The sequence below is a fragment of the Pseudoxanthomonas mexicana genome, from assembly GCF_001556105.1.
Taxonomy (GTDB): Bacteria; Pseudomonadota; Gammaproteobacteria; order Xanthomonadales; family Xanthomonadaceae; genus Pseudoxanthomonas_A; species Pseudoxanthomonas_A mexicana_A.
The window spans coordinates 1-55,856 of record NZ_LSIF01000059.1 but is presented as its reverse complement, the minus strand read 5'-3'; the positions used below and the strand labels follow the sequence as shown (position 1 = coordinate 55,856).

Sequence of the window (55,856 nt, the reverse complement as noted above, 5' to 3'; positions counted from 1 at the left end):
TCGTGATCGGGGGCGGTTCCGGTGGCCTCGCGGGCGCCTTCCGCGCGGCATCGCATGGGGCCAGGGTGGCCCTGCTGGAACCGAAGGAACTGGGCGGCACCTGCGTCAACGTGGGCTGCGTGCCGAAGAAGGCGATGTGGCTGGCCGCCGAGCTGTCGCAGAAGATCGCGCTGGCGTCGTCGCTCGGCTTCGATGCGATTCCGCCGACGCTGGACTGGAAGGAGTTCATCGTCCATCGCCAGCGCTACATCGCCGGCATCCATGCCAGCTACATGAAGCGGCTCGATGAAAGCGGCGTGGTGCTGATGCCGTGCCGCGGCCGCCTGCTGGACGCGAACACGGTGGTCAACGCCGATGGCGTGCAGCTCAGCGCGAAGCATCTGCTGATCGCGACCGGTGGCCACCCGGTACGCCCGGGCATACCGGGTGTAGAACTGGGCAAGATTTCCGATGACTTCTTCAGCCTGTGCGCAGCGCCCGCGCGCGTCGCCATCGTCGGCGGTGGCTATGTGGCGGTCGAGCTGGCGGGCGTGCTGCAGGCGCTCGGCAGCCAGGTGGAAATGTTCGTGCGCGGGCCGCGCCTGCTGGACGGTTTCGACACCCAGATCACCGACGAACTGGCCGCCGATATACGCCAGCACGGCGTGCGCCTGCACTTCGGGCACGCGGTCGCGGCGCTGGAGCGTGCGGCGGAGGATGGCGTGGTGCTGCTGGCCGAGGATGGCACGCGCACGGCGAAGTTCGACGAGGTGATTTTCGCGACGGGCCGCCGCGCGACCACGCAGGACATGGGGCTGGACACCATCGGCGTGACGCTCTATGCCGATGGCTTCGTGCAGGCGGACGAGCGCCAGGATACGAACATCCCCGGCATCCACGCCGTCGGCGATGTCACCGGGCAGACGGCGCTGACGCCGGTCGCCATCGCGGCGGCGCGCAGGCTGATGGACCGCCTGTTCGGCGGACAGCCCGACGCACGACTGGATTACGCGCTGATTCCGACCGTGGTGTTCTCGCACCCGCCCGTGGGTCAGGTGGGCCTGACCGAAGCCGAGGCGCGCGAGCAGCACGGCGACGAGGTGACGGTGCTGACGACCCGTTTTCGCCCGATGCTGCACGCGCTGGCCGATTCGCCGCAGCGCAGCCTGTTCAAGCTGGTCCTGGTGGGCGCGGAAAAGCGTGTCGTCGGGCTGCATCTGCTGGGTGAAGGCGCGGACGAAATGCTGCAGGGTTTCGCAGTGGCGCTGAAGAAGGGCATCACCCTGGCCGACCTGCACGATACCGTCGCCATCCATCCCACCAGCGCCGAGGAAGTGGTGCTGATGCGGTGAGCCGGGCCCGCGGGGCACGGCGATACAATGCGGACATGGATACTTTCACGCTCCACCGCGGAACCGCACCGCTGTTCATCAGCCTGCCGCACAACGGCACGACGCTTCCCGACGACATCGCCGGACGCCTGACGCCCGATGCGCGACGCGTCCCGGACACGGACTGGCATGTCGACACGCTTTACGCCTTCGCCCGCGAGCTGGGCGCCTCGATCATCGTGCCGTCGTATTCGCGCTACGTGGTCGATCTCAACCGTCCGGACGACGATGTATCGCTGTACCCGGGCCAGAACACCACCGGTCTGTGCCCGATCGTGCGCTTCAGCGGCGATCCCGTGTACCTGCCGGAGCAGCATCCCACGCCGGACGAGATCGCCTCGCGGGTCGATACCTACTGGCGCCCCTACCATCAGGCGCTGGAGCAGGAACTCGCACGCATCCGCGCCGCGCATGGCCGCGTGGTGCTGTGGGAGGGACATTCGATCCGCAGCGTGGTGCCGTTCCTGTTCGATGGGCGCCTGCCGGACTTCAACCTGGGCACGGCCGGCGGCACGAGTTGCTCGCCCGCCCTGCAGCGGGCGCTGGAAACCGAACTGGCCGCGCAGTCGGACTACAGCTTCATCGTCAACGGGCGATTCCGCGGCGGTTACATCACCCGCCATTACGCCGACGTCGCCAACGGCATCCAGACGGTGCAGCTCGAGCTCGCGCAGCTGAACTACATGGACGAAGACACGTTCGCCTATCTGCCCGAACGTGCGTCGCGCACCCAGGCCCTGATCCGTCGCCTGCTGGAGCGCACGCTGGCGTGAGGCGGTCGCGATGACACCGCCGAAGGCGGAAGACGAGCTGGCGCAACCGCTCGACGTGGCGCCGGCCGAAGCGCTGGCGGCGCCGCATCCGCGGCCGGGCCTGCATGCGGTCAGCCGCTCCGGCCTGGTGCTCGCGGCGCTGGGCGCCATCGCGTTCTCGGGCAAGGCAATCATCGTCAAGCTGGGTTACCGCTATGGCGCGGACGCGGTGACGCTGCTCGCGTTGCGCATGCTGGTGGCATTCCCGTTCTTCCTGATGATGGGATTCTGGGCGGCACGCCGTAGCGCGTCGCTGTCGGGTGCGGATCGCCTGAGGATCGTGCTGCTCGGTTTCCTGGGCTATTACCTGGCCAGCTTTCTCGATTTCGCCGGCCTGGCCTACATCACCGCCACGCTGGAGCGACTGATCCTGTACCTGACCCCGACGCTGGTCGCACTGATCGGCTGGCTGGCGTTCGGCAAGCGGATCTCGCGGCGGCAGGCGCTGGCGCTGCTGGTCAGTTATGCAGGCGTGGCGCTGGCGTTCGGCCACGACCTGCAGGCCGGCGGTTCCAACATCATGCTGGGCGGTGCGCTGGTGTTCGGCAGCGCGCTGGCCTATGCGCTCTACCTCGTGGGAAGCGGCGAACTGGTCGCGCGCGTCGGTGCGGTACGCCTGACCGCCTACGCCAGCAGCGTGGCCAGTGTGCTGTGCCTGCTGCAGTTCGTCCTGCTGCGCCCGCTGCAGGCCATGGTGCTGCCGTGGGAGGTGTACGCACTGTCGCTGGTCAACGGCACGCTGTGCACGGTGCTGCCCGTGCTCGCAGTGATGATGGCGGTGGCGCGCATCGGCTCCGCGCTGGCCGCGCAGGTCGGCATGGTCGGGCCGGTATCGACCATCGTGCTGAGCCTGCTGCTGCTCGGCGAACCCATGGGGCCCTGGCAGGTCGCGGGTACGGTGCTGGTGATGGCGGGCGTATTCGTGGTCTCGCAGCAGAAGACCGTCGCGCGCTGATCTTGCGCGTTAGGCGGGAACGCTCACGTCGGCCAGCCACTGCACCACGTGCGCGAGCGCTTCCGCGTGGGAGTCGCCGGCCAGCCTGCGGTCGCGGAAGCGCTGCAGCTGGCGGTGCGCGCTGGTGCCGTCCTCGAGGATGCGCCACACCCGATCGACCTGCGCCATGCAGCCGAGATGGCGGATATCGTCGTCGAGCGCCCGCAGCGTACTTTCCAGCATCTCGCGCACCGGAACGAGACGCTGGCTGCCCAGGTCGATCAGTCCCGCGTCGAAGCCGTGGCGTTGCGCACGCCACAGGTTCTCCGCGATCACCGCCTGGTCGCTTGCATGCAGGTCGGCATGCAACGCGGGGTGGCGTTCGAGGTGCCTGACGAGGCAACGGAACAGCTGTGCGATCGCCAGCGCATCGCGCGGGTCGGTGCAGGCATCGGTGACACGCAGCTCCAGCGTGGGGAAGGCGAGGGAGGGACGCACGGCCCACCACAGGAAACTCGCATCCTGGATCGCACGGCCATCAACCATGCGCTGCACGTACTGGTCGTACTCCGTCTGGTCGCGGAACAGCGGAGGCAGGCCGGTGCGCGGAATCTCCTGGTAGGCGGTCTGCCTGTATCCCATCAGGCCGGTGTCGTGGCCCATCCAGAACGGGGACGATGTACTGAGTGCGAGCAGGAGGGGAAGGAAGGGCTGCACCCGCGCCATCAACGGGATGCGCCGGTCGGGCGCGGCCGGCTGCACGTGCACGTGCAGCCCGCACAACAGGTTGCGGTGCCCCAGCATCTGCAACTCGTCCATCACGCGGTCGTAGTGGGGTTTGTCCGTGCTGCGCTGGCCGCGCCATTGCGCCGTCGGATGGGTGCCGGCCGCGATTATTCCGAGCCCGTGTCCGCCCGCGATGCGGCCGACGGTGCCGCGCAGGGCGAGCAGTTCGGCTTCCGCCGCGGGTGCGTCGTCATGGACGCCTGTCTGCACCTCGACCTGTGTCTGCAGCATCTCGCTGCCGAAACGGCCGCCCAAAGCCGTGCGGCACGCATCGAAGAAGCGTCGCGGCATGTGCCGCAACCGGCGGCCATTCCGGCGCACGAGGAAATACTCTTCCTCGATGCCGAAGGTGTAGGGATGCGCGTCGCGCTGTGCTGCGTTCGCCATGTCCGGGTTATCGCACCGGGCAAGTGAACGGCATGTTCAACCGCGCGCAGCGGTCGTACCCCAGGCCTGCCAAGGAGGTGGCGTCGCGACGCCACACCTGCGATCGCTTGCTGCGATCAGGCTTCCAGGGAAGCCAGGTCGCCCTTCGTCTCCAGCCACGCCTTGCGGTCCGACGCACGCTTCTTCGCCAGCAGCATGTCCATCAGGCCACGTGTCTGCGGCTCGTCGTCCACAGTCAACTGCACCAGGCGTCGGGTATCCGGATGGATGGTCGATTCGCGCAACTGGGACGGGTTCATTTCACCCAGGCCCTTGAAGCGGGTGACGTTGACCTGGCCACGGATCTTCTCGCGCTCGATCTTCTCAAGCAGAAGGCGCTTCTCTTCCTCGTCCAGTGCGTAGAACACCTGCTTGCCCACGTCGACGCGGAACAGCGGCGGCATCGCGACGAACACGTGGCCCGCGTTCACCAGCGCCGGGAAGTGGCGCAGGAACAGCGCCGTCAGCAGCGTGGCGATATGCAGGCCGTCGGAGTCCGCGTCGGCGAGGATGACCACCTTGCCGTAGCGCAGCCCGCTGATGTCGTCCTTGCCCGGATCGCAGCCGATGGCGATGGCGAGGTTGTGCACTTCATCGGAGGCGAGCACCGAGGTGCTGGCGACTTCCCAGGTGTTGAGGATCTTGCCGCGCAGCGGCAGGATCGCCTGGAAATCCTTGTCGCGTGCCTGCTTGGCCGAGCCGCCGGCCGAGTCGCCTTCCACCAGGAACAACTCGGTGCGCGACAGGTCCTGGCTGATGCAGTCGGCCAGCTTGCCGGGCAGGGCGGGGCCCTGGGTGACCTTCTTGCGGACGACCTGCTTTTCCGTCTTCAGGCGCGCGCTGGCGCGCTCGATGGCGATCTGCGCGATCTTCTCGCCGAGGTCGACATGCTGGTTCAACCACAAGCTGAAAGCATCGTGCGCCGCGCCTTCGATGAAACCGGCGGCCTGGCGCGAGGACAGGCGTTCCTTGGTCTGGCCGCTGAACTGCGGGTCGGTCATCTTCAGCGACAGCACGAAGGTGACGCGATCCCACACGTCTTCCGGTGCCAGCTTCACGCCGCGCGGCAGCAGGTTGCGGAAATCGCAGAACTCGCGCAGCGCGTCGGTCAGGCCGCTGCGCAGGCCGTTCACGTGGGTGCCGTGCTGGGCGGTGGGAATCAGGTTGACGTAGCTTTCCTGCACCAGCTCGCCATCCGGCACCCAGGCCACGGCCCAGTCGACGACTTCGCTGTCCTTCTTCAGCTGGCCGACGAACAGCTCCGGCGGCAACAGCTCGCGGCCGGCCATCTCGCCGCGCAGGTAATCGCGCAGGCCGTCCTCGTAGTGCCAGCGGTCGCGCTCGCCGGTGGCTTCGTCGAACAGGGTGACGTTCAGGCCCGGGCACAGCACGGCCTTGGCGCGCAGCAGGTGCCTGAGCGCGCGCACGTTGAACTTGGGCGTGTCGAAATACTTCGGGTCGGCCCAGAAGCGCACGCGGGTACCGGTGTTCTTCTTGCCGACGCTGCCGACCACTTCCAGCGGCGTGGCGCGGTCGCCGTTGCGGAAGGTGATGCGGTGTTCGCTGCCTTCGCGCTTGATGTGCACTTCCACCAGCGTGGACAGCGCGTTGACCACGCTGACGCCCACGCCGTGCAGGCCGCCGGAGAACGTGTAGTTCTTGTTGCTGAACTTGCCGCCGGCATGCAGGCGGGTGAGGATCAGTTCCACGCCCGGGATCTTTTCCTCGGGATGGATGTCGACCGGCATGCCGCGTCCGTCGTCGCTGACTTCGCAGCTGCCATCCTTGTACAGCGTGACCTCGATGCTGCCGGCGTGCCCGGCCAGCGCCTCGTCCACCGCGTTGTCGATGACTTCCTGCGCCAGATGGTTCGGGCGCGCGGTGTCGGTGTACATGCCGGGCCGGCGCTTGACGGGGTCAAGGCCGGAAAGGACTTCGATGTCGGCGGCGTTGTAGCGACTGCTCATGGGTCTTCACGTTCTCGATACGGCGGCGCAGCGCCTGGGCGCCGCAGGATGACGAAGGGCAGGGACAGTGGGCCACGGGGCCGTCGCAGGGTGCGCGACGCGACGGGCGTTCCATCCGGACTTTCGGACCGGGCCGCAGTGTGCGGCCAGTGCGGCTTTTTTTCCATGTTCAGTCGAGGGCCGGGCAGCGGGCGCTAGGCTTGCGCCGTGGACATGGACGCCCTTGGGAACGCCATCCGGCGCCCCCAGATTCCCGCCATCCACGAGGAGCATTGCCATGAAGTCCCGCAACCTGTTGCTGCTGTCCGCCGCTGCCATCGGCGCGCTGTTCGCGGTCCAGGCGTTTGCCCAGTCCCGTACCGCCGCGGACGCCGACAAGCCGAAGCAGGACCAGTCCCAGACCAGTGATCCGTCCGATCCGGAAGCGAAGGCGCGCCGTCGCGCCGCCAACGAGGCCGCCGCCAAGCGCAAGGCCGCCGAAGGCCAGCAGAAGAAGGCTGGCGAAGAAGACGAAGAGCGCAAGCCCTGATCCTTGCCGTCGTGCCATGACCCTTGCGGCGCAAGCGTTTCAGGCACGGAAATGACGCACTGACACCCCGCTTCGGCGGGGTGTCACGCTTCCGGGCGACACGCGTTGCCTGTAGACTATGGCTTTCCGGAGCCCCGCCCATGACTCCCCTGATTTTCGTTACCGGCGGCGTTGTGTCCTCGCTAGGCAAGGGCATCGCCGCCGCTTCGCTTGCGTCCATTCTCGAAGCACGTGGCTTGCGGGTCACGATGATGAAACTGGACCCCTACATCAACGTCGACCCGGGCACCATGAGCCCGTTCCAGCACGGCGAGGTGTACGTCACCGACGACGGCGCCGAAACCGACCTGGACCTGGGCCATTACGAGCGCTTCGTCCGCACGCGCCTGAGCCGCAAGAATTCCGTCACCACCGGCCGCATCTACGAGAACGTGATCCGCAAGGAGCGTCGTGGCGACTATCTCGGCGCCACGGTGCAGGTGATCCCGCATATCACCGACGAAATCCGCCGCTGCATCGACGAAGCCACCGAAGGCTTCGACGTGGCGCTGGTGGAGATCGGCGGTACGGTCGGTGACATCGAGTCGCTGCCGTTCCTTGAAGCCATCCGCCAGATCCGCACCGAACGTGGCCCCGAGAAGGCGCTGTTCATGCACCTGACGCTGGTGCCGTACGTCGCCGCCGCGGGCGAACTGAAGACCAAGCCCACGCAGCACTCGGTGAAGGAGCTACGCTCCATCGGTATCCAGCCGGACGTGCTGCTGTGCCGTTCCGAGCAGCCGATTCCGGATTCCGAACGCCGCAAGATTTCGCTGTTCACCAACGTTCCTGAGCGCGCGGTCATCAGCGTGCCGGACGTCGATGTGCTGTACCGCATCCCGATGGGCCTGCGAGGCCAGGGCCTGGACGAGATCGTCATGCGCCAGTTCCGCGTCGAGAACGCCCAGGCGGCGGACCTGTCCGAGTGGGAAGCCGCCGTCGATGCGACGCTCAACCCGCTGGACGAAGTGACTATCGCCGTCGTCGGCAAGTATGTCGACCACCAGGACGCCTACAAGTCGGTCGGTGAAGCACTCAAGCATGGCGGCCTGCGCCAGCGCACGCGCGTCAACCTGAAGTGGATCGAAGCGCAGGAGCTGGAGAATACGGACATGGCCCTGCTGCAGGGCGTGGACGGCATCCTGGTGCCGGGAGGCTTCGGCGACCGTGGTTTCGAGGGCAAGGTGCTGACCTCGCGCTTCGCACGCGAGCAGCGGGTGCCGTATTTCGGTATCTGCTACGGCATGCAGGCGGCGGTGGTCGATTATGCACGCCACGTGGCGGGTCTGGACGACGCCAACAGCACCGAGAACGACAAGCAGTCGCCGCATCCGGTGATCGGCCTGATCACCGAGTGGCGCACGGCCACCGGCGATGTCGAGAAGCGCGATGAGCGCTCCGACCTCGGCGGCACCATGCGCCTCGGCCTGCAGGAGCAGCGGCTGAAGCCCGGCACGCTGGCGCGCGATCTCTACGGCAAGGACGTGGTCGCCGAGCGCCACCGCCACCGCTACGAGTTCAACAACCGCTACCGCACGCAACTGGAAGACGCCGGCCTGGTAATCGCCGCCAAGTCGATGGACGACCTGCTGGTGGAAATGGTGGAGCTGCCGCGCACCGTGCATCCGTGGTTCCTGGCCTGCCAGGCGCACCCGGAATTCCTGTCCACCCCGCGCGACGGGCATCCGCTGTTCGTCGGCTTCATCCGCGCCGCGCGCGAGAAGAAGGCCGGCGGCAAGCTGTTGAAGGAAGCCCGCGCTTAACTGTCCTGCATCGGTGCCGCCCCGTGCGGCGCCTGCAACGAAGGAGTGGTGAATGAAACTCTGTGGATTCGACGTCGGCCTGGACCAGCCCCTGTTCCTGATCGCCGGCCCCTGCGTGATCGAGTCGATGCAGTTGCAGATCGATGTCGCCGGCCGCCTGAAGGAGATCACCGGCAAGCTGGGGATGAACTTCATCTTCAAGTCCAGCTTCGACAAGGCCAACCGCACGTCCGGCACCAGCTTCCGCGGCCCGGGTATGGATGAGGGCCTGAAGGTGCTGGACGCGGTGAAGAAGCAGGTCGGCGTCCCCGTCCTCACCGATGTGCACGAATACACGCCGATGGATGAGGTCGCCGCCGTCGTCGACGTGCTGCAGACGCCGGCGTTCCTGGTGCGCCAGACCGACTTCATCAAGAAGGTCTGCTCGGCCGGCAAGCCGGTCAACATCAAGAAGGGCCAGTTCCTGTCGCCGTGGGACATGAAGCCCGTCGTCGAGAAGGCCAAGGCCACCGGCAACCAGGACATCATGGTCTGCGAGCGCGGCGCATCGTTCGGCTACAACAACTTGGTCAGCGACATGCGCTCGCTGAGCGTGATGCGCGATACCGGCTGCCCGGTGGTGTTCGACGCGACGCATTCGGTGCAGTTGCCGGGCGGGCAGGGCAGCAGTTCGGGCGGCCAGCGCGAGTTCGTGCCGGTGCTGGCGCGCGCCGCCGTCGCGGTCGGTGTGGCCGGCCTGTTCGCCGAGACGCATCCGGATCCGTCCAAGGCGCTGTCCGATGGCCCGAACGCGTGGCCGCTGGACAAGATGGAAGCGCTGCTCGAGACGCTGCTGGCGCTGGACTCGATCACCAAGAAGAACGGATTTTTGGAGAGTTCGGTCTGATGGGACCGACCGGCGGTCCGTCCTGGGCGGCGCAGGCGGTATCCGCCTGCATCTTGCTCGCGTCGGCATGGTTTCCGCTACGCGCGGAGGCCTGCAGGACGAGTCCGCCAATGCGCGCTCCGCCGATCGCCGAACTGGTGCAGACCTCGGGCGTGATCGCCATCGTCCACGTCGATCGCATCCATCCGTTAACGGCTGAAGAGGCCGCATTCTCCGAGCGCATGTTCAGTGATCCGCCGTTGAATGTACCGATCCGCCTGCCTACCCAAACCGCCGATGTCACCCTCGTGCGCAGCCTGAAGGGAGCGCTTCCAGAAGGCGCACGCATCGACAGTGGGATCACCAGCTGCGATGTCGTGCTGATGGAAGGGCGCGAGTACCTTATCTTTGCCCAGGCGGCGGTCGAGCCAAGCGACAAGATCGCCCCCCGGTACGGCACGTTTATGATCGACTCGAGTCCGAGAAGCGTTGCGGCTCTGGCCGAAGTGGAACACTCCCTTTCCTCCAACCCGACCCCACCATGACCAACATCGCCAAGATCCACGCCCGCGAAATCCTCGATTCCCGCGGCAATCCGACCCTCGAAGCCGAGGTCACGCTGGAAGACGGTTCCTTCGGTCGTGCCATGGTGCCGTCCGGCGCCTCGACCGGGACCAAGGAAGCGGTCGAACTGCGCGACGGCGACAAGACCCGCTACCTGGGCAAGGGCGTGCGCAAGGCGGTGGAGAACGTCAACACCACGATCGCCACGGCACTGAAGGGCTTCGATGCGGCCGACCAGGAAGGCCTCGACCGTCGCCTGATCGACCTGGACGGCACCGAAAACAAGGGCCGCCTGGGCGCCAACGCGCTGCTCGGCGTGTCGATGGCGAATGCGCATGCGGTGGCGGCATCGAAGAAAGTCCCGCTGTGGCAGCACCTGGCCAACGGCAATGACGTCACCCTGCCGGTGCCGATGATGAACATCATCAACGGTGGCGCGCATGCCGACAACAACGTGGATTTCCAGGAGTTCATGGTGCTGCCGGTCGGCTTCGATTCGTTCGCCGAATCGCTGCGTGCCGGTACCGAAATCTTCCATTCGCTTAAGTCGGTGCTGAAGGGCCACGGCCTGAGCACGGCGGTCGGCGACGAGGGCGGTTTCGCTCCCGACTTCCGTAGCAACGTCGAGGCGCTGGACACCATCCTGGAAGCCATCGGCAAGGCCGGCTACACCGCTGGCGAAGACGTATTGCTGGGTCTGGACGTGGCGTCCAGCGAGTTCTTCGACAACGGCAAGTACCACCTGGTCGGCGAGAACAAGCGCCTGACCAGCGATCAGTTCGTCGACTTCCTCGCCGACTGGGCCGCGCAGTACCCGATCATCACGATCGAAGATGGCCTGGCCGAGGACGACTGGGCCGGCTGGAAGCTGTTGACCGATCGCATCGGCAGCAAGGTGCAGCTGGTCGGTGACGATCTGTTCGTCACCAACCCGAAGATCTTCAAGGAAGGCATCGAGTCCGGCACCGCCAACGCCATCCTGATCAAGGTCAACCAGATCGGTACGCTGACCGAGACGCTGGAAGCCATCGCGATGGCCGCCAAGGCGAACTACGCGGCCGTCGTGTCGCATCGTTCGGGCGAGACCGAGGACACCACCATCGCCGACATCGCCGTCGCCACCACGGCGACGCAGATCAAGACCGGTTCGCTGTGCCGCAGCGACCGCGTGGCCAAGTACAACCAGCTGCTGCGCATCGAAGAGGCGCTGGGGAGCAAGGCGCGCTACGCCGGTCGCAACGCCTTCGTGTCGCTGAAGCAGTAATCCATGCGCAAGGCGCCCTGGCTGCTGCTGGTACTGGTACTGCTGCTGGGATGGCTGCAGTACAAGTTCTGGTTTGGCGTCGGCAGCTCCGGCCAGGTCGTCGCGCTGGAGCAGCAGGTCGATGTGCAGAAGCGCGAGAACGGTGGCCTGCAGGAGCGCAATGATGCGCTCGCTGCCGAAGTCGAGGACCTCAAGTCCGGTGAATCGGCGGTGGAGGAGCGCGCGCGCAGCGAGCTGGGCATGATCAAGCCTGGCGAAAAGTTCTACCGCGTGGTCGAACCGGTCCCGCCATCGCCCGAAGCCAATGCAGACGGCGGTGCCGACACCACGGAGCCGACGCCCTGATGGCTCGCATCTGGGCCGTCGTGCCAGCGGCCGGACGTGGCACCCGCTTCGGCGCCGAGCTTCCCAAGCAGTATCTCGAAGTGGACGGCGCACCGTTGATCGCGCACACGCTGACGGCGCTGTTCGCGCACGAGGCGGTCGAAGGCGCGGTGGTGCCGGTGTCGGAAAACGATCCCGACTGGCCGCGCTGGACGGAATTCGCCGGCAAGCCGGTGCACGCCTGCGTCGGCGGTGCGAGCCGCGCCGCGTCCGTGCTGGCGGGGTTGCGCGCGCTGCCTGATGAGGTGCGCGCTGACGACTTCGTGCTGGTGCACGATGCCGCACGCCCCAACCTGTCGCTCGCCGACCTGTCGCAGTTGCTGGAACGGGGACGCAACGATCCGGTCGGCGCGATCCTCGCCGCGCCGGTACGGGATACGTTGAAGCGCGCGGGCGACGATGGCGGCATCGATGGCACTGAATCCCGTGAGCGTCTCTGGCGCGCATTCACGCCGCAGTTGTTCCGCCGCCTGCAGTTGACGCGGGCGTTGGAGTCCGCCCTGGCGGATGGCGTCGACGTCACCGACGAAGCGATGGCGATGGAGCGTCTGGGTTTGCGTCCCTTGCTGGTGGAAGGCTCCGAAAGCAATTTCAAGATCACCACGCCGGCGGACCTGGACCGGTTCGCCTTCGAACTGGCGCAGCGGAACTGCTGACGCAGCCACGGGATTTCCATGTCGACCTCCTTGAACATCCGCATCGGCCAGGGCTTCGATGTGCACGCCTTCGGCGACGGCGACCACGTCATGCTGGGCGGCGTGCGCGTGCCGCACGATCGCGGCGTGCTGGCGCACAGCGATGGCGACGTCGTGTTGCACGCGCTGTGCGACGCGATGCTCGGCGCCCTGGCGCTGGGCGACATCGGCAGGCACTTCCCGCCATCGGACGATCGCTGGAAAGGGGCCGACAGCCGCGCCTTCGTCCGTCACTGCAAGACGCTGGTCGGCTGGCAGGGCTGGCAGGTCGGCAATGTCGACATCACCGTGATCTGCGAGCTGCCGAAAGTGGGGCCGCATGCCGACGCGATGCGCGCCTGCGTCGCGGAAGACCTGGGCCTGGACATCGGGGCGGTCAGCATCAAGGCGACCACGACGGAAAAACTGGGTTTCACCGGGCGCGGCGAAGGCATCGCGGCACAGGCCGTGGTGTTGCTGGTGCACGCATGAGCGAAGCGTTGCCTCGCGCGTTCGGCGCGCCGGTGCTGTCGGCGCGCATCCGCAGCACCCCGGAAGATTTCTTCGTCGAGGAACAACCTGGCTTTGAACCGTCGGGCGAAGGCGAGCACCTGCTGCTGACGATCGAGAAGCGGGGCATGAATACGGCGTTCGCGGCCAAGCGCATCGCTGCGTGGGCCGGGATTGCCGACATGGGCGTCGGCTATGCGGGGATGAAGGACCGGAATGCGGTCACGCGCCAGCGTTTCAGTGTGCACCTGCCGCGCAAGGTCGCCCCCGATCTGGCAGGACTGGGGTCCGATGATCTCAGGGTGATCGACTCGGCGTGGCACTCTCGCAAGCTGCCTCGCGGCGCGCTTGCAGGCAACCGATTCGAATTGGTTTTGCGTGACGTCACCGGGGACACGGAGGCCATCGAAGCGCGACTACGGGACATGGCCGCGCATGGCTTGCCGAACTGGTTCGGCGAGCAACGCTTCGGTCGTGATGGAGGTAACGTCGCCGCGGCGCTGGCGATGTTCGGCGGCCGACGCGTACGGCGTGAACAGTGCTCGATCCTGATATCGGCCGCGCGCTCCGAACTGTTCAACCGTGTATTGGCCGCTCGCCTGGCAGACGGCAGTTGGAACCGGGGCTTGGAGGGGGAGGTCTGGATGCTGGCGGGCAGCCGCAGCGTGTTCGGGCCGGAACCATGGACCGAGGCGCTTGCGCAGCGACTGGCCGGTTTCGATATCCATCCGACTGGTCCGTTGTGGGGGCAGGGCGAAACGCGCGTGCAGGCTGCGGCATTGCAGTGCGAAGCCGAAGCGCTGCGGGATGACGAGTCGATGGCGTTGCGAAGCGGCTTGGAAGCCGAGGGGCTGCGCCAGGAGCGCCGTGCGCTGCGGCTGAGGCCGGAGGGCTTTGCGTGGTCATGGCGGTCGACGGATGTGCTGCGGCTGGCCTTCGCGCTGCCGCCAGGCAGTTACGCCACCGCTGTCCTGCATGAGCTGGGCGAAGCGCTCGATGCGGGAAGCGACCGTCTGTCGGAGCGCGTCTGACGGCACTGGAAGTCATCTGTCGCCGGCGTATAAGCGGAGTGGGCGCGCCGCGCCGCATCATGCGTCAGGTGGCGTAGGCGAGACCGGACACGTTTCCTGCTCTGGAGAATCGCCATGAACGCCATGATCCAACGTGCGCTTGTCCTGATTGCCTGCGTATTGCTGGCTGCCTGCGCCAGCGCCGGCAAGACCGCAACTTCGCCCCCGCAAGAGCAGCGCGCGCTCACCGCCGAACAGCAGTACATCGCGTATGTCGAGCGGGTTGCGCGGCGGCGCGGCATCCAGGTGACCTGGGTCAACCCGCCCCACCTCAGGGAAAAGGTCGACAGCAAGCATTGACGTGCTTGCCGGACGCGCCGCTCGCGCTTTTGACGTAGTCAGCACCGGTTCGCTCAGCGGCGACGGTGGGCCAGCAACACCAGCACCGCGCCGGTGCCGCCCTGTGTGGGCGGCGCCGAGTGGAAGGCCATCACGTCAGCGCGCTGGCGCAGTACACGATCAACAAGATTCTTGAGCACCGGCGCGTCGCCGTCTGATCGCTGGCCTTTGCCGTGGATGACGCGTACGCAGCCATGGTCGTGTGCGTGCGCATCTACAAGGAACCTGCGCAGCAGTCCTTCCGCCTGCGATGCCGTGGCCCCATGCAGGTCCAGTTCGTCCTGCACCGAGAACTGTCCGCGCTTGAGGCGCTGGAAGGCGCGCGGCGACAGCGCCTCGCGGCGGTAGCTCAGGACATCGCCCGCTGCATGCAGGTCCAGTGTCTCCAGGCCACGCTGGAATTCGCTGCGGGCATCGTGCTCATCGCGCTCGGCCATGCGTGCGGTAGGCCTTGGCGGTGCCTTGCGCGGTGGCGGTGGCGCGTCCTGCAGTCGGCGCACGTCGCCGATCGCATCGCGGAACAGCGCGGCGTCGTCCTCGTCGGGCGGTGTGGAGTGGGGCATGACGCCAGCGTAGCGGCAACACGAGATGACGCAAGCGCGGGAAGCAGGGGCGCGGTTCCGGTATCATGGGGCCGTTCCCGAGGAAACCCATGCGCGTACTGGTCAGCAACGACGACGGCGTCGACGCCCCCGGCATCCGAATCCTGGCAGAAGGCCTGCGTGGTGCGGGTCATGAGGTGTACGTGGTCGCGCCCGACCGCGACCGCTCCGGTGCCAGCAATTCGCTGACGCTCGATCTGCCGATCCGGCTCAAACGCATCGATCACTACACCTGCAGCATCGCCGGCACGCCGACCGATTGCGTGCATCTGGCATTGACCGGGATGCTGGAGTTCGAGCCCGACATCGTGGTGTCGGGCATCAACAACACCGCGAACCTCGGCGACGACGTCATCTATTCCGGAACCGTGTCGGCCGCGATGGAAGGCCGTTTCCTGGGCTTGCCTGCGGTGGCGATGTCGCTGGCCACCAAGAACCACGACGCCAAGCACTACGAAACCGCGGCGCGTGCGGCGGTCGAGATCGTGGCGCGCCTGAAGGCCGATCCACTGCCCGCCGACACCATCCTCAACGTCAACGTGCCGGATTTGGCATGGGCGGACGTGCGTGGGTTCGAGGTCACCCGCCTCGGCAACCGCCACCGATCGGAGGCTTGCGTGCCGCAGCCCGATCCCCGTGGGCACACCGTGTACTGGATCGGCCCTGCCGGCCGTGAGCAGGATGCCGGTGCCGGAACTGACTTCCATGCGGTACGTACCGGCCATATTTCCATCACGCCGATCCATGTCGATCTGACCCGCTACCAGGCGCTCGAGAAAGTGGCCAGCTGGGTCGGCGGCCTCACGGCGTCACTCGAGGACCCCGCATGACGCCGCGCCTGCGGCTTCAGCCCGAAGCGGTCGGCATGGGCATGACGTCGCAACGGGTGCGCGACCGCCTGGTCGAGCGGCTACGTGAATCGGGTATCGCCGACGAGCGCGTGCTCAACGCGATCCGCACGCTGCCCCGCCACCTGTTCGTCGATGAGGCGCTGGCGACGCGCGCCTACGAAGATACCGCGCTCCCGATCGGCCACAGCCAGACCATCTCGCAGCCTTGGGTCGTGGCGCGGATGACGGAAGTGCTGCTGGAAACCGAACCGAAGAAGGTGCTCGAGATCGGTACCGGTTCCGGTTACCAGGCGGCGGTGCTGGCCGTGCTGGGGCTTGAGGTCTACACCGTCGAGCGCATCGGCGACCTGCTGCGGCAGGCGCGCAAGCGCCTGCGCCAGATGGGCTTCAACGTACGCAGCAAGCACGACGACGGCCGCATCGGCTGGGTCGAACACGGGCCGTACGACGCCATCATCGTGACGGCCGCAGCGCCTGCGCTGGTACCCGTACTGGTCGAGCAACTGGCCGTGGGTGGGCAACTCGTCGCACCGGTGGGCGGCACGGGGACGCAGTCGCTGGTACGGCTGGTGAAGCGCGCCGACGGCAGTGTCGATGAGACCACCCTGGCGCCGGTGGTGTTCGTACCGCTGCTGTCGGGCACGCTGGATTGAACCGAATGACAGATCCGCAGAACGCTCCCGAGACTCCCGATGCGTCCGCCTCGCTGGGCGAACAGCTGACCGACATCATCGCGCGCCTGCCGCCCGGCACCCTGAGCCTGGGGGAACTGCTGGATGTCTTCAGCGACGAAGGCTTGCTGCTGCTGACCGTCCTCCTGACGCTCGTGTTCCTGATTCCCGTGTCCATTCCGGGCGTGAGCACTGTCTTCGGGGCTGCCATCCTGCTGGTCGGCGTCAGTCGCCTGATCAACCGGCCGCTGTGGTTGCCGCAACGTATCAAGCACAAGGCATTGCCGACGGATCGCCTGCGTCCCGGGCTCACCGCGGGGCTGGTGTGGGTGCGCCGCATGGAAAAGATCAGCCGGCCGCACCGCTTGCGCTTTTTCGTCGAAGGCCCCGGGCAGGGTGTCATCAACAACCTGGCTTTCATCCTGGCGGCGCTGTTGCTGATGGCGCCATTTGGACTCGTGCCATTCAGCAACACCCTGCCAGCCTTGGCCCTGCTGCTGTACGCCATCGGTTTCATCCAGCGTGACGGCGGCGCGATCCTGCTGGGTCATCTGGCCAATATCGGCACGATCATCTACTTCAGCGTATTGATTGGCGGTGGCGGGGTTGCCGTCCGCGAACTGTTCCAGCGATTGACCGGCTGAGCCACGCGGCTCCCGCCTTGAGGAAATGATCGACCGCATGACCACGAAGCTACGCTCCGGCAATCGAATGACACGCGCTTTCCTGATCGGCATCGCCGTGGCCATGCTTGGCGCCTGCTCATCGACGGTGGTGCGCGAGCCCTCCGCCTCGTCGCCATCGCGGCAGACCTCGCAAGGCAAGCCCGGCGCCACGGTGCGCGTGCAGCGCGGCGATACGCTGTACGGCATCGCGTTCCGCAACGGTGTGGACGTCAACGACCTGGCCCGCTGGAACAGCCTTGCGGCGCCGTACACCATCTATCCCGGCCAGTCGCTGAAACTGTTTGCCGGCAGTGGCGGCAGCCGTCCCCCGGCGGCGACCACCACACCGACAAGGCCCGCCACCACCGGCACGACGACGCGGCCCGTACCACCGCCCACGACCGTCACCCGGCCCACGACGCCCGCGCCAGCGAACAGCGGTTTCTCCTGGCGCTGGCCCGCCGACGGTCATCTGATCGGTCGTTTCGTTGCGGGCGATGCCACCAAGCAGGGCATCGACATCGCCGGCAGCGGCGGACAGTCAGTGCGTGCGGCGGCGGACGGCGTGGTGGTCTACTCCGGTGCGGGGCTGGTGGGTTACGGGGAGCTGATCATCGTCAAGCACAGCGAGGCTTGGCTCTCGGCGTACGGACACAACCGCAAGCGGTTGGTGAACGAAGGCCAGAGCATCAAGGCCGGGCAGCAGATCGCGGAAATGGGCAGCAGCGGCGCGTCGCGCGAGATGCTGCACTTCGAGATCCGCCACAACGGCAAGCCGGTCGATCCGCTCCAGTATCTGCCGGCGCGTTGAGTGCGCTGAGCATGCGCCTGCATGCAGGGGCGAAGCGCGTTATCGCAGCGCTGGGGTTGGTCACGGTGCTTGCATCGGGTGCATGCCAACGCCCGCGTGGCGCGCCGGCGTCGTCGTCCCTCGACGTCGTCACCCTGAACCTCTGGCACGACAAGCAGGACTGGCCGCATCGGCAGGACCTGATCGTCGCCGAACTGGAGGCGCTGTCGCCCGAGGTCATCGTGCTGCAGGAGGTGCTGCAGCACGCCGCGCTGCCCAACCAGGCAGAGGTATTGGCCTCGCGCCTGGGATACCAGTACCGTTTTTTCTCCGCCGACGCGCCAGACCAGGCGCGTCGTTACGGCAACGCGATCCTGGTGAGGGGTGCGATCGAACAGTCACGCGAGATCAGGCTGGCACCACTGGATGACTACCGCAATGCGGGCTGGGTACGTGCGAGGATCGATGGCCGGTCGTTGAACGTCTACGCGACCCACCTGCATTACAAGCCCGATGGCGCTGCCATCCGCGCCCAGCAGGTGACGGGTCTGCTCGCGCTGATCGATGAAACCCGTGGTGACGTGCCTTCGATCATCGGCGGTGATTTCAATACGCGCTCGGACGCGCCGGAACTTGCATCGCTGCGCGAGCGCTTCGTTGAAGCCTACGGGCAGGCGCACGAAGGGCAGGACGCCAACACGCCGATGCACTCCACGCTCAACATGCATCTTGGTCACCCACCGATCCGCATCGACCACATCTTCGCGCAGCGTGGTGCGTTCCGTGTGGCCGACGCCCGGCTGATCCTCAACCGCGCGGACGCGACGGGCGCATGGCCGTCGGATCACTATGGCGTCCGGGTGCGACTGGTGCGCGCCTCGGATTGAGGGGCGACGCTGAGGCACAGCGATGTTCCGCGGCGGTAGTCCTTGCCCCACGTGCGATAGCCGGCGGTGTCGAGGTGGATCTTCGTCGGCGTGTAGAAGCCGAGCCCCATGTCCAACGATTGACCTTGGGCGCGCCAGAATTCGCACAGTGCGTCCACCCGGCGACCATCGGCCAGGTCGAAATCCAGCGCATTGTTGAGTACGTGGCGGCTGCGGGAACTTCCACCCGCGCAGTGGTTCGCTTCGGCGGACCGGTAGCCCGACCGCACGTTCTCGCCGTCGACGATGCCCATCGCCTGCAGCCGGGCGACCAGGCGCAAGGTGGGCACGATGGCAGCGGCGCGATCGGATGGCGGAAGCTGGAACTCCGGCATATCGCACGCTCGCCAGCGCCGGCTGGAACGAAGGAGGGAGGACATGGGTACGACGTCGCCAACACCGGCGTCGGCCAGCACCTGACCATACGCGGTCACGCCCTGCGCGTTTGCGCCCTGTCGCCAGGCTTCATAGCGTTCTGCGGCATCGGGTGCTTGCGGACGACATGCGGCAGCGGAGAGGATGAGCAGCAGCCCGAAAAGCCGCTGCTTCCCCGAGGCCACGTCAGCGAGGCGCCAGCAGGAATCCGGCCACGACCTTGCGCGATTCGCTGGCCAGCACGTTGAACGTGCGGGCGGCAGCGGCGTTCGTCATGACCTCCAGGCCTACGCCCTGGCGCAGGCAGGTGGCCATCACGGCCGCCGCCGGAAACACCTGGCGCTCGCCGGTGCCCAACAGGATCACCTCCGGCTGCAATGCCAGCAGGGGTACCAGGTCATCGGGTGTCATCGCGGCGCTGTCGCGTACCGACCAGTCTTCGACCAGTTGCTGCGGCGACAGGATGAAGCTGGACGAGAGCGTGCGGTCGTTCACGCGCGCGGTGGTGCCGTCGGCGGACCGCAGGGTGAACGCGTAATCGGGGAGTTCGTGGCTCAGCTGCATGGCAGGCGACGCGCGCCGGGCTCAGCCGCGCGGCAGCACGATATGCCGGCGTTCCTTGCTCGGACGGTAGAGGACGGCGGTATGGCCGATGCGCTGGACCAGCGCGGCCTCGGTCCTGTCCGCCAGGTCAGCGATCATCGCGTCGCGCGCGTCGCGGTCCTCGCCGAAAACCTTGACCTTGACCAGTTCGTGCTGCTCCAGCACGGCATCCAGCTCGGCGATGAAGGCCGTCGTGACGCCCTTGTTGCCGATCTGCAGCAGCGCCTTGAGGTCATGGGCCTGGCCGCGCAGGAAACGGGACTGGGCGGCGGTCAGGGCTGCAGGCATGCGGCACGGTACGGGTCGAAAAGGGGGATCAGGGTATCATGGCGACCCCCACGAACGGCTCCGGCGGCTCCCGTCGCAGCGTGCCCGGAGACCTCGCCGACATGGCCACCCGCAGCAAGAGCAGCCAGCGCTGGCTGAAGGAACACTTCTCCGATCCCTACGTGAAGAAGGCGCAGGCCGAGGGCCTGCGCTCGCGTGCCGCCTATAAGCTGGAAGAGCTGCTGGAGCGCGACCGCCTGCTGAAACCCGGCATGGTGGTGGTCGATCTGGGGGCCGCCCCCGGCGGCTGGTCGCAGTTTGTCCGCCAGGCGCTGGGGGACACTGGACGGGTGGTCGCCATGGACATCCTGGAGATGCCGCCGCTGGCCGGGGTTGAGTTCCTTCATGGGGATTTCAGGGAAGACAGCGTCCTATCCCAATTGGAAACCATGCTCGATGGTGCACCGGTGGACCTTGTGCTGTCGGATATGGCCCCCAATAAGAGTGGTGTGGATGCGGTGGACCAGCCGCGGATGATGCATCTGGCGGAGTTGGCGATGGAGTTCGCCGACGGCCACCTGAAGCCGGGCGGGGCGTTCCTGATCAAGCTGTTCCAGGGCGCCGGGTCCGACGACTACATCCGTGAGCTTCGCCGCCGCTATGACAAGGTGGCGATCCGCAAGCCGGACGCGTCCCGCAAGCGCTCGCCCGAGGTGTATGCCCTGGGACAGGGCAAGCGGGTCCAGATCAAGTAAGGTGGCCTAACGTGCGTATGAGCAAAGAGGAACAGCGGAGCCGATGCGGATGAACGACCTGACCAAGAATCTGCTGCTGTGGGTAGTCGTCGCCGTCGTGCTGATGGTCGTCTTCCAGAGTTTTTCGCCCAAGGGCGGCAACACCGCGGCCATGGCCGGAGGCACCACGTACTCCACGTTCCTCGACCAGGTGGATAGCGGCAACGTCCAGCGTGTCGAGTTCGGCGGCGATGCCCGCAGCGGCGTCGGCGAGATCACCTACACGCTCCGCAACGGTGAGAGCAAGACGATCAACGCGCCGTTCGACCGCGACTTGATCAGCGACCTGCGCCTCAAGAAGGTCGAGATGACCCAGAAGGAGCCGCCGAGCGGCCTCAGTCTCACGACCATCCTGCTGAACTTCCTGCCGGTGCTGCTGATCATCGGCTTCTGGATCTTCATCATGCGGCAGATGCAGGGCGGTGGCGGCGGTGCGAAGGGCGCGATGTCCTTTGGCAAGTCGCGCGCCAAGCTGCAGGGCGAGGACCAGGTGAAGGTGACCTTCGCCGACGTCGCCGGCTGCGACGAAGCGAAGGAAGAAGTCGGCGAACTCGTCGAATTCCTGCGCGACCCCGGCAAGTTCCAGAAGCTGGGCGGCAAGATCCCGCGCGGCGTGCTGATGGTCGGCCAGCCCGGCACCGGCAAGACGCTGCTGGCCAAGGCCATCGCCGGCGAAGCCAAGGTGCCGTTCTTCAGCATCTCCGGTTCCGACTTCGTCGAGATGTTCGTCGGTGTCGGCGCCAGCCGCGTGCGCGACATGTTCGAGCAGGCCAAGAAGCACGCGCCCTGCATCATCTTCATCGACGAGATCGACGCCGTCGGCCGCCATCGCGGTGCCGGCCTAGGTGGCGGACACGATGAGCGCGAACAGACCCTCAACCAGCTGCTGGTCGAGATGGATGGCTTCGAGGGCGGCGAAGGCGTCATCGTGATCGCCGCGACCAACCGTCCCGACGTGCTGGATCCGGCGCTGCTGCGTCCGGGCCGCTTCGACCGCCAGGTCGTGGTAGGCCTGCCCGACGTGAAGGGCCGCGAGCAGATCCTGCGCGTGCACATGCGCAAACTGCCGCTGGCCGATGACGTCGAGCCGATGGTCATCGCCCGCGGCACGCCGGGCTTCAGTGGCGCCGACCTGGCGAACCTCGCCAACGAAGCCGCGCTGTTCGCGGCGCGCGAGAATGCGAAGGAAGTCCGCATGGACCACTTCGACCGCGCCCGCGACAAGATCCTGATGGGCGCCGAGCGCCGTTCGATGGCGATGAGCGAAGACGAGAAGACGCTGACCGCCTACCACGAAGCCGGCCATGCCATCGTCGGCCGCCTGGTCCCGGAGCACGACCCGGTCTACAAGGTCACCATCATCCCGCGTGGCCGCGCGCTGGGCGTGACGATGTACCTGCCGGAAGGCGACAAGTACTCGCTGAACCGCGTGGCGATCGAGTCGCAGCTGTGCTCGCTGTACGGCGGACGCGTGGCGGAAGAACTGATCTTCGGTGCCGACAAGGTCACCACGGGCGCATCCAACGATATCGAGCGCGCCACCAAGATGGCCCGCAACATGGTCACCAAGTGGGGCCTGAGCGACGAGATGGGTCCGATCGCCTACGGCGAGGAAGAGGATGAGGTCTTCCTCGGTCGCTCGGTCACCCAGCACAAGAACGTCTCCAACGAGACCGCGCGCAAGATCGACGAAGTCGTGCGCCTCATCCTGGACCGGGCCTATGGCCGGACCAAGACGATCCTGACGGAGAACATGGACAAGCTGCACGCCATGTCGCAGTTGCTGCTGCAGTACGAAACCATCGACGCACCGCAGATCGACGCCATCATGGAAGGCCGCGAGCCGCCGCCGCCGATGGGCTGGGGCAAGAGCGGCAAGGACGATGACAAGCCGGAGTCGCGCCCGCTGCCGCCGATCGGTGGCCCCGCCGCTCAGACCTGAGGCGCGTTGCCAGCGTGATGACGAAAGGCCAGACTCGCGTCTGGCCTTTTTCTTTACGCGGGATTCCATGGCAGGCAACGACAAGCGTCCAAGGCACCCCCTGTTGCCGGTCGGCATCGGCGCGGGCATCGCGATCGGCGTCGCCATCGGCATGGCGATGGACAACATCGGTGCAGGCATCGCCATCGGGATTGCATTGGGTGTTGCGTTTGGTGCCGGTGGGGGCCACATCTCCCGCGACAAGGATCAGGACGGACGCCAGTGATGTTCGACACCACGCCCACGCTCGACTGCGCCGGCCGCATCCTGCGGCTCGACCGCCCGCAGGTCATGGGCATCGTCAACGTGACGCCCGATTCGTTCTCCGACGGCGGTGAGCACGACACCCTCGACGCTGCCGTCGCGCATGCGCTGCGATTGGTGGAGGAGGGCGCGGACCTGCTCGATATCGGCGGGGAATCCACGCGTCCCGGCGCTGACGAGGTGCCGCTGGAAGAGGAACTGCGGCGCGTGGTCCCGGTAATCGAGCGGCTGGCTGCACAGGCGTCAGTGCCCATCAGCATCGACACGTCCAAGCCGGAGGTGATGCGCGCTGCCGTACAAGCCGGTGCGGGCATGATCAACGATGTGTACGGGCTGCGACGCGAAGGTGCGCTGGACGCGGCGGCCGCGCTCGGCGTGCCCGTCGTGCTGATGCACATGCAGGGCGAGCCACGCTCGATGCAGGCTGCGCCCGACTACGACGATGTCGTGGCTGACGTGCACCGCTTCCTCGCCGAACGCATCTTCGTTGCGGAGATGGCGGGCATCCCGAAGCGGCACATCGTGATCGATCCCGGCTTTGGCTTCGGCAAGGACACGACGCACAACCTGCAATTGCTGGCGCGACTCGACCGTTTCGTTGAACTGGGCGTGCCGGTGTTGGCCGGCCTGTCGCGCAAGCGCAGCATCGGCCAGCTGACCGGACGCGATGCGCCCGCAGAACGCATCTTCGGTTCCGTAGCGGCGCACCTGATCGCCGCGCAGCATGGCGCCATGATCGTGCGCGTGCACGACGTGGCGGCCACGGTGGATGCATTGAAGGTCTGGAACGCCATCGCCGCCATTCCGCCGCCGCGCCAGGCGACGGGCACACCGACGATCCGCTGGCCCGACGACGATTGAGGCCGAAATGAAAAGGCCCGCCTGGAGGCGGGCCTTTCGGCTTGCGTTGGGATCTTGTTCGATCCGTCAGCGCTCTGCCACGCTGCGCGTCAACGTGGAGATGACACGGCGCGGCACCGCGGGCCTGCTCCGCTCGATCAAGGCCGATGTCAGCGCGGCGTTCCCGCTGGCAGTGGTCGTTTGCGGTGAGGCGCCGGCCGTGGTCGGCTGCGAGGCCGACGTGGTGCTGCGGGTAGGCGTCAGCGGCTGCGAGCCGTTGACGAGAATCGGGCCTCCTCCCGTCGCCTGCTTCCACTGCCGCAACAGGGCGCGCAACGCCTCCGGCTTGTTCGCGGCTTCGGCCGCGTTGACCTGGTTGCGGCTGTTCTCACCATGGCAGCCGGCACAGGTGCGGATCTCGCCGGGCTGCATGGTCACCCATACGCGCTCGCGCACCACGGGTTCGCCGCTGGCATCGGTGGTCTGCCAGGCAAGTGCCCGGTTGGCGGGGACGAACACCGCGGTGGAGCCGTCGGCGGCGATCTTGGTACTGCCGGCCGGGCCGCTCGGATTGGCGACGTTGTGCTGGCTGGCGGCCATCGGCTGGGCGAGCACGCGGCGGCCTGCCTCGACGCCGGGATAGCCGCGCACCTGGTTGCCCTGGAGGATCTGGTAGTGGCTGACCTGGTAGACCTTGCCGGTCGCCTTGGCCGTCTTCACGCCACCGGGGACTTCCAGGTTGAACGGCTGTTGCAGGTCGCCGCGATCGCGACTGGTCTGGTTGCGGGTAACGATCAGCGACAGATTGTTCGTTCTCAGCCAGGCACGCAACGCGGTCTCGTCGACCTGCTCTTCGGCCAGTACGGCGCGCTCGGGGGCCTCCAGCGTCCAGCTGCCGGCGGTCGGGCGCTGGCGCGCAAGCACTTCCACAGGCTCGACTTCCCACAACACGCCATCGAAAGTCTTGAGGGTGTCGGGACTCCACCAGGAGATCGACTTGCGAACGCCGGTCGTCAGGGCACTGCTGGCCACCAGCATGTTCGTCGCATCGGTCCGCAACTGGTACAGGCGGAATTGCGTGGACGTCTCCACCATCGGGCTGGTGGTGTAGCTCGCCAGCAACTGCCCGGTGCTGATCGGCAGCGGATTGCGGAAGCGTCCCGCCGAGAGGCTGTTGCTGACGGCGGCAGGCGAGGCGTCCTCGAAGACCATCTGCTCCGCGTTGAGCGTCGGCGCGCCGGTGAAGCGCACGATCTGGTCGCTGGTCATCGAGCCGAATTCGCGCGCATAGATGCCGAAGTACGTGCCGGGCGTGCGAGGATCCTCGCGGATCTGGAAGATGCCACCGTCGTTGCGGATGTATTTCTTGTTGGCGATGATCGAGGTGTTGGTGTAATCCGCCATCGCCGTGTCGGTGGCGAACGAACGCTCGATGTAGCCGAACATCAGCTCCTGTCGGCCGATGTGGTTGAGCGTCAGCTCCTCGGTGCCGTCCTGGTTCATCTGCCAGGGCGTGAACAGGTTGAAGGTGAAGGCATTGACCCGGCCATACGCCGTGGAGGTCTGGCCCAGGCGAGATTCCGGGAAGTTCTCCGCCTGGCGCCCGATATTGGCGGCGCCCGCCGCTTCGCTGGCGTAGTTGGTGGCCCCGAACGTGCCTGCGTCGGCCTGCTGGTCGCGCTGCAGGTGGTCCCAGCGGGTGAAGATCACCCGGCCGTAGCTGTCGATGGTCGGCGAGAAGGCGCCGCTCGGGGTGTGGTTGAGCAGGCGAAGTTCGCCCGTGGAGGGAGTGAGGCTGTACAGGCCGACCAGCGTCGGGGTGCTCTCGTACTCGTCGAGTTGCGGGTACAGGTGCGCCTCGCCCGTGCGTGGGCGGTCCGAGGAGAACAGGATGCGGTCGTCGCTGGCGTAGAGTGGAGACAGGTTGTTGTACGACGTCGGCTGGCCGGCGACCTTGGTGACCACCGCCGTCTGACCCTGGGCCAGATTGGTGACTTCGTAAAGCTGCCACCGGGTGTTGATGCTTTCGTACTGCTTGGTCGGCGCGCCGACCAGCATGCTGAAGACGGCTTTGTTGCCGTCCCAGTGGACCGTGGGTTCGCGCACCGCGATCGCGTTCGCGCCCTGCCGGCCTTCCATGCCGAAGCCCGCTTCCTTGGTGAGGTTGCGCAACGAGCCATCGGGGTAGCGGATCATCAGGTCGCCACCGCGCGGTACCGAGCCCATGTCGGTCATGTGGTTGGCGAATGCCGAGAGCCGTCCAGCGAAGATGTCGCCGGCCGTGGGCACCTGGGTCACGAACATGATCGGGGTGGTGGGCGCACCCGTGGCGACGGCAGCCGCACTGGCCATCACGCGCGCATCGGATGCCTGCGCGGTGGCCTGGGCCGGGGCACTGACGGCCGCTGCCGTTTCTTCTGGAAGGGATTCGGCGCCGGTGCAGGCAGTCAGCAGAGTGCCGAGGGCCAGGATCACGGCGGGGGTGCGCAGGGCAACGAGCGTGTTTCGGATCATGCGAGCGAGTAATTCGATACGGGGTGGCGTGCACACCCTGGGCACCGGAGGTCCGTTGTCACGGAGCCCAGGGCGCCCGAAGCGGGTGCGGGTCTACGCTTCAGTCCGTCTTGCATCCACGAATGGAAGCCCCCGTCGGACCCGATGAGCCCAGAAAATGCAGGCCATCACGCGCCATCGCAGAATATAGGGCTTTCTTTAAATAGCCAGTGCTGGTTTTCCATTACGCGGACTGCGCCACAAATAACCGGAATGCCGTCGCTGCTTTGTGGTGTGCATCCCGCTTGCCGAGTGCGCGGCATGCGTTATTCGTGCGCCGAAGTCATATGACGTAAAGGCTTTTCACGGCCCTTTCATATGCAATCGTGATAGCCGGTGGCGTCGCGTCATGTTGGCCGCGTCGCCGGAAGGCTGTCCTTCCGCATTCGGGCAGATGCCGACCAAGATCGCGTCGCGTGCCCTTCCGAGCCTCGATGATGGCCTGCATGCGCCACGCAGGTGGGCCGGCGCAGCGCAGTGCGACAATGGCCGCATGTCGCATGATCTCCGTCCCCTCGCCATCGCCATCATGGGCCCGACGGCCTCCGGCAAGACAGCCTTCGCGCTCGACGTGGCCGAGCGCTTCGGTGGCGAAATCGTCAGCGTGGATTCGGCACTGGTCTACCGCGGACTCGACATCGGGGCGGCCAAACCCACGGTCGACGAACAGGCGCGCGTGCCGCATCACCTGCTGGACGTACGCGATCCCTGGCAAACCTGTTCCGCTGCCGAGTTCGCGCTGGACGCACGTCGCGCACTCGACGACATCGTGTCGCGGGGGCGACTGCCTGTATTGGCCGGTGGTACAGGACTGTACTTCCAGGCGCTGCTTGAAGGCTTGGCCGCGATGCCCGCGGCCGATGCCGCACTGCGGGCCGATCTCGCCGCAGAGGCGAAGGCGCGTGGATGGCCGGCACTGCATGCCGATCTCGCGCGCGTCGATCCCGTCGCGGCCGCCCGCATCCACGCCACCGACCCGCAGCGGATCCAACGCGCGCTGGAGGTGTACCGCCTGACCGGCAAGCCGATCAGCACGTGGCAGCAGGAGGCGAGAGGCACGCGCCTGCCGTTCCGGGTGCTGAAGCTGGTGCTCGCACCCGCCGACCGCGCGGTACTGCACGAACGCATCGCGCACCGCTTCGACCTGATGCTCGAACAGGGATTCCTCGAAGAAATGCACCGCCTGCGCAGGCTGCCCGACATGCAGGCCGTGGCATCGCCCCTCGACCTGCCCGCTGTTCGCGCGGTGGGCTATCGGCAGGCCTGGGAATACCTGGACGGGCAGGGGACCGAGGCCGACTTCCGCGAGCGCGCCATCGCCGCTACCCGCCAGCTCGCCAAGCGCCAGCTGACGTGGCTGCGGGGTGAACTGGACGCACGTTGGTTCGATCCCGCCACCGACCGTGCGCGGCTGGAGCAGGCACTGGCGCTGTTTCTGCCGACATCGTGATCCGTTCGGGCCACCTTGGCCGGAATTGGGACCTGTTGCCTGACTTGGCAACGCCCCGCCGGGCCGATGTTGTGTAACATCGGGGCTTCCGGGCGGCAGGGGAGCTGGTCGCCGGCCCGGTACGACAGCACAACCTAACTATAAGAACGCAAGGCGGGAGTACGTCATGTCCAAGGGGCAATCCCTGCAGGATCCTTTCCTGAATGCACTGCGGCGCGAGCGCGTCCCGGTGTCGGTCTACCTGGTCAACGGCATCAAGCTGCAGGGCACCATCGAATCCTTCGACCAGTTCGTGGTCCTGCTGCGCAACACGGTCAGCCAGATGGTCTACAAGCACGCGATCTCCACCGTGGTGCCGGCGCGCAACGTGCGCGTGGGTCCGGGGGGCGGCTACGTGCAGCAGGGCGACGAGGACGCGGAAGGCGGCGACGACGAAACCGCGTGATAATGCGTGCCTCGCTTGAAGAGGCACGACCCCATTGTTTGAAAGATCCCGCAAGGGCGAGCATGCGCTGCTGATCCAGCCGTATGCCGGCGGCCGTCCCGACGACGGCCTCACCGAAGAATTCAGCGACCTCGCACGCTCGGCCGGCGCCACCGTCGCCGCGCTGCTCACCGCGCGCATCGACCGGCCCAATCCCTCGACCCTGATCGGCAGCGGCAAGCTGGAGGAAGTGAAGGCCGCCGCCGATGCCACCGGCGCCGACCTGATCCTGGTCAATTTCCCGCTGTCGCCGGGCCAGGAACGCAACCTGGAAAAACTCCTGCAGCGGCGCGTGCTGGACCGCACCGGACTGATCCTCGACATCTTCGCCCAGCGTGCGCGCAGCCACGAAGGCAAGCTGCAGGTGGAACTGGCGCAGCTGCGCCACATGGCCACGCGCCTGGTCCGTGGCTGGACCCATCTGGAGCGCCAGCGCGGCGGTTCGATCGGCCTGCGCGGCCCCGGCGAAACCCAGCTGGAAACCGACCGTCGCCTGCTGCAGAAGCGCGTCGAGCAGTTGCAGAAGCGGCTGGAAAAAGTCGAAGTGCAGCGCACGCAGATGCGCCGCGCCCGCGTGCGCAGCGAACTGCCGCGCGTGGCCCTGGTCGGCTACACCAATGCCGGCAAGTCCACGCTGTTCAACGTGCTGACCGGCGCCGAGGCCTACGCGGCCGACCAGCTGTTCGCCACGCTGGACCCGACCGTGCGCCGCATCGACCTGCCCGGTGGTGCGGTGGTGCTGGCCGATACGGTCGGCTTCGTGCGCGACCTGCCGCACGAACTGGTCGCCGCGTTCCGCTCCACCCTGAGCGAGGCGCGCGAGGCCGACCTGCTGCTGCACGTCATCGACGCCGCCGATCCGCACCGCGAGGAGCGCATCGCGCAGGTGGATGAAGTGCTGCAGGAAATCGGCGCCGGCGACCTGCCGCAGATGCTGGTGTTCAACAAGATCGACCGCATCGAAGGCGCCGCACCGCGCCACGACCAACCCGACCCGGGCGTCGACGAGGGCGAAGCGCCCAGCGCCGGCATGGGACGCGAAGGCGTGTGGCTGTCCGCGCGCGATGGCATCGGCATCGACCTGTTGAAGGGTGCGCTGGCGCAGCGCCTCGGCTTCCAGCGTGTGCGCGGCGAACTGCACCTGCCGGCCAACTCCGCACGGCTGCGCTCGCGCCTGCACGCGCTGGGTGCGGTACTGGCCGAGGATTTCGAGGAAAACGGCTGGCGCGCCACGGTCGATCTCGCCCTGGCCGATGCCCAGCGCCTGGCTTCGCAGGCCGGCGGGCATCCGTTGGAAGCGCTGCTGCCGCAGGCGGAACGGGAAGACTGGCAGTAGGGCGCCGGCGGCTTGGGGTGCTGTGGGAGCGACGCAAGTCGCGAACCGGGTATGCATGAAGCCAGGCAGGGCCGGTGGGTCATCGCGACTTGCGTCGCTCCCACGACAGGTTGCGCGCCCCATGACCATCCGGCCTTGCCTCCCGGCCAGGCCGCCCCTATCTAGTAGAATCGAAACCTGCGCAGGCCCCGGCCGCGCGAATCTTTCAGAATGGAGTGGGCATGGCCTGGAACACCCCTGGCAGCGGCAGCGGCGGATCTGGCAACAACGGCAACCGGAACAACAGTTGGAAGCCGCGCAACCCGCAGGGAGGCGGCGGCATCGGTGACGTCATCGAACGTCTGCGCAGCCTGTTCGGCGGTGTCGGCGGCGGTGGCAATCCGCTGCGCTGGGTACTGCTCGGCATCGGCCTGCTGGTGCTGTTCTCCAGCTTCCAGCTGATCGGCGAACAGGACCGCGGCGTCGTGCTGCGCTTCGGCCAGTACGCGCGCACCATGCAGCCGGGCCCGAACTTCAAGTTCCCCTGGCCGATCGAAAGCGTCACCAAGGTCAACGCCACCGGCGTGCGCACCTTCAGCAACAGCCTGCCGGTGCTGACCCGCGACGAGAACATCATCACCGTGTCGTTCAACGTGCAGTACCGCGTCGGCGACCCCAAGCTGTTCCTGTTCGGTACCACCGACGCCACCCGCGTGCTGGAGCAGACCGCCCAGAGCGCCGTGCGCGAAGTGATCGGCCGCTCCGACCTGGACGCCGCACTGAACAACCGTGGCCCGCTGTCCGCCACCGCCGGCACCGCGCTGCAGGCCTCGCTGGAGGCCTACCGCACCGGCCTGGTGGTCACCGAACTCAGTCTGCAGGACGCGCGTCCGCCGGAAGCCGTCAAGCCGGCCTTCGACGAGGTCAACAGCGCGCAGCAGGAAAACGAGCGCCTGGTGTCTCAGGCGCGTGCCGTCGCGGCCCGCATCGTGCCCGAGGCGCGCGGCGACGCGCAGCAGATCCGCACCCAGGCCGAAGGCTACAAGACTGCGTCCATCGCCAAGGCGACCGGTGACGCCACCCGCTTCAGCCTGCTGCTGGACGAGTACCGCAACGCCCCCGAGGTCACCCGCAAGCGCCTGTGGCTGGATACCGTACAGCAGGTGCTGGCCGGCAACCGCAAGGTGGTCGGCGGCGACAGCCGCCAGCTGATCTACGTGCCGATGGGCAACGCGCCGGCGACGGCGCAGCCGCCGGCCGGTGTCATCCCCACCGAAGTGCTGCCGCAGGTCGAAAGCACGCCATCCAGTTCCCGCAATTCGGCGCGTAGTCCACGCCCGGCCGGCCGTGAGGAGGCGCAGCCATGAGGAATTCCCTGATCGTCGGTATCCTCGTGGCCGTGCTGCTGGGCCTGATGGGCTCGGTGTACGTCGTGCGCGAAGGGCAGGTGGGGCTGGTGCTCAACCTCGGCCGCGTGGTGCGCAGCGAGATCGGCCCCGGCCTGCATTTCAAGCTGCCGCTGGTGGAAACCGCGCGCGTCTTCGACCGCCGCTTCACCGCCAACGAGTTCCCGCCGGAGCGTTCGCTGACCTCCGAACGCAAGGACGTCAGCGTCGACTTCATCGCCATCGGCTTCATCGTCAATGCGGCGGATTTCTACCGCGCGACCGGCGGCCAGTCCGAGCTGGCCACCGAGCGCCTGGCGCCGATCATCAAGGAATCGCTGCGCAACGAGATCAACTCGCGCACGCTGACCCAGCTGGTGTCGGGCAACCGCAACGAGCTGATCGAGAAGCAGCTGCCGGGTATCAATGCCGGCGCCAAGAACCTGGGCATGCAGGTGGTCGATATCCGCTTCAAGCAGATCGACCTGCCGACCGACAGCGAAGTCATCGACCAGGTCTACAACCGCATGCGCGCCGAACGCACGCAGGTGGCCAGCGCATTGCGCGCGCAGGGCGCGGAGCAGGCGCGGATCGTCGAGGCGCAGGCCAACCGCGATGTCGCGGTGCTGCTGGCCGAGGCCGAGCGCGATGCGCAGAAGCTGCGCGGTGAAGGCGATGCCGAAGCCGCCCGCATCTACGGTGCCGCCGCCAACCGCGACGCGTCGTTCTACGCCTTCCAGCGCAGCCTCGAGGCCTACCGCACCTCGTTCAAGGACGGGCAGGGCGTGATCGTGCTGGACAAGGACGATCCGTTCCTCCAGTACATGCGTAGCGACCGCTGAGTGATTCCTTCCGGCCGCCCAAGGGCGGCCGGTTCCGTTGCAGCCCGACCTTTTCAGCGTTGCGGTCTCCGCCGTGGCGCAGGATTCCCCGCCATGTCCGAACTCTGGTCCGCCCTCTGCCTGGTCGCCATCCTGGAAGGCCTGGTGCTGTTCGCCATCCCGGCCAGCTGGAAGCGCGCCGTCGTGCAGTTGTTGCGGATGTCCGACGGCCAAGTGCGCGCGGTAGGCGGGTTCATCCTGATCTTCGGGCTGACGTTTCTTTGGGTGTTGAAGCGCTGAAGCGCTGAAACAGCGCGCGGGTCGGGCGCCTTGGTCGAGCGGACCTTTGCCTTGTGGGCTGACGTGTCGGAGGCCTTTCCGTCAGCGGACGTAAAAGCGCCCCTCATCCGCCCTCCGGGCACCTTCTCCCCGCTCCGCAGGGAGAAGGGAAGAGCCGGCGCTGGCTTTTCCTTCTCCCCGTGCCAACGGGGAGAAGGTGCCCGGAGGGCGGATGAGGGGCGCTTTCCTATCCGCGTCCACGCCCTTTCCCGATCCCATCGACGATATCCGCCGCCGACGCTGTCTCCATCCCCTCGGAGACCTTCCATGCGCAGCCAGCTGGACCACGAACGCGAGCATCGCCTGCGTCGCGAGCAGACCGAAGCCGAACGGACACTCTGGCGGGAGCTGAGGAATCGTCGTCTGCTGGGATGGAAGTTCCGGCGGCAGCACAGGATCGGGCCCTACTTTGCTGACTTCGTCTGCCTGGAGGCCGGACTGGTGATCGAACTGGATGGGAGCCAGCACCTTGCTGGCGTCGCCTACGACGCGGTGCGTACGGCTCGGCTGCGGCGCGAAGGCTTCGGGGTTCTGCGGTTCTGGAACGACCTGGTGTTGCGCGAGACGAATGCCGTGCTGGCTGCGATCACCATCGCGCTCGCCCCTCATCCGCCTTCGGCACCTTCTCCCCGTTGAAACGGGGAGAAGGAAACGCCAGGCGCGCGCCTTCCCTTCGCCCTGCGAAGCGGGGGAGAACGTGCCCGCAAAGCCTGCCCCGTACTTGATACGGAGGCGAATGAGGGTCGCGCTTCACGCCATTCCTGAACACGCCAGCGTGTCCCGCAGGGTAGCCCCCGTCCCCATAAACCCGGATAATGCACAAAAGCCGGACGGGCTCCCTGCGTGGGAAGACCGCCGGCTTTTTCCGTGTCTGGGCCCGGCGCGGCGGGCGGCTCCCCGATGGAGCCTGCCGGCATCGGTGGCGCCATGGTCCGGCACGACCCTTCCGGCGGCCCCGATGGCCGCCAACAATCGAGGAGTTACCCGTCATGGGTCAGTCAGTCGTCGTTCTCGGCGCCCAGTGGGGCGATGAAGGCAAGGGCAAGATCGTGGATCTGCTCACCGAGGAAATCGGTGCCGTCGTCCGCTTCCAGGGCGGCCACAATGCCGGCCACACGCTGGTCATCGGTGGCAAGAAGACCGTGCTCCACCTGATTCCCTCCGGCATCCTGCGCCCGGACGCGCTGTGCCTGATCGGCAACGGCGTGGTGCTGTCGCCGGCCGCGCTGATGAAGGAAATCGCCGAGCTGGAAACCGCCGGCGTGGAAGTGCGTTCGCGCCTGAAGATCTCGCCGGCCACGCCGCTGATCATGCCGTACCACATCGCCCTCGATCAGGCCCGCGAAAAGGCCGCCGGCGGCAAGGCCATCGGCACTACCGGCCGCGGCATCGGCCCGGCGTACGAAGACAAGGTGGCGCGCCGCGGCATCCGCGTGGCCGACCTGCATTACCCCAAGCAGCTGGAAGAACTGCTGCGCACGGCGCTGGATTACCACAACTTCGTGCTGACCAAATACCTCAACGTCGATGCGGTCGATTTCCAGAAGACCTACGACGAAGCGCTCGCCTTCGGCGACTACGTGCAGCCGATGAAGTCCGACGTCGCCGGCATCCTGCACGACCTGCGCAAGCAGGGTAAGCGCGTGCTGTTCGAAGGCGCGCAGGGTGCGCTGCTCGACATCGACCACGGCACCTATCCCTACGTCACCAGCTCCAACACGACGGTCGGCGGCGCGTTCGCCGGCACCGGCGTCGGTGCGGACGCGATCGACTACGTGCTGGGCATCTGCAAGGCCTACGCCACGCGCGTCGGCGGCGGCCCGTTCCCGACCGAGCTGGACGACGCGATCGGCCAGGGCATCCGCGACCGTGGCCAGGAATACGGCGCGTCCACCGGCCGTCCGCGCCGCTGCGGCTGGATGGACATCGTCGCGCTGAAGCGTGCCGTCGCCATCAACGGCATCTCCGGCCTGTGCATCACCAAGCTCGACGTGCTGGACGGCATGGAGAAGCTGAAGATCTGCATCGCGTACGAGTACCGCGGCAAGCGCACCGAGTACGCACCGCTGGATGCGGGCGGCTGGGAAGAATGCACGCCGGTGTACCTGGAATTCCCGGGCTGGGAAGAGAACACCCACGGCGTCACCGAGTGGGACAAGCTGCCGCCGGCCGCGCGTGCCTACCTGCGTGCGCTGGAAGAACTGTCGGGTTGCCCGCTGGCCATCGTCAGCACCGGTCCGGACCGCGACCACACGATGGTGCTGCAGGATCCGTTCGCATAACCCGACGAACGTTCGGGCACGGGCTGTCCTGTCATCGCATGGCAGCCCGACAAGAATGAGGGTGCAGGGATTGCACGCCGCAGTGAAAGGAAACCCCGCGAATGCGGGGTTTTTCATGCGGTCACGGCAGGCCGGATGTTTCGCGCATCGCCGTGATGAATACCTCTTTTTCTGATCGTGCCTGCGTCGGCCGCCTTGTGCCGACGGCATGCGCGTGCCCACCGTTTTCCCGGAGTTGCCCTGCATGCATGACCACATCGATCCGGCGCACGATGCGCTGGCCGCGGAAGGCCACGAGCCGCCGCCCTACATCATCGACCGTCGCGAACCCCAGCCGTCGGTGGATCCCGTCGAACTGCGTTCCGGCCTGACGCGTGCCCAGCTCGACACCCTGGACACGATGGAGAGCTTCCGCTGGCGCCTGGGCTTCGTGCGCTGGCCGGTGTTCAAGGCCCCCATCCCGGTGCTGTTCAACCGCGACGGCTCGCGCTACGTGGTGATCAACGAAGACGGCAGCATCGACGAACAGCCCACGCTGACGCTGCGCGATTGACCGCCGCCGCCGGTTCCGCGCGTACTCCTGCCGGATCCTGCGCGTATCGCCCGGCCGGGGCGGGTGGCCGCTTCGGGGGTCGGGCCTCGCGTTCCGTTCCGGCACGCGCCTTGCATGGTCATCACGACCCTAAATAGCGGCGGCGTGCGGCCGCTACGCATAACAGGTGTCGCTCGTAATCCGTGGAGTCTCCCCCGATGTACCGCAATGCTGCCCGTGCCGCCGTCATCACTGGCCCCTGGCCTTCACCCGCGCCGGCGAAGGTGCCCGAGCGCCGCACGCCCGGTGCCGTGCAGGATGCCGAATCGCTGCGCGTCGGCCTCACGCCGGCGCAGCTGATGACGCTGGAGGCGTTGGAAATCTTCCACTGGCGCCTCGCGTTCGTGCGCCGCCCGCTGTTCCGGGCGCCCATCCCCGTGCTGTTCGACCGCGGCGACACGCGGTATGTCGTCATCGAGGAAGACGGCACGCTCGACGAGCAGCCGACCCTGCAGCTGCGGGTATGACACACCGTTCCCGCACAGCACCGGGAACGCGGATCGGCAGCAGCGTCGTTGTCGCGCACCGATGAACCCCAGCTGGACGCGACAGGTGCGTCCTCACGTTTTGTTCCTGCCGGTCGATACAGGGTGTGACCCTGCGCGTGCCGATGGCACGCCTGTACTTCCACGCCATCAGGAGCCTTTCACCGGATGACGGACCCGCATCGCACCCGCGATCCCGCCGGCCCAGACCTCGCCGGCACCGCCCCCCGCAGTCCCGAGCGCCGCAAGGATGCGCCGGACGCGGAACAGGCCGCGCTGCTCGCCGGGCTCACACCCGAGCAGCAAGCCACCGTGCAGACCATGGAAGCCTTCCATTGGCGCCTGAAATTCGTCCGCCGTCCGCTGTTCAAGACGCCGATCCCCGTGCTGTTCAACCGCGAGGGCGACCGCTACGTCGTCGTGCTCGAGGACGGCGCCATCGATGAACACCCGACGCTGAAGCTGCGCGACTGAGCCAGCGCCGCGTCGCCACGCGCGACATTCCGACGACATCCGCGCTCCATCATCCGCCGCACACACGCTCTCCCGCGTGCTGTCGCGGCGCGCCGATGCGTGCCGCGGAATCCGAGTCCGAGGAATTCGTCCCCCATGAAGCGCGGTCGCATCGCTCTTGTCCTGGCCGGCGTCGCCGTGGTCGCCGTCCTGCTGACCGGCGTGGCCGGCGGCGATGACCCGGTGGAGGCATCGGCATCGGCATCGGCATCGCCGGCGGCGGTGCTGTCGGTCACCGTCACCCGCCCGCAGCTCGCAACGCTGCCGATCCGCGTGCCGGCCACCGGCAACATCAGCGCGTGGCAGGAAGCCAGCGTCGGTGCCGAGGCCGACGGTTTGCGCCTGACCGAAGTGCGCGTCAATGTCGGCGACAGCGTGCAGCGCGGACAGATCCTCGCCACGTTCGACGCCGCGCTCATCGATGCCGACCTGGCCCAGGCGCGCGCGGCCGTCGCACTCGCCGCGGCCGAAGCGAAGGACGCGCAGGCCAATGCGCAGCGCGCGCGTGAACTGGACGGCACCGGCGCGATGTCGGCGCAGCAGATCAGCCAGTACTTCGCCGCGGCCGATGCCGCGCAGGCGCGCCTCGACGGTGCGCGCGCGACCGAGCAACGCCAGCGGCTGCGCCGCGCGCAGACCCGCGTGCTCGCCTCCAGCGACGGCGTCATCATCGCGCGCGCGGCGACCGTCGGTGCGGTGGTGCCGGCGGGACAGGAACTGTTCCGCATGATCAAGGACGGACGGCTGGAATGGCGCGCGGCCGTCGCCGTCGCCGATCTCGATGCGCTCGCCCCCGGCCAGGCCGCGCAGATCAGCCTGCCCGGGCATCCGCCCGTCCGCGGTGCGCTGCGCATGGTCGCGCCCGACATCAACACGCAGACCCATAGTGGCCTGGTCTACGTCGACCTGCCGCGCGACGATGCCCTGCGCGCCGGCACCTTCGTCACCGGCCATGTCGAAGTGGGCGAGGCGCCGACGCTGACCGTGCCGCAGGGCGCCGTGCTGCTGCGCGACGGCTTCCACTACGTCATGCACGTGGGCGCCTCATCGGACGTCATCGCGAAGAAGGTCGCGGTCGGCCGGCGCATCGGCGACCGCATCGAGATCACCTCGGGGCTCGCCGCCTCGGAAACGGTCATCGCCTCCGGCCTCGGTTTCCTCAGTGAAGGCGACACCGTGCGCGTCGTGGAGGCGACGGCGACCGATCCCGCCCGCTCGAATACCGAGGCGCTGGCCCGGAGCGCACCGTGAACCTCAACGTTTCCACCTGGTCGATCCACAACCCGGTCGCCACCACGCTGCTGTTCCTGCTGCTGACGCTGGCCGGCATCGGCGGCTTCCTGGCGATGAAGGTGCAGAACTTCCCCGACATCGACTTCCCGGTCATCACCGTGACCGCCGCGCTGCCGGGCGCATCGCCCGCGCAGCTGGAGAACGACATCGCAAGGAAGATCGAGGATTCGCTGGCCAACGTGCAGGGCCTCAAGCACATCATCACCACGTTGACCGATGGCACGGCCACCATCACCGCCGAGTTCCGCGTCGGCAAGCCGGTGCAGGAGGCGATGGACGATGTGCGCGATGCCGTCTCCGCGACGCGCGCCACGCTGCCCGCCGACCTGCAGGATCCGGTCATCACCAGGATGAACCTGGCCGGCACGCCGGTGCTGACCTATGCCGTGTCCTCGACCACGCGCGACGACGAGGCGCTGTCGTGGTTCGTCGACAGCCGGGTCAGCAAGCAACTGCTCGCCGTGCCCGGGGTGGGCGCGGTATCGCGCGTGGGGGGCGTGGACCGCGAGGTGCGCGTGGAACTCGATCCGGCCCGCCTGCTGGCGCTCAACGCCACCGCGGCCGACCTCTCGCGGCAGGTGCGTAAGCTGCAGCAGGAAGCCTCGGGCGGACGCGTCGACGTCGGTGGCGCCGAGCAGTCCGTGCGCACGATCGCGACGGTCGCCGCGGCGGCGGACATCGCGCGGCTGGATGTTTCGCTCAGCGACGGTCGTCGCCTGCGGCTGGACCAGGTCGCCCGTATCCGCGACACCACGGCACAGCCGCGTTCGCTGGCCCTGATGGACGGGCGCCCCGTGGTGGCCTTCGACGTGATGCGGGCGCGTGGCGCCGGCGAGCTGGAGGTCGCCGATGCCACGCGCGCGGTGATCGCCGCATTGCGTGCCTCGCACCCGGACATCGCCATTACCGAGGCGGTGAGCCACGTCGATCCGGTCGCCGAGAACTACCACGGCTCGATGATGCTGCTGTACGAAGGCGCCGCGTTGGCGGTGCTGGTGGTGTTCTGCTTCCTGCGCGACTGGCGCGCCACGCTGATCGCCGCCGTCGCGCTGCCGCTGTCGGCCATCCCGACCTTCGCGGTGATGCACCTGATGGGCTTCAGCCTCAACACGGTGTCGCTGCTGTCGCTGTCGCTGGTGATCGGCGTGCTGGTGGACGATGCCATCGTCGAGATCGAGAACATCGAGCGCCACCTGCTGATGGGCAAGGCACCGTTGCGCGCCGCCACCGAGGCGGCCAACGAGATCGGATTGGCGGTGGTGGCCACCACGTTCACCCTGATCGCGGTGTTCCTGCCGACCTCGCTGATGGGCGGCACCGTCGGCCAGTATTTCGTGCAGTTCGGCTGGACCGCGGCGGTGGCGGTGTTCTTCTCGCTGGTCGTCGCACGCATGCTGACGCCGATGATGGCCGCCTACCTGCTGAAGGCGCCAAGGCATGCGCACAAGCCGCCGCGCTGGCTGCTGCGCTATCTGCACGTCGTACGCGCGTGCCTGCGGCACCGCGCACTGACCGCGGGCGCGGCCGTGCTGCTGATCGTCGCCGGCCTCGGCATCGCGTCGCTGCTGCCGGGCGAATTCATCCCGCCGGACGACGGCAACCAGACCCAGGTGACGCTGACGCTGCCGCCCGGCAGCACGCTGCAGGACACCCGCGCGCTGGCCGAACGGGCGCGCACCATGCTGCGCGCGCAGCCGCAGGTCGTGTCGGTCTACACCGCCATCGGCGCGGCCAGCGGGGGCGGCGATCCGGACGAAGGCGCCCCGGTCGCCAGCATCACCCGCGCCGTGCTGACCGCCAACCTGGCGCCGCGCGGCGAACGCGATGGTCTGAACCGGCAGCAGATCGAAGCGCAGTTGCGCGAGCGCCTGGTGCAGTTGCCGGGCGCACGTATCGGCGTCGGCGGCGGCGACAGCGATGGCTACGAAGTCGTGCTCGCGTCCGAAGACGGGGCATTGCTCGCACGCCACGCCGGCGTGGTCGAGCGCGAACTGCGCGGTCTGCCCGGCATCGGCGCGGTGGTGTCGTCGGCCAGCCTGGTGCGGCCGGAACTGGTGGTGCGTCCCGACTTCGCGCGCGCCGCCGACCTCGGCGTGACCTCGGCGGCCATCGCCGAAACCCTGCGCATCGCCACCGCCGGCGACTACCGCCAGGCGCTGGCCAAGTTGAACCTCAGCGAGCGGCAGGTGCCGGTGGTGGTGCGCCTGGCCGACCAGGGCCGCGACGATCTCGCTACGCTGCGTCGCCTGCCCGTGCCGGGCGCGCGGGGCCCGGTGCCGCTGGAAGCCGTCGCCGACCTGCACCTGCTCAGCGGTCCGTCGGAACTGACGCGCTACGACCGCATGCGCAACGTCAACCTCACCGTCGAACTCAATGGCCAGCCGCTGGGCGATGTCGAAAGCGCCGCCGCCGCGCTGCCCAGCCTGCGCACGCTGCCGCCGGGCGTGGTGCAGGCCGCCGCCGGCGAGGCCGAGGCGATGGGCGAACTGATCGCCGGCTTCGGCGTGGCGATGCTCGCCGGCATCCTCTGCGTGTATGCGGTACTCGTGCTGCTGCTGAAGGACTTCGCGCAGCCGCTGACGGTGCTGGTGGCGCTGGTGCTGTCGATCCCCGGTGCGTTCCTCGCGCTGTTCCTCACCGGCGCAACGCTCTCCATGCCGTCGATGATCGGCCTGATCATGCTGATGGGCATCACCACCAAGAACGCCATCCTGCTGGTCGACTACATCGTCATCGCGCGCCGCGACCATGGCATGGAGCGCCAGCGCGCCATCGTCGATGCCTGCCGCAAGCGCGCGCGTCCCATCGTCATGACCACCATCGCGATGGGCGCCGGCATGTTGCCGGTGGCGCTGGGCATCGGTGCGGACCCGAGCTTCCGCGCGCCGATGGCCATCGTCGTCATCGGCGGCCTGATCACCTCCACCGTGCTGTGCCTGCTGGTGGTCCCGGTGGTCTACAGCGCGGTGGACGATGCGGTCCGCCACGCGCGCGTCGGATTCGGTGCGCGGGGCCAGGCGACCGCCACCGGCGACGACGTGGTGCGTGCATGAAGCCCTTTCTTTCCTGCGCGGCGATGGCATGGCAAGGCCTGTCGTCCGCGCCTTTTTCTTCCGCCGGTGCCGCATGAGCCCCGGCACGCTCGCGCTCGGCGTCATCGGCCTGTACGCCGCCGCGAGCGTCGCCTACCTCTACTTCTACCTCTACGTCTACCGCAGGCGCGGCCGGCGGCGCGATGCAGGCTTCGGCGAATACCTGCGCGCGCGCACGCGCGGGCCGCGCATCCGCGACGAGGCGCTGGCGCTGGCGCTGCATCGCAACGGCGACATCGCCGCGACCGGCCAGCCGGAGTCGGCGGGCTACCGCGGCCCCGGTTTTCGTGCCTCCTGCACGCGCGGCTGGAAGACGCGCTCCCTGCGCTGGCACGGCGACCCGCATGCGCCCGCGTTCGGCCACCCTCCCGGCCTGTCCACGCCGAACGACGACGCACGCAGCCTGGCGACCCGCGTGTTCGCCGCCGTCGCACCGTGGCGCACGCGCGCACGGGTGCCGAGATCGCCGCGCCGCGGCGTCGACGTGCTGGTGACGTACGTGGTCAACACGCTGTTCCTGCTGCTCGCCTTCCTGCCCGTTTATGCCGTGCTACAGTGGATCAGGCGCGCGGGCATCGCCGCGGTGTACTGAGCCATGCGCCCGCCGGCATCGCCCCTTCCTTTCGTCGCCCATCACGAGGCGCACGCGCCATGAGCCCGGACTCCCTCTCGATCCTGATCATCGAGGACAACGCGCAACTCGCCGCCAACCTCTACGACTACCTGGAAGGCTGTGGCCACCAGCTCGATGCCGCGCCCGATGGTCTGTCCGGCCTGCACCTGGCGGCGTCGAAGGACTACGACGCCATCGTGCTGGACTGGAACCTGCCGCGGCTCGACGGCCTGACGGTGTTGCGGCGGCTGCGTGGCGAGGCGAAGAAGAAGGTGCCGGTGATCATGCTGACCGCGCGCGACCAGGTGTCCGACAAGATCGACGGCTTCGAGTCGGGCCTCGATGATTACCTGGTCAAGCCCGTCGCGCTGCCCGAGATCGAAGTACGCCTGCGTTCGCTGGTCGCGCGCCTGCGCCAGTCGGCCGTGCCCGACGACGTGCTCCGCGTGGGCGACCTGACGTTCCACATGGGCACGATGGAAATCCACCGCGGTGCGCGCCGCATCGTGCTGACGCGCACCGGCCGCCGCCTGCTGGAACTGCTGATGCGGGAAAGCCCGCAGGTGGTGTCGCGGGCGAAGCTGGAACGCGCCGCATGGGGCGAGGGCGTGCCGGGCATCGACCTGCTGCGCTCGCACATGTACGTGTTGCGCCGCGCACTGGAGCAGCCGTCGGAGACGACGTTGCTGCACACCGTGCCCGGCACCGGCTACCGGTTGTGCGAGCGTGAATAGACTCCGCGCCCTCATCAGCAAGCCGCGCGGCGTGCACGGCGGCATCATCGTGGCGCTGGTCGTGTTCGGCCTGATCATGATGTCGTCGCTGACGTTCCAGAACTTCAGCAGCCAGGGCCTGATCGAACACCGGTACTGGGCCGACCTGCTGCGCGAGGTGTCGGCCGACCACGCCGCGCGGGTGCGCGCGGGCGAGGGCGCGGTGTTGCCGCAGCACGGCTTGGTACGTTCGTGGTACATCGCGCCCGGCGTGCCCACGTCGGCGCCACCGTACCTGGCGACGTTGCTGCCGGGCGACTACTCCACCGAGAACGGCTTCCGCAATTTCGCCGAACTGGACGGCTTCGACGGCCGCGGCAGTTTCCACGTCGTGGTGGTCGACCTGCCGCCGGGCCGGCTGGTCACCGCGCTCGACATCGCCCCGATCGAGGACCAGCAGAACCGCACCTCGCGGTGGAGCTTGGTGTGGGCGCTCTCGTTCGTGCTGATGATCTGCGCGGTCATCGCCTGGCTGCACGCCAACCTGGTGCGGCCGGTGCGCGATGTGGCCGAGCGCATGCAGGCCATCGATCCGCGCGACGGCACCGCGCGCCTGCCCACGACCTATGCGCGCGAGGAAATCCAGATGATCGCGCAGGCCAGCAACGTGCACCTGGAGCGGGTGGGGCAGTTCATCGAACGCGAGCGCAGCCTGCTCGACCAGGCCAGCCACGAATTCCGCACGCCCATCGCCGTCATCGCCGGTGCGGTCGACGTGCTCCGGCAGCTGCAGCTGCCCGATACCTCGCAGCCGGCGCTCGCACGCATCGAACACGCGGTCGAAGGCCTGTCGGAAACCATGGTCGCGCTGCTGTACCTGGCGCGCGAACCGGACGCCGGCAGCGAGCCCGCCGACGTCACCGCGCTGCACGACTGCCTGCCGCAGCTGGTGCGCGACCACGAGCACCTGCTGCGCAGCCGCACCGCGCAGCTGCGCCTCGGCGAGCTGCAACCCACCTTCCTCGCCGCACCCGAGGCGATCGTGCGCATCGCGGTCAGCAACCTGATCCGCAATGCGATCGAGAATACCGAGGTCGGCCACATCGACGTCAGCCTCGCGCACGGCGTCGTCGCGGTCGTCGATTCCGGCAGCGGCTTCAATCCGGTCGAAGCCGCGCGCCGTTACCGCGACAGCCTGCGCCAGGCGGCGCCGGTGCGCGGGCAGGGCATGGGCCTGTTCCTGATCGGCCGCATCTGCGACCGCTTCCAGTGGACGCTGGACATCGCCTCCGATGGCATCACCGGCACGCGCGTGCAGCTCGACGTATCGGCCAGCGTCATTCCGCTGTAACGCCCGCCGTCCGCGCGACAGCGGGCATTCAGCGCGGCGCCGCCGCGCACGACAAAGCAGCGACATCGCCTCGCCATCCTGAGATGGACGTTCGCCGCACCGCGCATGCACGCGGCGCGCAGCGCGAACGCGATATCCCATCCCCGACGAGGCCCCACCTGCCATGAACAAACTCCTCCTGTCCGTGCTGCTCTCCAGCCTGCCCTTCACCGCGTTCGCCAAAGGGGACGATGGCGATGGTCCTTCCGGTGGTCCGCCGCGCTGGGGTGTCGGCCTCGGCGCGATGATCAAGGACAGTCCGTATGCGGGCGAGGGCACCTCCGTGCAGCCGATCCCGCTGGTGTCCTACGAAGGAGACCGGTTCTATTTCCGCGGCATCACCGCCGGCTGGCGCTTCATCGACACGGATTCGTTCGAGCTGGGCGCGATGGGCAAGCTCCGCTTCGACGGCTTCAAGGTCGATGACCTGGGGCGCGTGGAACTGGCGCGCAACGGCATCGATTACCGCCTGCTGGAAGACCGCGACATGGGCATCGACCTGGGCCTGGGCATGAAGTGGAAGGGCCGTGGCGGCGAACTGGAAATGGAACTGCTGGCCGACGCCACCGGCACCAGCAAGGGCCAGTCGCTGTCGCTGGAGTACGGCTATCCGATCACGCTCGGCAAGGGCCAGCTGACGCCGAAGGTGGGCGTGACGTGGCAGTCGAAGGACCTGACCAACTACTACTACGGCACGCTGCCCGAGGAAATCGCGCGCGGCGTGGTCAACTACAAACCGGATGCGGTGACCATCCCGCACGTGGGCGTCAGCTACTTCCGCCCGCTCGGCGAGAAGTGGTCGGTCATCAGCTTCGCAAGCTACAGCAGCCTGCCCGACGAGATCACCGACAGTCCATTGCTGAAGCCGGACACCGACGGCAGGGCCTCGGTCTTCATCGGCTTCTCGCGGGGGTTCTGAGCCGCGCAACGGCTATTGGCAGCGGGCGAGTCCCGCGTTCCCTTCTCCCCGTGCAGCGGGGAGAAGGTGCCGAAGGCGGATGAGGGGCGCTTTTGCTTCAGTCCTGTTGATCGGGCCGCTTTAGTTCGTCTTCGATCTAGGCAGTGCCGCACTGACTTCACGGAACGAGAGCAGCGCTGCCTCGAGGTGGTCAATGATTTCCTGCGCGAGGATGTCTGGCGCCGGCAGGTTATCAAGATCATCCAGGCTGTCGTCCTTCAGCCAGAAGATGTCGAGACTCGCCTTGTCTCGCGCGACAAGCGATTGGTAATCGAAATGCTTGAAGCGCTCCGATTCCTTTCGCTTGTTGCGATTTTCAGGCTTGTAGGCCTCCACGAACTCCTGCAGGTCTTCGCGACGCAGCGGCTTGGTCTTCAGGGTGAAATGCTTGTTGGTGCGCAGGTCGTAGATCCATACCCCTTTGGTGTGGACCTTGCCATCCGTGGGCTTGGCGTCGAAGAACAACACGTTCGCCTTTACACCCTGCGCATAGAAGATGCCGGTGGGCAGGCGGAGCAGGGTGTGGACGTCGCAGGTTTCCAATAGCTTGCGGCGGATCTTCTCGCCGGCGCCACCCTCGAACAGCACGTTGTCGGGCAACACCACGGCAGCCTGGCCGGTGACCTTGAGCATCGAGACGATGTGCTGCAGGAAGTTGAGCTGCTTGTTCGAGGTGGTCTGCCAGAAGTCCTGGCGTTCGTAGGTCAGCGCGTCGCGGTCTTCCTCACCGTCCTCGTTGGTGATGGTCATGCTGCTCTTCTTGCCGAAGGGCGGATTGGCCAGCACGTAGTCGACTTTCTGCTTCGGCTCCGAGATCAGGGCGTCGGCACGTTCCACCGTCGGCTCTCCGTCCAGATCGCCGATGTTGTGCAGGAACAGGTTCATCAGGCACAGGCGGCGGGTGGATGCGACGATCTCGTTGCCGAAGAACGTCTTGTAGCGCAGGAACCGCTTCTGGTTCTTGTCCAGTTGCACGCCTTCCCGGTTCAGCCAGTCGTAGGCGCCGAGGAAGAAGCCGCCGGTGCCGCACGCCGGGTCGGCGATGGTCTTGCCGGGTTCGGGCTGTACGCACTCCACCATCGCCTGGATCAGCACGCGCGGGGTGAAGTACTGGCCGGCGCCGCTCTTGGTGTCTTCCGCATTCTTCTGCAGCAGACCCTCGTACATGTCGCCCTTGACGTCGGTTTCCAGGCTCAGCCAGTTCTCCGCGTCGATCATCTGCACCAGCCGGGACAGCTTGGCCGGGTCGTGGATCTTGTTCTGTGCCTTGAAGAAGATGGCGCCGAGCACGCCGGGCTTCTCGCCCAGCTTCTGCAGGATGTCGAGGTAGTGGGTTTCGAGATTGGCCCCGGTCTTGTCCCGCAAGGTTGCCCAACCGTACTTCTTCGGGATGGGTAGTTCACGTGAGTGTGGCGGTTGCGAATACTCGTGTGCCAGCTTCAGGAACAGCAGCGAGGTCAGCTGTTCCAGATAGTCGCCATAGCCCACGCCGTCGTCGCGCAGGGTGTTGCAGAAGTTCCAGATCTTCTGGACGAGGGTGCTGGTGTTCATTCATTCTCCTGGCGACCAACCTGCAATTCACGCTTACAGACTGGCCATCTCTAATCGCGGGAACGGTCAAGGTTTACTTGACCGTTCGTTCAGGTTCTTGGACGGGTTGACCTGGCCCGTGGGTGGCAATAGAATTCGCCCCAACACGGCCCCCGCCACTACATCGAAAGATGCACGCGGGGGTTCTTTTTTGTCCGCGATTCACCACCAGTCCTCCCATGACGGTGGTGTGCCCATATCCACCACCGATCTGGGCCGAGCGACCTGCTGCTCGGGGAACGTGCGCAGGTGGTCGCGGACGCGCAGGTGCCACGCTGTATTGGGACAAATTACCTGCGTCATGTGGCGACAGATGGCCAACAAGAGGAAGGGCTTGGTCAGTAGATCATCGCGGCCTGAAAAGGCGTCGCACCAACTGATCTCTCCAGCCTTAGGCAGTTTGGGCTGGGATACCACGTTGCGGTTCCAGAGGCGGCTGTGGTGCGCGACGAGATTACGCAGGTAACTGAGTGATCGGAGCCAGGACTGGAACACCTTCCAGTCGGTGACGCCGTACTTGTTGGCGATGCGCTGCTGATCCGCCACTTTCATCATGGCGAATAGCTGCGACATGGCGCCGAATTCCCAGACCTCCACGGCCACCCATATAGGAATGCGCGGTCCGTACGTGTCCAAGTAATGCTTAACGAAGTCCTCGCGAGAGCGGGCGACCAATTGCTCATGGCGTTCGCACCAGACTTGATGCGTGGTTCGCCCGTCGGACTGGGTCTTCCCCGCGAAGCCGGGATGCAACTCGCTGGCCTCCAGGTGAGCGAAGGTGTGGCGTTCGCCAAGCAGGTAGGCGATGTCCACGCGCAGTGCGACTTCGATGCGCTCCAGCGCATCCAGCACCATCAGGCGAAGGTGTTTGTCGAACAGGTACAGGTTGACGGCATCGAGGAAGCGGGTGCCTTCTGCGAATTGATCCGTGCGCTTATGGGTAATGGCACGGGTGGTGACATCCTGTTGCATGGTCCAGATGCGAAAGGGGTACCAGTAGGCGCTGAGCCGGTAGTAGCCGACACGCTCCAGGTAGCGTAAGGCGGCGGCCTCGTCGCTCACCTCCATGCCACGCGCCTTCAGTTGCTCCAGTTGGTCCGCGAAGCTCATCCATGGCCGTGCGTAGCTCACGTCTTCTCCTTGGCCTTGCGGCCGCGCTTCTTTGCAGTAGTCGTGGCGCCAGACTCGCGTGCGGCCCGAATGCGGGCCAGCAGGGCGCTGGCGGGTTCGTCGTTGGGGTCTTGCGGGACCAGTTGGCCGGAGAAGGCGGCTTTGAGGAGGCTCTTGCGTTGAGCGAAGGCTTGCTTAGTGCCGCGATCAATCATCGTTGCCTGATGTGCGCCGTTCTGACGCTGCTCTGACAGTATTTGATTGATCCGCTCTTGCTCTTCGAAGGGTGCAAGCGGGACCGCAAGCCCAGCGAGCTTTGTGCCGTTGACATTTGCTTGGCCCACCTGCTGCGTAACAACAGACTTGATCCACTTTCGACCATGGGCGGAGTTGATGAAGGCGGCAACCAGCTCAGGAATCACTCTCTCTGAAAGCTTAACGACTATGAGATATGACGCATATGAGCATGGCGTGACTTCTGATCTGTAGATGGCAGTCTTCCCAACCAGCTCCGGACTGTTGGTCCTATTGAATAGAAGATCTCCGTCTTCGAGTAAAAGGGCAGGGAATTCGGAATGATCGGTCGGCAAGTACTTAAGCGACTTTAGATCAATCTCTCCGTTCTGGATGTTGCCCATGCGCAGCACAGGAACTCCGTTGCTGTCCTCACTGGTCTTTGAGGATGAGCCATATTTCTGTTCAATCGATAGCTGATCGACACTCGCCCATGTCCATCCACCCGGCAGCGGCGGCAAATCGGTGAGATTGGGAGCGATAGGCTCTACGTACTTTGCTTGCCAATCTCTCGGAGGCACCTTGCCTTGCTCGGCGAACTTGGCAAGCTGCTTCTTCTCCCAGCGCTCGCGTCGTTCTTTCAGGATGCGTTGCAGCAGTTCCGCGCCGGACTCCTTCGACTTGCCCTGGATAGCACGCCAGTCGGCGGTCAGCGTGCCTTCCACTGCCGCCTTCAGCAGCGATTGGCGGTACTGCGCCAGCTTGCGTTGCGCGGCCTTCAGCTCAGCCACGCCGGCATCGAGGTCGGACAACAGTTCTTCCAGCTTCTCGACGATTCGACTCTGTTCGGCTCGAGGGGGTACTGGTACGCCCGCCAACGAGAGCCATTTCGCTGGAACGCGGAGCTGTCCCGCTGTTCCCGTCATGTTTTGGCGCGCAACGTGGCGGAAATCTGGTTGTGAGAGATAGTAGGCAAGCCATTTCTCGGAGATGGCGTCGCCTGGCCGCAAGACATGGAATTCGGTTGATCCAAATGCATAGTCATGTGAGAGCTTCGGGACGACCGCCCCTTTTCCGTTCTCCATGCAAGGCGTGATCTTTGCAAATAGAACGTCGCCTTCCTCGAACGCGGTATAGCCCTTCCGGACATCTCGGAGCGGACGAAGCTGCGATGCATCAAGACCGCCGAAGTCTTCCGCCACGGCGGCCATAGGGACAAAGTGGACTGAGCGATCGTCGTCCTCGTTGGAAACATCTACCTTGGGGCTGATCTCGGCTACCTCTTGGATGGCTGCAGTAGCCCAAGAGCATGGAAGCGCCGCGCCATAATCAACTGCAAGCTGCGTCAAGCCACCAACTCCTCATTCATCTCCGCCAGCAGCTCATCCAGCTGGCCATCAAATACGGTCCACGCTTTTTGCAGCCCGCCCTTGCCGGCCAGCTGCGCGTAATCGAAATCGTCGCGCTCGATCCGGCAGCTGCTGGCGATATGGTCCTTGACCAGTCGCAGCCACTCCATCTGCTCCGGCGTGAACGCCGTGGCGCGGCGTGCATTATGACGGAACACCCAGTCCGCGAACCGCTTGTCCACGCTGTCCGCAAATGGCCGCAACTCGTCCTCCATGCCCAGCGCGAAGCGGATCAGCGATACCAGGTCTGTCAACTGCCGGCGCACCCCGCTGCCCCGCACCTGGCTCTCCTGCACACGCGCGTAGGCCGACCACAGCTTTTCCGTGGTCAGCATCAACGGCGGGCGCTGCAACGTCTCATGCAACTCCTCGATCATCTCGAAGGTCAGCGCCCGCCGGCTGTACGGCTGGGCGTAGAAGAACCCCAGCGCCGCGATCTCGTCCCGGTGTGTCTCCAGGAACTCCCGGAACCGGCCCACGGCCGCCTCGGCATTGGCCTGCGCCTGCGCCGCGAACTCGCTGCGCGTCACCGCATCCAGGTTCACGTGGTCGATCAACTGCTCACGCTCGCGCCGCGCGGACTCGATCAGTTCGCGCAGGGCAGGGGCATCGAACGGTGCGCAGGCGGCATCTGCCCGCTGCCGCCGCGCCGCCTCCAACTCATCCGCGGTCAACGTCTCCACGCTGCGGGTGATGCCCGCAGCGGCCGCGGTATCCAGTGCATCGGCCGCGATGCGATCCGGATCCAGCGCCTGCACCAGCCCGCGGGCGAGATCCTGCAGCCCGATGCCGCCGCTGGCCTGCTTGATCCGGGCCAGTGCCTTGTCATCCAGTTGCTTGGCCAGACGTACCAGACGATTGCCCAGGGTCAGTACGGTGTCGTCATCGCGTGCGCCAACCGCCACACCCTTCAGTAGGCTATCCAGGCTGAGTCCAGGCTTGCGCTCCAGCGGGCGGCTCTCCGTCTTCAGCGACTTCTCCACGCCCACCGCATCGATCAGCACGAAGTGGGTCTTCGCGCCCTCTGCCGAGTTGCTGACTTTCTTCAGCGTTTCCGCGTCCAGGCTGCGCACACCGCGGCCCTTCATCTGCTCGTAGTAGCCCTTGCTGCGCACGTCGCGCATGAACAGCAACACTTCCAGCGGCTTCACGTCGGTGCCCGTGGCGATCATGTCCACGGTGACGGCGATGCGCGGGTGGTAGTCGTTGCGGAAGCTGGCCAGCACGCTGTCGGCATCGTCCCCCGGCACCGGTTTGCCGGTCTCCGCATCCGTGCCGGCACGGTACGTAACCTTCTTGCAGAACGCATTGCCCTCGCCATAGACCTCGCGAACCATCCGGATGATGTCGTCGGCATGGCTGTCCGTCTTGGCAAAGATGAGCGTCTTCGGCGTCTCCTTGCGCTGCGGGAAGATGGTGGTCTCGACCGCCGACTTCATCGCCTGGACGACGTTGCGGATCTGGCTGGGATTGACCACGGACTTGTCGAGCTCGGTCGAACCGTAGGCGGTGTCTTCCTCGGTCTGCGCCCAGCGCTTGGCGCGGGTCTCGCGGTGACGATGATCCACCCATTCCTTCGCCTTCAGCTCGGCGCCCTTGGCGGTGATCTCCGTCTCGATCTCGTAGACGTCGTAGCCCACGTTCACGCCATCCACCACCGACTGCTCGTAGCTGTACTCGGCCACCACGTTCTCGTTGAAGAAGCCGTAGGTGCGCTTGTCCGGCGTCGCCGTCAGGCCGATCAGGAAGGCATCGAAGTAGTCCAGCACCTGCTTCCACAGGTTGTAGATGCTGCGGTGACACTCGTCGATGACGATGAAATCGAACGTCTCGATGGGCACCTGCGGGTTGTACTGCACCAGCTTGGCCTGTGCATCCGTCTGGCCAAGTTCGTTGAGCGAGATGTCCTCACCGGCTTCGGCCAGCTCGGTGCCCGACAGGATCGAGTACATGCGCTGGATGGTGCTGATGCAGACCTGCGCGTGCGGGTCGACATGGCTGGAGGACAGCCGCTGCACGTTGTACAGCTCGGTGAACTTGCGCCCGTCATCAGGCGGCGTGTAGGCCATGAACTCCTGGTGCGCCTGTTTGCCCAGGTTGCGCGTGTCCACCAGGAACAGGATGCGCTTGGCGCCGCCGAACCTGAGCAGGCGGTAGACCGAGGTGATGGCAGTGAACGTCTTGCCCGCGCCGGTGGCCATGTGCACCAGCGCGCGCGGCTTGTTCTTCGCCAAGGAGGCTTCCAGTCCGGTGACCGCGCTGACCTGGCAGTCACGCAGGTTGCGCTCCGGCAGGGGCGGCATGCAGGTCAGGCGGCGGCGCAGGGTGTCGGGCTGCGCCGCCCATTCGGCCAATGCCTGCGGCCGGAAGAAGTGGAACAGCTCACGCGCACGCGGTGCAGGGTCGGCACCGTCCGTGAAGAAGATGATCCGCCCGGTGCTCTCGTAGAGGAACCGCAGCGGCTGATTACCTTTGCGCCATTTCAGTGTGGCGTTGGCGTAGCGTTCGGTCTGCGTCTCGTGAGCGCTCAGCTTGGACCCTTCCTCCTCGCGCTTGGCTTCGATCACCGCCACCGGCTCACGGTTGACGAACAGCACGTAGTCCGCGATCCCGGGTCCCGCCGAGAGGTTGAGTTGTTTGGTGTCCTGGACCACCCAGCCTGCCGCTTCAAGCTTGGCATCAATGCGTTGGCGGGCTTTGGCTTCGGGGGTCATCCGGGATCCTCGAGGGGGCGGGCCAATCGGGCGCGGCGGGGCTAGCGCTAGGATAGTCTCAAATGGAGAGGCCCTCACCGTCTGGGCAAAGCAACCATTCCGGAGGAAGAAACCATGGAAGGAAAGAGTGCCGCCATCGTCGGTTTCATCGCGAACCTGACGCCGCTTTACGACGGCGAGAGAGTAGGGGCAGCGTGGGCCGCGCGCTCCCTGCAGGACGGCACACTTCTGCTGCCGGTCGACGAGTCGGAGTGGGACGAGGAACGCGGCACGGTGCTGGTGCGGTGGCAGGGTGATCCCATGCGTGAGCAGCAGGTCGAAGGGACCTACTTGGCCACGCTTGCCGTGGTTCGGTATGTGGAGCTGCATCACTTGGGGCAGCCTGCGGAACACGTGGCCGCCGTGCTGCAGCACCTTTCGCAGCACTTCCAGTTCAAGACGGGCTGCGATTTGTATCTTCCCGAGACGGGAACGTCGCCGGATCTGGTGGATGCGGTGAGCGGGGCGGTGCGCAGGCTGGGAGCGGATGCTGTATCCAACCTTCTGCTCAGGACGGTAGGTCTCTGATCGGTACGACGGGCTTGAGTCCGCCCGCTGCCGCGGAAGCCGAAGAGACCGGAAGCGGGGCCAGAACGCCCCGCCTTCGCCACGCCCCTCAAGGACGACCATGCCCACCTTCCACGACCCCCATCTCAAGTTCTCCCTCGACATCCCCGACCACTGGTACTTCATGCCGGCAGCATGGTCGCCGCTGGAGCAGGCCAAGCGCAGTCCCGATCCGGAGGATGCCTGGGTGCGGTTCGCCAACAAGCCGTTCTGCTGCGCGATGGCGCACCACGATACGGAGGGGAAGATGCAGCCGACGCTGCAGGTGTCCGCGCGACCGTCGCGGATTCCGGGCGACGCGGAGGCCAGGGCGGCGCTGGCATTCCAGCTGGAACTGCTGAAGGACGAACCCGAAAACTTCATCGTCGAGCAGGCGACGCACGAAGCCAACGTCGCCGGACACCGTGCCAACTTCATCCAGGTCACGTCCACCGCGCGGGCGGAGGCCGAGGACGTGGTCATCGAGATCGGCGTGCGGAACCGTCTCTACCAGGTGTTCACGCCGGGTGTCCTGCTGACCCTCAGTCTGGCCAGCAGCGACGATTCCGCGTTCTACGACGAGGCCGACTTCGCCGCGATCATCGAGTCCGTGAGGGTAGGGCGCTGAAGCGAGCGGCCCCTCTCCTCACACAAACATCCATCGTTGGATGTTTTCCGCTCTCCGTTCTCTCATTTCGATCGAACGCCGGATCTTTTCGATCCGACGTTGCATCGTTTTCACTCGTCCATCTATCGCTGACATCCAGCGCTCCATCGTTTCGATCCATCGCTGCATCTTTTTCATCGGCTCATCTAACACGAAGACGCAGCGCTGCATCTTTTCGATGGAACGTTGCATCGTTTCGATCCAACGCCCGATCTTTTCGATCCAGCGCCCGATGGTTTCGATCCAATCGGGCAGGGGAGTGTGAGAAGTACTCCATTAGCAAACGTGACAGATTGCACGCGGTGCCGCGGCGTTAGATTGCGGGTGCCGGCCGGACCCGGCCGGTACCACCCGAATGGACGCAAGCACATGACACAGAACCGCATCGCCATGACCTTCCAGACCGACCGGCTTGAGCGCATCGACGGCTCCCTCATCGCCCTGGAAGCCGACCTCGACCTGCTGATCGCCCTCACCCCGGAAGAACGCCTGGAACTGCTGAAGATGGGCGACAAATCGCGCGCCTTCTGCGAAAAAGCCCTCGAGGTCGCCGGACAGCACGCCGGCCTGATGCCCCGCGACTTCGACATCGAGGCCTTCCGCCAGGACCACCTCGCCCTCGCGGCCCTGCGGCCGCGCCTCGCCCGCATGGCCTATCTCATGCAGCGCATGGAAGACACCGAACGGGCCCTCGGCAGCGACATCATGGCCGCCGCCCTCGAGGTCTACGGCGTGCTGAAAGTGGCTGGCAAGGACCAGGGCGTGGACGAAGCCCGCAATGCCTTGGCCGAGCGCTTCAGCCGTCGCCGCCCGGCCGGCGAGGGACAGCCACCACCGAAGGTCTGACCACAGTTCCACCACCCCAGGGCCCCGCATCGCGGGGCCTTTCTTATTCCCGCCCCGTAAGGGCTACTGACAGGCCGTTAGCACGGCGAAACAGCGGAAATCCAGCGGTTTGTCACGGTTATGCGGATACGTGCGTGGTGGGCGCACGGCACCCTCAAGCCGGCGGGTGGAGGGCCGTTATGCAAGTGCGGTGCGATCAATGTGAGAGCACCGGCGCAGCGTTGGCCGCCCCGCGATCCGGCAGGGCACGCCACCGCGCACACACCCGCAAGGAGCCTCCATGACCACTGCCGCCGCCCTCTCGCCCGACGCCACCCCGTCCGCCTTCGAGTGGGGCGCGTGGGCCGCCCGCCTGGTGGGGGCCCGCCCCCGTGTCTCGGCGAAGGAAGCACAGCGGCGCGCGTGCCTGGCCGAACTGCAGGCGCAGGTGGAGGCGCTGCACAAGGTGCAGGCCGTCATCGAGTTCGACCTGGCCGGCAACATCCTGACCGCCAATGCCAACTTCCTCGGCGCACTGGGCTACACGCTGCCGGAGATCGTCGGCAGGCACCACCGCATGTTCGTCGACGGCGACTACGCGGCGAGCGCGGAGTACCGCGACTTCTGGGCGCGGCTGGGGCGCGGCGAATTCGACGAAGGCCAGTACCGGCGCCTCGGCAAAGGCGGGCGCGAAGTCTGGATCCAGGCCTCGTACAACCCCGTCTTCGATCCGAACGGCAAACCGTACAAGGTCATCAAGTTCGCCACCGACATCACCCGGCAGACGCTGCAGGCGGCGGACTACGCCGGCCAGCTGGCGGCGATCGGCAAGTCGCAGGCGGTGATCGAATTCGACCTGACCGGCACCATCCTGTCGGCCAACCAGAACTTCCTCGATGCGATGGGTTACACGCTGGAGGAGGTGCAGGGCCGGCACCACTCGATGTTCGCCGATGCCGCGTACCGCGACAGCACCGAGTACCGCGCGTTCTGGCAGAAGCTGGGCCGCGGCGAATACGACGCCGGCCAGTACCTGCGCCATGGCAAGGGCGGGCGCGAGATCTGGATCCAGGCCTCGTACAACCCGATCTTCGATGCCTCCGGGCGCCCGGTGAAGGTGGTCAAGTACGCCACCGACGTGACCGCGCAGGTGCGTGCCACGCTGGCCATGGAGGCCGCATTGGCGCAGAGCCGGCAGGTGGTGCAGGCGGCGCAGTCGGGCGACCTGACCGCGCGCGTGCCGACCCGCGACAAGGATGGCGCGGTGGCCGAGCTGTGCCAGGGCATCAATGCGCTGGTGGAGATGATGGGCAGCCTGGTGGGCGACATCCAGGGCGCGGCCGAAGTCGTCAATGCCGGCGTGCGCGACATCGCCGCGGGCAACAGCGACCTGTCGGTGCGCACCGAACAGCAGGCCGCGTCGGTGGAGGAAACCGCCTCGTCGGTGGCCGAGCTGAGCGCGACCGTGCGCCACACCGCCGACAACGCCCGCATGGCCGCCGACCTGGCGGTGGGTGCGACCGATGTCGCCGCGCGCGGCGGGCAGGTGGTGCATGGCGTGGTGGACACCATGTCGCAGATCAACGCCTCGTCGCGGCGCATCGCCGACATCATCGGCGTGATCGACGGCATCGCCTTCCAGACCAATATCCTGGCGCTCAACGCGGCCGTCGAAGCGGCGCGTGCGGGCGAGCAGGGCCGCGGCTTCGCGGTGGTGGCGAGCGAAGTGCGCTCGCTGGCCCAGCGCTGCGGCGGCGCGGCACGCGAGATCAAGCAGCTGATCGGCGATTCGCTGGCGCGGGTGGAAGAAGGCAGCCGGCAGGTGGAACATGCCGGCGCCAACATGGAAGAGATCGTCGCCAGCGTGGTGCGCGTGAGCACGCTGATCGGCCAGATCAGCCTGGCCTCGCAGGAACAGAGCCTCGCGCTGGACCAGGTCAACCAGACCATCACCCACATCGACCACAACACCCAGCAGAACGCCGCGCTGGTGGAAGAAGCCTCGGCCGCCGCGCACAGCCTGCAGGACCAGGCCGCGCAGCTGCTGGAGGCGGTGGAGCGGTTCCACGCGTAAGGGGGCGCGTCGGCCGTCGCGCATGGCGCGCACGCTGTCGCTCACGCGATAGGATGCGAGCATGAAGATCGTGGGCTTCCTGCTGATTCCCCTGTCGCTTCTGGCGATGTCGGTCGCCGTGGCCTTGCGGATCGTGCTGATCGGTGAGCTGGAGGGCCGGTGGCGTGCCCTCGGCATGAAGCGTCCGCCCCTGCTGCTGATGGGCGATGGCTTCGCGTGGCGCTTGCTGCGCGCGGGTCCTGGCCTGCTGACGCCGGCCGAATGGATGCGGGTAAAAGGATTCTTCGCCGCCTGGCTGGCGTCTCCGATCCTGCTGGTGGTGAGCGTCCTGATGGTGGCGTTGCCGCCTTGAGCGGCGCGTGCGGCGTGCATCCGGCCCGCCCGTCGTGAACGGCGTCGCATCGCATTCGTAGGGCGGGCCTTGGCCCGCCGTCGTGGTGTGTGC

The 55,856-nt window shown here is 66.7% G+C and carries 56 protein-coding genes (1 of these 56 running past the window's edge); 44 read left to right on the top strand and 12 right to left on the bottom strand.

Features of this window, described 5'->3' with window-relative positions; all coding sequences use genetic code 11:
• The 3 genes in view from gorA to AX730_RS10165 are tightly spaced (at most 35 nt apart) and all read left to right on the top strand, a layout consistent with a single transcriptional unit that may run on beyond the window.
• Positions 1–1,331, top strand: the 3' portion of a protein-coding gene (gene gorA, locus AX730_RS10175; protein WP_062355702.1) for a glutathione-disulfide reductase. Its footprint begins 25 nt before the window's first position; the window shows 1,331 of its 1,356 coding nt (coding positions 26–1,356); the start codon falls outside the window, past its left edge; it ends in the stop codon at positions 1,329–1,331.
• A gap of 35 nt (positions 1,332–1,366) precedes the next feature.
• Complete coding sequence (gene hutG / locus AX730_RS10170; RefSeq protein WP_062355699.1) at positions 1,367–2,143, top strand: N-formylglutamate deformylase; 777 nt, start codon at positions 1,367–1,369, stop codon at positions 2,141–2,143.
• 10 nt (positions 2,144–2,153) lie between these two features.
• Positions 2,154–3,137: a DMT family transporter gene (locus tag AX730_RS10165; protein ID WP_083537842.1), complete on the top strand. Its 984-nt coding sequence runs from the start codon at positions 2,154–2,156 to the stop codon at positions 3,135–3,137.
• Between the two features lie 9 nt (positions 3,138–3,146).
• Here the strand turns inward: AX730_RS10165 and AX730_RS10160 are convergent, their stop codons facing one another.
• Positions 3,147–4,289 (bottom strand): carboxylate-amine ligase, encoded by a 1,143-nt coding sequence (locus AX730_RS10160; RefSeq protein WP_062355696.1) that lies wholly within the window; start codon positions 4,287–4,289, stop codon positions 3,147–3,149.
• Between the two features lie 116 nt (positions 4,290–4,405).
• The gene (parE, locus tag AX730_RS10155) at positions 4,406–6,295 is read right to left on the bottom strand and encodes a DNA topoisomerase IV subunit B (protein WP_062355694.1); all 1,890 of its coding nucleotides are present in this window, start codon (positions 6,293–6,295) and stop codon (positions 4,406–4,408) included.
• 277 nt (positions 6,296–6,572) lie between these two features.
• On the opposite strand from parE, the gene AX730_RS10150 reads away from it, so the two are divergent.
• From AX730_RS10150 to AX730_RS10105, 10 genes are all read left to right on the top strand, one after another.
• Complete coding sequence (locus AX730_RS10150; RefSeq protein WP_062355691.1) at positions 6,573–6,824, top strand: hypothetical protein; 252 nt, start codon at positions 6,573–6,575, stop codon at positions 6,822–6,824.
• Positions 6,825–6,964: 140 nt separating this feature from the next.
• The gene (locus AX730_RS10145) at positions 6,965–8,626 is read left to right on the top strand and encodes a CTP synthase (protein WP_062355688.1); all 1,662 of its coding nucleotides are present in this window, start codon (positions 6,965–6,967) and stop codon (positions 8,624–8,626) included.
• 52 nt (positions 8,627–8,678) lie between these two features.
• The gene (gene kdsA, locus AX730_RS10140) at positions 8,679–9,512 is read left to right on the top strand and encodes a 3-deoxy-8-phosphooctulonate synthase (protein WP_062355686.1); all 834 of its coding nucleotides are present in this window, start codon (positions 8,679–8,681) and stop codon (positions 9,510–9,512) included.
• A 110-nt stretch (positions 9,513–9,622) separates the two neighbouring features.
• On the top strand, positions 9,623–10,036 hold the full coding sequence (locus tag AX730_RS10135; RefSeq protein WP_062355683.1) for a hypothetical protein: 414 nt from the start codon (positions 9,623–9,625) through the stop codon (positions 10,034–10,036).
• Positions 10,033–11,319 (top strand): phosphopyruvate hydratase, encoded by a 1,287-nt coding sequence (eno, locus tag AX730_RS10130; protein WP_062355680.1) that lies wholly within the window; start codon positions 10,033–10,035, stop codon positions 11,317–11,319. Before AX730_RS10135 ends, eno begins: the two co-directional genes overlap by 4 nt.
• A gap of 3 nt (positions 11,320–11,322) precedes the next feature.
• A complete protein-coding gene (gene ftsB, locus AX730_RS10125; RefSeq protein ID WP_062355676.1) occupies positions 11,323–11,664 on the top strand; it encodes a cell division protein FtsB in 342 nt (113 codons plus the stop codon).
• The gene (gene ispD, locus AX730_RS10120) at positions 11,661–12,359 is read left to right on the top strand and encodes a 2-C-methyl-D-erythritol 4-phosphate cytidylyltransferase (protein ID WP_157074195.1); all 699 of its coding nucleotides are present in this window, start codon (positions 11,661–11,663) and stop codon (positions 12,357–12,359) included. Before ftsB ends, ispD begins: the two co-directional genes overlap by 4 nt.
• An 18-nt stretch (positions 12,360–12,377) precedes the next feature.
• Positions 12,378–12,869, top strand: a complete 492-nt coding sequence (gene ispF, locus AX730_RS10115) for a 2-C-methyl-D-erythritol 2,4-cyclodiphosphate synthase (RefSeq protein WP_062355668.1) — start codon at positions 12,378–12,380, stop codon at positions 12,867–12,869.
• On the top strand, positions 12,866–13,918 hold the full coding sequence (gene truD / locus AX730_RS10110; protein WP_062355665.1) for a tRNA pseudouridine(13) synthase TruD: 1,053 nt from the start codon (positions 12,866–12,868) through the stop codon (positions 13,916–13,918). The genes ispF and truD overlap by 4 nt, the downstream gene beginning before the upstream one ends.
• 114 nt (positions 13,919–14,032) lie before the next feature.
• Positions 14,033–14,257 (top strand): hypothetical protein, encoded by a 225-nt coding sequence (locus AX730_RS10105; protein ID WP_062355662.1) that lies wholly within the window; start codon positions 14,033–14,035, stop codon positions 14,255–14,257.
• Positions 14,258–14,310: 53 nt separating this feature from the next.
• Here the strand turns inward: AX730_RS10105 and AX730_RS10100 are convergent, their stop codons facing one another.
• Positions 14,311–14,859 (bottom strand): Smr/MutS family protein, encoded by a 549-nt coding sequence (locus tag AX730_RS10100; RefSeq protein ID WP_062355659.1) that lies wholly within the window; start codon positions 14,857–14,859, stop codon positions 14,311–14,313.
• Positions 14,860–14,948: 89 nt separating this feature from the next.
• Here AX730_RS10100 and surE point away from each other — a divergent pair, with 89 nt between their 5' ends.
• Genes surE through AX730_RS10075 form a run of 5 tightly spaced genes read left to right on the top strand, consistent with a single transcriptional unit; the run spans position 14,949 to position 18,762 of the window.
• Positions 14,949–15,728 carry a 5'/3'-nucleotidase SurE gene (surE, locus tag AX730_RS10095; protein WP_062355656.1) on the top strand — a complete coding sequence of 260 codons (780 nt, stop codon included), beginning with the start codon at positions 14,949–14,951 and terminating at the stop codon, positions 15,726–15,728.
• Complete coding sequence (locus AX730_RS10090) at positions 15,725–16,402, top strand: protein-L-isoaspartate(D-aspartate) O-methyltransferase (protein ID WP_062355653.1); 678 nt, start codon at positions 15,725–15,727, stop codon at positions 16,400–16,402. The genes surE and AX730_RS10090 overlap by 4 nt, the downstream gene beginning before the upstream one ends.
• 5 nt (positions 16,403–16,407) lie before the next feature.
• Positions 16,408–17,064 carry an exopolysaccharide biosynthesis protein gene (locus AX730_RS10085; RefSeq protein WP_062355650.1) on the top strand — a complete coding sequence of 219 codons (657 nt, stop codon included), beginning with the start codon at positions 16,408–16,410 and terminating at the stop codon, positions 17,062–17,064.
• 37 nt (positions 17,065–17,101) lie between these two features.
• Positions 17,102–17,896: a peptidoglycan DD-metalloendopeptidase family protein gene (locus tag AX730_RS10080; RefSeq protein ID WP_083537849.1), complete on the top strand. Its 795-nt coding sequence runs from the start codon at positions 17,102–17,104 to the stop codon at positions 17,894–17,896.
• 11 nt (positions 17,897–17,907) lie between these two features.
• On the top strand, positions 17,908–18,762 hold the full coding sequence (locus AX730_RS10075) for an endonuclease/exonuclease/phosphatase family protein (protein WP_062355916.1): 855 nt from the start codon (positions 17,908–17,910) through the stop codon (positions 18,760–18,762).
• Here the strand turns inward: AX730_RS10075 and AX730_RS10070 are convergent.
• From AX730_RS10070 to yhbY, 3 genes are all read right to left on the bottom strand, one after another.
• Positions 18,723–19,091, bottom strand: coding sequence for a D-Ala-D-Ala carboxypeptidase family metallohydrolase (locus tag AX730_RS10070; protein ID WP_198147139.1), 369 nt, complete (start codon positions 19,089–19,091; stop codon positions 18,723–18,725). The genes AX730_RS10075 and AX730_RS10070 overlap by 40 nt on opposite strands.
• Before the next feature lie 271 nt (positions 19,092–19,362).
• Positions 19,363–19,740, bottom strand: a complete 378-nt coding sequence (locus AX730_RS10065; RefSeq protein ID WP_062355641.1) for an Mth938-like domain-containing protein — start codon at positions 19,738–19,740, stop codon at positions 19,363–19,365.
• Positions 19,741–19,761: 21 nt separating this feature from the next.
• Positions 19,762–20,067: a ribosome assembly RNA-binding protein YhbY gene (gene yhbY / locus AX730_RS10060; protein WP_062355639.1), complete on the bottom strand. Its 306-nt coding sequence runs from the start codon at positions 20,065–20,067 to the stop codon at positions 19,762–19,764.
• Positions 20,068–20,168: 101 nt separating this feature from the next.
• Here yhbY and rlmE point away from each other — a divergent pair, with 101 nt between their 5' ends.
• From rlmE to folP, 4 genes are all read left to right on the top strand, one after another.
• Positions 20,169–20,801: a 23S rRNA (uridine(2552)-2'-O)-methyltransferase RlmE gene (gene rlmE, locus AX730_RS10055; RefSeq protein WP_062355913.1), complete on the top strand. Its 633-nt coding sequence runs from the start codon at positions 20,169–20,171 to the stop codon at positions 20,799–20,801.
• A gap of 49 nt (positions 20,802–20,850) precedes the next feature.
• Positions 20,851–22,782, top strand: a complete 1,932-nt coding sequence (gene ftsH / locus AX730_RS10050) for an ATP-dependent zinc metalloprotease FtsH (protein ID WP_062355636.1) — start codon at positions 20,851–20,853, stop codon at positions 22,780–22,782.
• Between the two features lie 103 nt (positions 22,783–22,885).
• Positions 22,886–23,047, top strand: a complete 162-nt coding sequence (locus AX730_RS10045) for a glycine zipper domain-containing protein (RefSeq protein WP_198147137.1) — start codon at positions 22,886–22,888, stop codon at positions 23,045–23,047.
• Complete coding sequence (gene folP, locus AX730_RS10040) at positions 23,047–23,946, top strand: dihydropteroate synthase (RefSeq protein ID WP_062355629.1); 900 nt, start codon at positions 23,047–23,049, stop codon at positions 23,944–23,946. Before AX730_RS10045 ends, folP begins: the two co-directional genes overlap by 1 nt.
• A 66-nt stretch (positions 23,947–24,012) precedes the next feature.
• Here folP and AX730_RS10035 read toward each other — a convergent pair whose 3' ends face one another.
• Positions 24,013–26,439: an HzsA-related protein gene (locus AX730_RS10035; protein WP_062355626.1), complete on the bottom strand. Its 2,427-nt coding sequence runs from the start codon at positions 26,437–26,439 to the stop codon at positions 24,013–24,015.
• A gap of 532 nt (positions 26,440–26,971) precedes the next feature.
• On the opposite strand from AX730_RS10035, the gene miaA reads away from it, so the two are divergent.
• From miaA to AX730_RS09950, 17 genes are all read left to right on the top strand, one after another.
• Positions 26,972–27,928 (top strand): tRNA (adenosine(37)-N6)-dimethylallyltransferase MiaA, encoded by a 957-nt coding sequence (gene miaA, locus AX730_RS10030; RefSeq protein ID WP_062355910.1) that lies wholly within the window; start codon positions 26,972–26,974, stop codon positions 27,926–27,928.
• A 166-nt stretch (positions 27,929–28,094) separates the two neighbouring features.
• Positions 28,095–28,373 (top strand): RNA chaperone Hfq, encoded by a 279-nt coding sequence (gene hfq, locus AX730_RS10025; RefSeq protein WP_062355623.1) that lies wholly within the window; start codon positions 28,095–28,097, stop codon positions 28,371–28,373.
• 34 nt (positions 28,374–28,407) lie between these two features.
• A complete protein-coding gene (gene hflX, locus AX730_RS10020; protein ID WP_062355620.1) occupies positions 28,408–29,748 on the top strand; it encodes a ribosome rescue GTPase HflX in 1,341 nt (446 codons plus the stop codon).
• Positions 29,749–29,969: 221 nt separating this feature from the next.
• Positions 29,970–31,094: an FtsH protease activity modulator HflK gene (gene hflK / locus AX730_RS10015; protein WP_062355617.1), complete on the top strand. Its 1,125-nt coding sequence runs from the start codon at positions 29,970–29,972 to the stop codon at positions 31,092–31,094.
• Complete coding sequence (gene hflC, locus AX730_RS10010; RefSeq protein WP_062355614.1) at positions 31,091–31,954, top strand: protease modulator HflC; 864 nt, start codon at positions 31,091–31,093, stop codon at positions 31,952–31,954. The genes hflK and hflC overlap by 4 nt, the downstream gene beginning before the upstream one ends.
• A gap of 93 nt (positions 31,955–32,047) precedes the next feature.
• Positions 32,048–32,233, top strand: coding sequence for a DUF2065 domain-containing protein (locus AX730_RS10005; RefSeq protein ID WP_062355611.1), 186 nt, complete (start codon positions 32,048–32,050; stop codon positions 32,231–32,233).
• Positions 32,234–32,539: 306 nt separating this feature from the next.
• Entirely contained in the window at positions 32,540–32,908 is a 369-nt protein-coding gene (locus AX730_RS10000) for an endonuclease domain-containing protein (RefSeq protein ID WP_062355608.1), read from the top strand.
• A 353-nt stretch (positions 32,909–33,261) separates the two neighbouring features.
• On the top strand, positions 33,262–34,554 hold the full coding sequence (locus AX730_RS09995; protein ID WP_062355605.1) for an adenylosuccinate synthase: 1,293 nt from the start codon (positions 33,262–33,264) through the stop codon (positions 34,552–34,554).
• A gap of 244 nt (positions 34,555–34,798) precedes the next feature.
• Positions 34,799–35,107, top strand: coding sequence for a hypothetical protein (locus AX730_RS09990; RefSeq protein ID WP_232310225.1), 309 nt, complete (start codon positions 34,799–34,801; stop codon positions 35,105–35,107).
• Positions 35,108–35,304: 197 nt separating this feature from the next.
• On the top strand, positions 35,305–35,613 hold the full coding sequence (locus tag AX730_RS09985; RefSeq protein WP_232310224.1) for a hypothetical protein: 309 nt from the start codon (positions 35,305–35,307) through the stop codon (positions 35,611–35,613).
• Between the two features lie 186 nt (positions 35,614–35,799).
• Positions 35,800–36,105: a hypothetical protein gene (locus tag AX730_RS19360; RefSeq protein WP_083537840.1), complete on the top strand. Its 306-nt coding sequence runs from the start codon at positions 35,800–35,802 to the stop codon at positions 36,103–36,105.
• Positions 36,106–36,240: 135 nt separating this feature from the next.
• Positions 36,241–37,395 carry an efflux RND transporter periplasmic adaptor subunit gene (locus AX730_RS09975; RefSeq protein WP_062355602.1) on the top strand — a complete coding sequence of 385 codons (1,155 nt, stop codon included), beginning with the start codon at positions 36,241–36,243 and terminating at the stop codon, positions 37,393–37,395.
• Entirely contained in the window at positions 37,392–40,490 is a 3,099-nt protein-coding gene (locus AX730_RS09970) for an efflux RND transporter permease subunit (protein WP_083537839.1), read from the top strand. The genes AX730_RS09975 and AX730_RS09970 overlap by 4 nt, the downstream gene beginning before the upstream one ends.
• Positions 40,491–40,563: 73 nt before the next feature.
• A complete protein-coding gene (locus AX730_RS09965; protein WP_062355599.1) occupies positions 40,564–41,121 on the top strand; it encodes an aspartyl/asparaginyl beta-hydroxylase domain-containing protein in 558 nt (185 codons plus the stop codon).
• Between the two features lie 59 nt (positions 41,122–41,180).
• Entirely contained in the window at positions 41,181–41,876 is a 696-nt protein-coding gene (locus AX730_RS09960; protein ID WP_062355597.1) for a response regulator transcription factor, read from the top strand.
• Positions 41,869–43,206: a sensor histidine kinase gene (locus AX730_RS09955; RefSeq protein ID WP_157074192.1), complete on the top strand. Its 1,338-nt coding sequence runs from the start codon at positions 41,869–41,871 to the stop codon at positions 43,204–43,206. Before AX730_RS09960 ends, AX730_RS09955 begins: the two co-directional genes overlap by 8 nt.
• A 163-nt stretch (positions 43,207–43,369) precedes the next feature.
• A complete protein-coding gene (locus AX730_RS09950; RefSeq protein ID WP_062355590.1) occupies positions 43,370–44,164 on the top strand; it encodes a MipA/OmpV family protein in 795 nt (264 codons plus the stop codon).
• Between the two features lie 120 nt (positions 44,165–44,284).
• On the opposite strand, the gene AX730_RS09945 is transcribed toward AX730_RS09950, so the two are convergent.
• From AX730_RS09945 to AX730_RS09930, 4 genes are all read right to left on the bottom strand, one after another.
• A complete protein-coding gene (locus tag AX730_RS09945; RefSeq protein ID WP_062355587.1) occupies positions 44,285–45,754 on the bottom strand; it encodes a class I SAM-dependent DNA methyltransferase in 1,470 nt (489 codons plus the stop codon).
• Positions 45,755–45,955: 201 nt separating this feature from the next.
• Entirely contained in the window at positions 45,956–46,924 is a 969-nt protein-coding gene (locus tag AX730_RS09940; RefSeq protein WP_198147135.1) for an Abi family protein, read from the bottom strand.
• Positions 46,921–48,486, bottom strand: coding sequence for a restriction endonuclease subunit S (locus AX730_RS09935; RefSeq protein ID WP_083537838.1), 1,566 nt, complete (start codon positions 48,484–48,486; stop codon positions 46,921–46,923). Before AX730_RS09935 ends, AX730_RS09940 begins: the two co-directional genes overlap by 4 nt.
• Entirely contained in the window at positions 48,483–51,260 is a 2,778-nt protein-coding gene (locus tag AX730_RS09930) for a type I restriction endonuclease subunit R (protein WP_062355581.1), read from the bottom strand. Before AX730_RS09930 ends, AX730_RS09935 begins: the two co-directional genes overlap by 4 nt.
• A gap of 114 nt (positions 51,261–51,374) precedes the next feature.
• On the opposite strand from AX730_RS09930, the gene AX730_RS09925 reads away from it, so the two are divergent.
• Together AX730_RS09925 and AX730_RS09920 are read left to right on the top strand one after the other, a co-directional pair.
• Positions 51,375–51,827 carry a hypothetical protein gene (locus AX730_RS09925; protein ID WP_062355578.1) on the top strand — a complete coding sequence of 151 codons (453 nt, stop codon included), beginning with the start codon at positions 51,375–51,377 and terminating at the stop codon, positions 51,825–51,827.
• Positions 51,828–51,927: 100 nt separating this feature from the next.
• Complete coding sequence (locus tag AX730_RS09920; RefSeq protein WP_062355576.1) at positions 51,928–52,473, top strand: hypothetical protein; 546 nt, start codon at positions 51,928–51,930, stop codon at positions 52,471–52,473.
• Positions 52,474–52,491: 18 nt separating this feature from the next.
• Here AX730_RS09920 and AX730_RS09915 read toward each other — a convergent pair whose 3' ends face one another.
• Positions 52,492–52,704, bottom strand: coding sequence for a hypothetical protein (locus AX730_RS09915; protein WP_062355573.1), 213 nt, complete (start codon positions 52,702–52,704; stop codon positions 52,492–52,494).
• 177 nt (positions 52,705–52,881) lie between these two features.
• Here AX730_RS09915 and AX730_RS09910 point away from each other — a divergent pair, with 177 nt between their 5' ends.
• The 3 genes from AX730_RS09910 to AX730_RS09900 all read left to right on the top strand — a co-directional run bounded on the left by AX730_RS09910 (position 52,882) and on the right by AX730_RS09900 (position 55,763).
• Entirely contained in the window at positions 52,882–53,358 is a 477-nt protein-coding gene (locus AX730_RS09910; RefSeq protein ID WP_062355570.1) for a hypothetical protein, read from the top strand.
• 280 nt (positions 53,359–53,638) lie between these two features.
• Positions 53,639–55,411, top strand: a complete 1,773-nt coding sequence (locus tag AX730_RS09905) for a methyl-accepting chemotaxis protein (RefSeq protein WP_083537837.1) — start codon at positions 53,639–53,641, stop codon at positions 55,409–55,411.
• 61 nt (positions 55,412–55,472) lie between these two features.
• The gene (locus AX730_RS09900) at positions 55,473–55,763 is read left to right on the top strand and encodes a hypothetical protein (protein ID WP_062355568.1); all 291 of its coding nucleotides are present in this window, start codon (positions 55,473–55,475) and stop codon (positions 55,761–55,763) included.
• The last annotated feature ends 93 nt before the right edge of the window (positions 55,764–55,856 follow it).

Excerpts from the sequence above, each read along its gene's own strand:
- hutG (WP_062355699.1), top strand. The coding sequence starts at position 1,367 with ATGGATACTTTCACGCTCCACCGCGGAACCGCACCGCTGTTCATCAGC.
- AX730_RS10165 (WP_083537842.1), top strand. The coding sequence starts at position 2,154 with ATGACACCGCCGAAGGCGGAAGACGAGCTGGCGCAACCGCTCGACGTG.
- AX730_RS10160 (WP_062355696.1), bottom strand. The coding sequence starts at position 4,289 with ATGGCGAACGCAGCACAGCGCGACGCGCATCCCTACACCTTCGGCATC.
- parE (WP_062355694.1), bottom strand. The coding sequence starts at position 6,295 with ATGAGCAGTCGCTACAACGCCGCCGACATCGAAGTCCTTTCCGGCCTT.
- AX730_RS10150 (WP_062355691.1), top strand. The coding sequence starts at position 6,573 with ATGAAGTCCCGCAACCTGTTGCTGCTGTCCGCCGCTGCCATCGGCGCG.
- AX730_RS10145 (WP_062355688.1), top strand. The coding sequence starts at position 6,965 with ATGACTCCCCTGATTTTCGTTACCGGCGGCGTTGTGTCCTCGCTAGGC.
- kdsA (WP_062355686.1), top strand. The coding sequence starts at position 8,679 with ATGAAACTCTGTGGATTCGACGTCGGCCTGGACCAGCCCCTGTTCCTG.
- AX730_RS10135 (WP_062355683.1), top strand. The coding sequence starts at position 9,623 with ATGCGCGCTCCGCCGATCGCCGAACTGGTGCAGACCTCGGGCGTGATC.
- eno (WP_062355680.1), top strand. The coding sequence starts at position 10,033 with ATGACCAACATCGCCAAGATCCACGCCCGCGAAATCCTCGATTCCCGC.
- ftsB (WP_062355676.1), top strand. The coding sequence starts at position 11,323 with ATGCGCAAGGCGCCCTGGCTGCTGCTGGTACTGGTACTGCTGCTGGGA.
- ispF (WP_062355668.1), top strand. The coding sequence starts at position 12,378 with ATGTCGACCTCCTTGAACATCCGCATCGGCCAGGGCTTCGATGTGCAC.
- truD (WP_062355665.1), top strand. The coding sequence starts at position 12,866 with ATGAGCGAAGCGTTGCCTCGCGCGTTCGGCGCGCCGGTGCTGTCGGCG.
- AX730_RS10105 (WP_062355662.1), top strand. The coding sequence starts at position 14,033 with ATGAACGCCATGATCCAACGTGCGCTTGTCCTGATTGCCTGCGTATTG.
- AX730_RS10100 (WP_062355659.1), bottom strand. The coding sequence starts at position 14,859 with ATGCCCCACTCCACACCGCCCGACGAGGACGACGCCGCGCTGTTCCGC.
- surE (WP_062355656.1), top strand. The coding sequence starts at position 14,949 with ATGCGCGTACTGGTCAGCAACGACGACGGCGTCGACGCCCCCGGCATC.
- AX730_RS10090 (WP_062355653.1), top strand. The coding sequence starts at position 15,725 with ATGACGCCGCGCCTGCGGCTTCAGCCCGAAGCGGTCGGCATGGGCATG.
- AX730_RS10085 (WP_062355650.1), top strand. The coding sequence starts at position 16,408 with ATGACAGATCCGCAGAACGCTCCCGAGACTCCCGATGCGTCCGCCTCG.
- AX730_RS10080 (WP_083537849.1), top strand. The coding sequence starts at position 17,102 with ATGACCACGAAGCTACGCTCCGGCAATCGAATGACACGCGCTTTCCTG.
- AX730_RS10075 (WP_062355916.1), top strand. The coding sequence starts at position 17,908 with ATGCGCCTGCATGCAGGGGCGAAGCGCGTTATCGCAGCGCTGGGGTTG.
- AX730_RS10065 (WP_062355641.1), bottom strand. The coding sequence starts at position 19,740 with ATGCAGCTGAGCCACGAACTCCCCGATTACGCGTTCACCCTGCGGTCC.
- yhbY (WP_062355639.1), bottom strand. The coding sequence starts at position 20,067 with ATGCCTGCAGCCCTGACCGCCGCCCAGTCCCGTTTCCTGCGCGGCCAG.
- rlmE (WP_062355913.1), top strand. The coding sequence starts at position 20,169 with ATGGCCACCCGCAGCAAGAGCAGCCAGCGCTGGCTGAAGGAACACTTC.
- ftsH (WP_062355636.1), top strand. The coding sequence starts at position 20,851 with ATGAACGACCTGACCAAGAATCTGCTGCTGTGGGTAGTCGTCGCCGTC.
- folP (WP_062355629.1), top strand. The coding sequence starts at position 23,047 with ATGTTCGACACCACGCCCACGCTCGACTGCGCCGGCCGCATCCTGCGG.
- AX730_RS10035 (WP_062355626.1), bottom strand. The coding sequence starts at position 26,439 with ATGATCCGAAACACGCTCGTTGCCCTGCGCACCCCCGCCGTGATCCTG.
- miaA (WP_062355910.1), top strand. The coding sequence starts at position 26,972 with ATGTCGCATGATCTCCGTCCCCTCGCCATCGCCATCATGGGCCCGACG.
- hfq (WP_062355623.1), top strand. The coding sequence starts at position 28,095 with ATGTCCAAGGGGCAATCCCTGCAGGATCCTTTCCTGAATGCACTGCGG.
- hflK (WP_062355617.1), top strand. The coding sequence starts at position 29,970 with ATGGCCTGGAACACCCCTGGCAGCGGCAGCGGCGGATCTGGCAACAAC.
- hflC (WP_062355614.1), top strand. The coding sequence starts at position 31,091 with ATGAGGAATTCCCTGATCGTCGGTATCCTCGTGGCCGTGCTGCTGGGC.
- AX730_RS10005 (WP_062355611.1), top strand. The coding sequence starts at position 32,048 with ATGTCCGAACTCTGGTCCGCCCTCTGCCTGGTCGCCATCCTGGAAGGC.
- AX730_RS10000 (WP_062355608.1), top strand. The coding sequence starts at position 32,540 with ATGCGCAGCCAGCTGGACCACGAACGCGAGCATCGCCTGCGTCGCGAG.
- AX730_RS09995 (WP_062355605.1), top strand. The coding sequence starts at position 33,262 with ATGGGTCAGTCAGTCGTCGTTCTCGGCGCCCAGTGGGGCGATGAAGGC.
- AX730_RS09990 (WP_232310225.1), top strand. The coding sequence starts at position 34,799 with ATGCATGACCACATCGATCCGGCGCACGATGCGCTGGCCGCGGAAGGC.
- AX730_RS09985 (WP_232310224.1), top strand. The coding sequence starts at position 35,305 with ATGTACCGCAATGCTGCCCGTGCCGCCGTCATCACTGGCCCCTGGCCT.
- AX730_RS19360 (WP_083537840.1), top strand. The coding sequence starts at position 35,800 with ATGACGGACCCGCATCGCACCCGCGATCCCGCCGGCCCAGACCTCGCC.
- AX730_RS09975 (WP_062355602.1), top strand. The coding sequence starts at position 36,241 with ATGAAGCGCGGTCGCATCGCTCTTGTCCTGGCCGGCGTCGCCGTGGTC.
- AX730_RS09965 (WP_062355599.1), top strand. The coding sequence starts at position 40,564 with ATGAGCCCCGGCACGCTCGCGCTCGGCGTCATCGGCCTGTACGCCGCC.
- AX730_RS09960 (WP_062355597.1), top strand. The coding sequence starts at position 41,181 with ATGAGCCCGGACTCCCTCTCGATCCTGATCATCGAGGACAACGCGCAA.
- AX730_RS09950 (WP_062355590.1), top strand. The coding sequence starts at position 43,370 with ATGAACAAACTCCTCCTGTCCGTGCTGCTCTCCAGCCTGCCCTTCACC.
- AX730_RS09945 (WP_062355587.1), bottom strand. The coding sequence starts at position 45,754 with ATGAACACCAGCACCCTCGTCCAGAAGATCTGGAACTTCTGCAACACC.
- AX730_RS09930 (WP_062355581.1), bottom strand. The coding sequence starts at position 51,260 with ATGACCCCCGAAGCCAAAGCCCGCCAACGCATTGATGCCAAGCTTGAA.
- AX730_RS09925 (WP_062355578.1), top strand. The coding sequence starts at position 51,375 with ATGGAAGGAAAGAGTGCCGCCATCGTCGGTTTCATCGCGAACCTGACG.
- AX730_RS09920 (WP_062355576.1), top strand. The coding sequence starts at position 51,928 with ATGCCCACCTTCCACGACCCCCATCTCAAGTTCTCCCTCGACATCCCC.
- AX730_RS09915 (WP_062355573.1), bottom strand. The coding sequence starts at position 52,704 with ATGCAACGTTCCATCGAAAAGATGCAGCGCTGCGTCTTCGTGTTAGAT.
- AX730_RS09910 (WP_062355570.1), top strand. The coding sequence starts at position 52,882 with ATGACACAGAACCGCATCGCCATGACCTTCCAGACCGACCGGCTTGAG.
- AX730_RS09905 (WP_083537837.1), top strand. The coding sequence starts at position 53,639 with ATGACCACTGCCGCCGCCCTCTCGCCCGACGCCACCCCGTCCGCCTTC.
- AX730_RS09900 (WP_062355568.1), top strand. The coding sequence starts at position 55,473 with ATGAAGATCGTGGGCTTCCTGCTGATTCCCCTGTCGCTTCTGGCGATG.